Source organism: Streptococcus timonensis, from assembly GCF_047460355.1.
Classification (GTDB): Bacteria; Bacillota; Bacilli; order Lactobacillales; family Streptococcaceae; genus Streptococcus; species Streptococcus timonensis_A.
This window is the reverse complement of sequence record NZ_JASHGL010000005.1, coordinates 1-55,509: the sequence shown is the minus strand read 5'-3', so window position 1 is coordinate 55,509 and position 55,509 is coordinate 1. Positions and strand designations below refer to the sequence as shown.

General features: G+C 39.8%; 72 protein-coding genes and 1 pseudogene (1 of these 73 only partly in view). 68 read left to right on the top strand and 5 right to left on the bottom strand.

Annotated elements, in window-relative coordinates; translation table 11 throughout:
- The 3 genes from QM941_RS08375 to QM941_RS08365 all read left to right on the top strand — a co-directional run.
- Positions 1-1,139: the 3' portion of a polysaccharide biosynthesis protein gene (locus QM941_RS08375; RefSeq protein WP_414340122.1), read on the top strand. It extends 712 nt beyond the left edge of the window; the window shows 1,139 of its 1,851 coding nt (coding positions 713-1,851); its start codon lies beyond the left edge, outside the window; it ends in the stop codon at positions 1,137-1,139.
- Positions 1,140-1,301: 162 nt separating this feature from the next.
- Entirely contained in the window at positions 1,302-1,775 is a 474-nt protein-coding gene (locus QM941_RS08370) for a DUF805 domain-containing protein (protein ID WP_414340121.1), read from the top strand.
- A 177-nt stretch (positions 1,776-1,952) separates the two neighbouring features.
- Entirely contained in the window at positions 1,953-2,408 is a 456-nt protein-coding gene (locus QM941_RS08365) for a DUF805 domain-containing protein (protein ID WP_414340120.1), read from the top strand.
- Positions 2,409-2,497: 89 nt separating this feature from the next.
- Here the strand turns inward: QM941_RS08365 and QM941_RS08360 are convergent, their stop codons facing one another.
- Genes QM941_RS08360 through sdaAB form a run of 3 tightly spaced genes read right to left on the bottom strand, consistent with a single transcriptional unit; the run spans position 2,498 to position 4,715 of the window.
- A complete protein-coding gene (locus QM941_RS08360) occupies positions 2,498-3,139 on the bottom strand; it encodes an HAD hydrolase-like protein (protein WP_414340119.1) in 642 nt (213 codons plus the stop codon).
- Between the two features lie 23 nt (positions 3,140-3,162).
- Positions 3,163-4,035 carry an L-serine ammonia-lyase, iron-sulfur-dependent, subunit alpha gene (gene sdaAA / locus QM941_RS08355; RefSeq protein WP_414340118.1) on the bottom strand — a complete coding sequence of 291 codons (873 nt, stop codon included), beginning with the start codon at positions 4,033-4,035 and terminating at the stop codon, positions 3,163-3,165.
- A gap of 8 nt (positions 4,036-4,043) precedes the next feature.
- Positions 4,044-4,715: an L-serine ammonia-lyase, iron-sulfur-dependent subunit beta gene (gene sdaAB, locus QM941_RS08350; protein ID WP_414340117.1), complete on the bottom strand. Its 672-nt coding sequence runs from the start codon at positions 4,713-4,715 to the stop codon at positions 4,044-4,046.
- Positions 4,716-4,956: 241 nt separating this feature from the next.
- On the opposite strand from sdaAB, the gene QM941_RS08345 reads away from it, so the two are divergent.
- From QM941_RS08345 to QM941_RS08325, 5 genes and pseudogenes are all read left to right on the top strand, one after another.
- On the top strand, positions 4,957-5,613 hold the full coding sequence (locus QM941_RS08345; protein WP_414340116.1) for a LysM peptidoglycan-binding domain-containing protein: 657 nt from the start codon (positions 4,957-4,959) through the stop codon (positions 5,611-5,613).
- A gap of 135 nt (positions 5,614-5,748) precedes the next feature.
- Positions 5,749-6,606 carry a helix-turn-helix domain-containing protein gene (locus QM941_RS08340; RefSeq protein WP_414340115.1) on the top strand — a complete coding sequence of 286 codons (858 nt, stop codon included), beginning with the start codon at positions 5,749-5,751 and terminating at the stop codon, positions 6,604-6,606.
- 384 nt (positions 6,607-6,990) lie between these two features.
- Positions 6,991-7,578: pseudogene (locus tag QM941_RS08335) on the top strand (hypothetical protein).
- A gap of 171 nt (positions 7,579-7,749) precedes the next feature.
- Entirely contained in the window at positions 7,750-7,983 is a 234-nt protein-coding gene (locus QM941_RS08330) for a hypothetical protein (RefSeq protein WP_414340114.1), read from the top strand.
- 28 nt (positions 7,984-8,011) lie between these two features.
- Positions 8,012-8,218 (top strand): hypothetical protein, encoded by a 207-nt coding sequence (locus QM941_RS08325; protein WP_414340113.1) that lies wholly within the window; start codon positions 8,012-8,014, stop codon positions 8,216-8,218.
- A 404-nt stretch (positions 8,219-8,622) separates the two neighbouring features.
- Here the strand turns inward: QM941_RS08325 and QM941_RS08320 are convergent, their stop codons facing one another.
- A complete protein-coding gene (locus QM941_RS08320; protein WP_414340112.1) occupies positions 8,623-9,420 on the bottom strand; it encodes a hypothetical protein in 798 nt (265 codons plus the stop codon).
- 123 nt (positions 9,421-9,543) lie between these two features.
- Here QM941_RS08320 and QM941_RS08315 point away from each other — a divergent pair, with 123 nt between their 5' ends.
- The 58 genes from QM941_RS08315 (at position 9,544) to gap (ending at position 51,564) form a co-directional block, all read left to right on the top strand.
- Positions 9,544-9,744: a hypothetical protein gene (locus tag QM941_RS08315; protein ID WP_414340201.1), complete on the top strand. Its 201-nt coding sequence runs from the start codon at positions 9,544-9,546 to the stop codon at positions 9,742-9,744.
- 195 nt (positions 9,745-9,939) lie between these two features.
- Positions 9,940-11,061 carry a tRNA 2-thiouridine(34) synthase MnmA gene (mnmA, locus tag QM941_RS08310; RefSeq protein WP_414340111.1) on the top strand — a complete coding sequence of 374 codons (1,122 nt, stop codon included), beginning with the start codon at positions 9,940-9,942 and terminating at the stop codon, positions 11,059-11,061.
- A gap of 21 nt (positions 11,062-11,082) precedes the next feature.
- Positions 11,083-11,514: an SseB family protein gene (locus QM941_RS08305; protein ID WP_414340110.1), complete on the top strand. Its 432-nt coding sequence runs from the start codon at positions 11,083-11,085 to the stop codon at positions 11,512-11,514.
- 155 nt (positions 11,515-11,669) lie between these two features.
- Positions 11,670-12,125, top strand: coding sequence for an NUDIX hydrolase (locus QM941_RS08300; RefSeq protein ID WP_414340109.1), 456 nt, complete (start codon positions 11,670-11,672; stop codon positions 12,123-12,125).
- An 8-nt stretch (positions 12,126-12,133) separates the two neighbouring features.
- Positions 12,134-12,565: an NUDIX hydrolase gene (locus QM941_RS08295; protein ID WP_414340108.1), complete on the top strand. Its 432-nt coding sequence runs from the start codon at positions 12,134-12,136 to the stop codon at positions 12,563-12,565.
- Positions 12,555-14,471, top strand: a complete 1,917-nt coding sequence (mnmG, locus tag QM941_RS08290) for a tRNA uridine-5-carboxymethylaminomethyl(34) synthesis enzyme MnmG (RefSeq protein ID WP_414340107.1) — start codon at positions 12,555-12,557, stop codon at positions 14,469-14,471. The genes QM941_RS08295 and mnmG overlap by 11 nt, the downstream gene beginning before the upstream one ends.
- An 87-nt stretch (positions 14,472-14,558) precedes the next feature.
- On the top strand, positions 14,559-14,702 hold the full coding sequence (locus QM941_RS08285; RefSeq protein ID WP_414340106.1) for a hypothetical protein: 144 nt from the start codon (positions 14,559-14,561) through the stop codon (positions 14,700-14,702).
- Positions 14,703-14,737: 35 nt separating this feature from the next.
- Positions 14,738-16,288 carry a damage-inducible protein CinA gene (locus tag QM941_RS08280; protein ID WP_414340105.1) on the top strand — a complete coding sequence of 517 codons (1,551 nt, stop codon included), beginning with the start codon at positions 14,738-14,740 and terminating at the stop codon, positions 16,286-16,288.
- Positions 16,289-16,407: 119 nt separating this feature from the next.
- Positions 16,408-18,615, top strand: coding sequence for an anaerobic ribonucleoside-triphosphate reductase (nrdD, locus tag QM941_RS08275; protein ID WP_414340104.1), 2,208 nt, complete (start codon positions 16,408-16,410; stop codon positions 18,613-18,615).
- Positions 18,616-18,626: 11 nt separating this feature from the next.
- Positions 18,627-18,767: a hypothetical protein gene (locus tag QM941_RS08270; protein WP_414340103.1), complete on the top strand. Its 141-nt coding sequence runs from the start codon at positions 18,627-18,629 to the stop codon at positions 18,765-18,767.
- 37 nt (positions 18,768-18,804) lie between these two features.
- A complete protein-coding gene (locus QM941_RS08265) occupies positions 18,805-19,305 on the top strand; it encodes a GNAT family N-acetyltransferase (RefSeq protein ID WP_414340102.1) in 501 nt (166 codons plus the stop codon).
- A 4-nt stretch (positions 19,306-19,309) separates the two neighbouring features.
- Positions 19,310-19,906, top strand: a complete 597-nt coding sequence (gene nrdG, locus QM941_RS08260; RefSeq protein ID WP_414340101.1) for an anaerobic ribonucleoside-triphosphate reductase activating protein — start codon at positions 19,310-19,312, stop codon at positions 19,904-19,906.
- Entirely contained in the window at positions 19,903-20,511 is a 609-nt protein-coding gene (locus tag QM941_RS08255) for a uridine kinase family protein (RefSeq protein WP_414340100.1), read from the top strand. Before nrdG ends, QM941_RS08255 begins: the two co-directional genes overlap by 4 nt.
- Positions 20,512-20,791: 280 nt before the next feature.
- Positions 20,792-21,100 (top strand): 30S ribosomal protein S10, encoded by a 309-nt coding sequence (gene rpsJ / locus QM941_RS08250; RefSeq protein ID WP_001284511.1) that lies wholly within the window; start codon positions 20,792-20,794, stop codon positions 21,098-21,100.
- Between the two features lie 82 nt (positions 21,101-21,182).
- A complete protein-coding gene (gene rplC / locus QM941_RS08245; protein ID WP_004251088.1) occupies positions 21,183-21,809 on the top strand; it encodes a 50S ribosomal protein L3 in 627 nt (208 codons plus the stop codon).
- Between the two features lie 24 nt (positions 21,810-21,833).
- Entirely contained in the window at positions 21,834-22,457 is a 624-nt protein-coding gene (rplD, locus tag QM941_RS08240; protein ID WP_000024549.1) for a 50S ribosomal protein L4, read from the top strand.
- Positions 22,457-22,753 carry a 50S ribosomal protein L23 gene (locus QM941_RS08235; protein ID WP_269798442.1) on the top strand — a complete coding sequence of 99 codons (297 nt, stop codon included), beginning with the start codon at positions 22,457-22,459 and terminating at the stop codon, positions 22,751-22,753. Before rplD ends, QM941_RS08235 begins: the two co-directional genes overlap by 1 nt.
- Positions 22,754-22,770: 17 nt before the next feature.
- Positions 22,771-23,604: a 50S ribosomal protein L2 gene (gene rplB / locus QM941_RS08230; protein WP_075228994.1), complete on the top strand. Its 834-nt coding sequence runs from the start codon at positions 22,771-22,773 to the stop codon at positions 23,602-23,604.
- A gap of 104 nt (positions 23,605-23,708) precedes the next feature.
- On the top strand, positions 23,709-23,990 hold the full coding sequence (gene rpsS / locus QM941_RS08225) for a 30S ribosomal protein S19 (RefSeq protein WP_000533766.1): 282 nt from the start codon (positions 23,709-23,711) through the stop codon (positions 23,988-23,990).
- 11 nt (positions 23,991-24,001) lie between these two features.
- Positions 24,002-24,346 carry a 50S ribosomal protein L22 gene (gene rplV, locus QM941_RS08220; protein WP_000818137.1) on the top strand — a complete coding sequence of 115 codons (345 nt, stop codon included), beginning with the start codon at positions 24,002-24,004 and terminating at the stop codon, positions 24,344-24,346.
- 12 nt (positions 24,347-24,358) lie between these two features.
- Complete coding sequence (rpsC, locus tag QM941_RS08215; RefSeq protein WP_000529936.1) at positions 24,359-25,012, top strand: 30S ribosomal protein S3; 654 nt, start codon at positions 24,359-24,361, stop codon at positions 25,010-25,012.
- Positions 25,013-25,015: 3 nt separating this feature from the next.
- Positions 25,016-25,429 carry a 50S ribosomal protein L16 gene (gene rplP / locus QM941_RS08210; RefSeq protein ID WP_000960948.1) on the top strand — a complete coding sequence of 138 codons (414 nt, stop codon included), beginning with the start codon at positions 25,016-25,018 and terminating at the stop codon, positions 25,427-25,429.
- Positions 25,430-25,438: 9 nt separating this feature from the next.
- Complete coding sequence (gene rpmC, locus QM941_RS08205) at positions 25,439-25,645, top strand: 50S ribosomal protein L29 (protein ID WP_000772918.1); 207 nt, start codon at positions 25,439-25,441, stop codon at positions 25,643-25,645.
- 24 nt (positions 25,646-25,669) lie between these two features.
- Positions 25,670-25,930, top strand: coding sequence for a 30S ribosomal protein S17 (gene rpsQ, locus QM941_RS08200; protein WP_000440801.1), 261 nt, complete (start codon positions 25,670-25,672; stop codon positions 25,928-25,930).
- Between the two features lie 25 nt (positions 25,931-25,955).
- Positions 25,956-26,324: a 50S ribosomal protein L14 gene (gene rplN / locus QM941_RS08195; RefSeq protein WP_000616545.1), complete on the top strand. Its 369-nt coding sequence runs from the start codon at positions 25,956-25,958 to the stop codon at positions 26,322-26,324.
- Positions 26,325-26,402: 78 nt separating this feature from the next.
- Entirely contained in the window at positions 26,403-26,708 is a 306-nt protein-coding gene (gene rplX / locus QM941_RS08190; protein ID WP_414340099.1) for a 50S ribosomal protein L24, read from the top strand.
- A gap of 23 nt (positions 26,709-26,731) precedes the next feature.
- Positions 26,732-27,274: a 50S ribosomal protein L5 gene (gene rplE, locus QM941_RS08185; protein ID WP_000013542.1), complete on the top strand. Its 543-nt coding sequence runs from the start codon at positions 26,732-26,734 to the stop codon at positions 27,272-27,274.
- A 17-nt stretch (positions 27,275-27,291) separates the two neighbouring features.
- Positions 27,292-27,477, top strand: coding sequence for a type Z 30S ribosomal protein S14 (locus QM941_RS08180; RefSeq protein ID WP_001085699.1), 186 nt, complete (start codon positions 27,292-27,294; stop codon positions 27,475-27,477).
- A 212-nt stretch (positions 27,478-27,689) separates the two neighbouring features.
- A complete protein-coding gene (gene rpsH / locus QM941_RS08175; RefSeq protein WP_045592917.1) occupies positions 27,690-28,088 on the top strand; it encodes a 30S ribosomal protein S8 in 399 nt (132 codons plus the stop codon).
- 187 nt (positions 28,089-28,275) lie between these two features.
- Positions 28,276-28,812: a 50S ribosomal protein L6 gene (gene rplF, locus QM941_RS08170; RefSeq protein ID WP_414340098.1), complete on the top strand. Its 537-nt coding sequence runs from the start codon at positions 28,276-28,278 to the stop codon at positions 28,810-28,812.
- 82 nt (positions 28,813-28,894) lie between these two features.
- Positions 28,895-29,251, top strand: coding sequence for a 50S ribosomal protein L18 (rplR, locus tag QM941_RS08165; protein ID WP_004251098.1), 357 nt, complete (start codon positions 28,895-28,897; stop codon positions 29,249-29,251).
- Between the two features lie 17 nt (positions 29,252-29,268).
- The gene (gene rpsE, locus QM941_RS08160) at positions 29,269-29,763 is read left to right on the top strand and encodes a 30S ribosomal protein S5 (RefSeq protein WP_000874196.1); all 495 of its coding nucleotides are present in this window, start codon (positions 29,269-29,271) and stop codon (positions 29,761-29,763) included.
- Between the two features lie 13 nt (positions 29,764-29,776).
- The gene (gene rpmD / locus QM941_RS08155) at positions 29,777-29,959 is read left to right on the top strand and encodes a 50S ribosomal protein L30 (protein ID WP_414340097.1); all 183 of its coding nucleotides are present in this window, start codon (positions 29,777-29,779) and stop codon (positions 29,957-29,959) included.
- A gap of 141 nt (positions 29,960-30,100) precedes the next feature.
- On the top strand, positions 30,101-30,541 hold the full coding sequence (gene rplO / locus QM941_RS08150) for a 50S ribosomal protein L15 (protein ID WP_006154715.1): 441 nt from the start codon (positions 30,101-30,103) through the stop codon (positions 30,539-30,541).
- Positions 30,542-30,553: 12 nt separating this feature from the next.
- Entirely contained in the window at positions 30,554-31,864 is a 1,311-nt protein-coding gene (secY, locus tag QM941_RS08145; protein WP_414340096.1) for a preprotein translocase subunit SecY, read from the top strand.
- 156 nt (positions 31,865-32,020) lie between these two features.
- On the top strand, positions 32,021-32,659 hold the full coding sequence (locus QM941_RS08140) for an adenylate kinase (protein ID WP_414340095.1): 639 nt from the start codon (positions 32,021-32,023) through the stop codon (positions 32,657-32,659).
- A 117-nt stretch (positions 32,660-32,776) separates the two neighbouring features.
- Complete coding sequence (infA, locus tag QM941_RS08135; RefSeq protein WP_001029883.1) at positions 32,777-32,995, top strand: translation initiation factor IF-1; 219 nt, start codon at positions 32,777-32,779, stop codon at positions 32,993-32,995.
- 24 nt (positions 32,996-33,019) lie between these two features.
- Positions 33,020-33,136, top strand: a complete 117-nt coding sequence (gene rpmJ, locus QM941_RS08130) for a 50S ribosomal protein L36 (protein ID WP_001808836.1) — start codon at positions 33,020-33,022, stop codon at positions 33,134-33,136.
- Positions 33,137-33,153: 17 nt separating this feature from the next.
- Positions 33,154-33,519: a 30S ribosomal protein S13 gene (rpsM, locus tag QM941_RS08125; RefSeq protein WP_075565054.1), complete on the top strand. Its 366-nt coding sequence runs from the start codon at positions 33,154-33,156 to the stop codon at positions 33,517-33,519.
- 17 nt (positions 33,520-33,536) lie between these two features.
- On the top strand, positions 33,537-33,920 hold the full coding sequence (gene rpsK / locus QM941_RS08120; protein ID WP_001118386.1) for a 30S ribosomal protein S11: 384 nt from the start codon (positions 33,537-33,539) through the stop codon (positions 33,918-33,920).
- Between the two features lie 43 nt (positions 33,921-33,963).
- Complete coding sequence (locus QM941_RS08115; RefSeq protein WP_414340094.1) at positions 33,964-34,899, top strand: DNA-directed RNA polymerase subunit alpha; 936 nt, start codon at positions 33,964-33,966, stop codon at positions 34,897-34,899.
- Positions 34,900-34,910: 11 nt separating this feature from the next.
- Positions 34,911-35,297: a 50S ribosomal protein L17 gene (rplQ, locus tag QM941_RS08110; RefSeq protein WP_000331493.1), complete on the top strand. Its 387-nt coding sequence runs from the start codon at positions 34,911-34,913 to the stop codon at positions 35,295-35,297.
- A gap of 263 nt (positions 35,298-35,560) precedes the next feature.
- Positions 35,561-35,827, top strand: coding sequence for an ACT domain-containing protein (locus QM941_RS08105; protein ID WP_414340093.1), 267 nt, complete (start codon positions 35,561-35,563; stop codon positions 35,825-35,827).
- Between the two features lie 9 nt (positions 35,828-35,836).
- Positions 35,837-37,174, top strand: a complete 1,338-nt coding sequence (locus QM941_RS08100) for a PFL family protein (RefSeq protein WP_414340092.1) — start codon at positions 35,837-35,839, stop codon at positions 37,172-37,174.
- 308 nt (positions 37,175-37,482) lie between these two features.
- Positions 37,483-37,854 (top strand): ribonuclease P protein component, encoded by a 372-nt coding sequence (gene rnpA / locus QM941_RS08095; protein ID WP_414340200.1) that lies wholly within the window; start codon positions 37,483-37,485, stop codon positions 37,852-37,854.
- Positions 37,829-38,656 (top strand): YidC/Oxa1 family membrane protein insertase, encoded by an 828-nt coding sequence (locus tag QM941_RS08090; RefSeq protein WP_414340091.1) that lies wholly within the window; start codon positions 37,829-37,831, stop codon positions 38,654-38,656. The genes rnpA and QM941_RS08090 overlap by 26 nt, the downstream gene beginning before the upstream one ends.
- 14 nt (positions 38,657-38,670) lie before the next feature.
- Entirely contained in the window at positions 38,671-39,624 is a 954-nt protein-coding gene (jag, locus tag QM941_RS08085) for an RNA-binding cell elongation regulator Jag/EloR (RefSeq protein ID WP_414340090.1), read from the top strand.
- A 50-nt stretch (positions 39,625-39,674) separates the two neighbouring features.
- Positions 39,675-40,295, top strand: a complete 621-nt coding sequence (locus QM941_RS08080; RefSeq protein ID WP_414340089.1) for a ribonuclease P — start codon at positions 39,675-39,677, stop codon at positions 40,293-40,295.
- Positions 40,296-40,413: 118 nt separating this feature from the next.
- Positions 40,414-42,390: a transketolase gene (gene tkt, locus QM941_RS08075; protein ID WP_414340088.1), complete on the top strand. Its 1,977-nt coding sequence runs from the start codon at positions 40,414-40,416 to the stop codon at positions 42,388-42,390.
- A gap of 220 nt (positions 42,391-42,610) precedes the next feature.
- Positions 42,611-42,811, top strand: coding sequence for a hypothetical protein (locus tag QM941_RS08070; RefSeq protein WP_414340087.1), 201 nt, complete (start codon positions 42,611-42,613; stop codon positions 42,809-42,811).
- A gap of 275 nt (positions 42,812-43,086) precedes the next feature.
- The gene (gene yajC, locus QM941_RS08065) at positions 43,087-43,407 is read left to right on the top strand and encodes a preprotein translocase subunit YajC (RefSeq protein ID WP_414340086.1); all 321 of its coding nucleotides are present in this window, start codon (positions 43,087-43,089) and stop codon (positions 43,405-43,407) included.
- 49 nt (positions 43,408-43,456) lie between these two features.
- Complete coding sequence (locus QM941_RS08060; protein ID WP_414340199.1) at positions 43,457-43,900, top strand: low molecular weight protein-tyrosine-phosphatase; 444 nt, start codon at positions 43,457-43,459, stop codon at positions 43,898-43,900.
- Positions 43,887-44,300, top strand: a complete 414-nt coding sequence (locus QM941_RS08055) for a hypothetical protein (protein ID WP_414340198.1) — start codon at positions 43,887-43,889, stop codon at positions 44,298-44,300. The genes QM941_RS08060 and QM941_RS08055 overlap by 14 nt, the downstream gene beginning before the upstream one ends.
- Before the next feature lie 267 nt (positions 44,301-44,567).
- Positions 44,568-47,219: a bifunctional acetaldehyde-CoA/alcohol dehydrogenase gene (gene adhE, locus QM941_RS08050; RefSeq protein ID WP_414340085.1), complete on the top strand. Its 2,652-nt coding sequence runs from the start codon at positions 44,568-44,570 to the stop codon at positions 47,217-47,219.
- A gap of 131 nt (positions 47,220-47,350) precedes the next feature.
- Positions 47,351-48,262, top strand: a complete 912-nt coding sequence (locus tag QM941_RS08045; protein WP_414340084.1) for an XRE family transcriptional regulator — start codon at positions 47,351-47,353, stop codon at positions 48,260-48,262.
- Between the two features lie 161 nt (positions 48,263-48,423).
- Positions 48,424-49,107 (top strand): ABC transporter ATP-binding protein, encoded by a 684-nt coding sequence (locus QM941_RS08040; RefSeq protein WP_414340083.1) that lies wholly within the window; start codon positions 48,424-48,426, stop codon positions 49,105-49,107.
- Positions 49,076-50,377 carry an ABC transporter permease gene (locus QM941_RS08035; RefSeq protein ID WP_414340082.1) on the top strand — a complete coding sequence of 434 codons (1,302 nt, stop codon included), beginning with the start codon at positions 49,076-49,078 and terminating at the stop codon, positions 50,375-50,377. The genes QM941_RS08040 and QM941_RS08035 overlap by 32 nt, the downstream gene beginning before the upstream one ends.
- Before the next feature lie 176 nt (positions 50,378-50,553).
- Entirely contained in the window at positions 50,554-51,564 is a 1,011-nt protein-coding gene (gene gap / locus QM941_RS08030; RefSeq protein WP_269798364.1) for a type I glyceraldehyde-3-phosphate dehydrogenase, read from the top strand.
- 76 nt (positions 51,565-51,640) lie between these two features.
- Here gap and QM941_RS08025 read toward each other — a convergent pair whose 3' ends face one another.
- Complete coding sequence (locus tag QM941_RS08025; protein ID WP_414340081.1) at positions 51,641-52,513, bottom strand: RluA family pseudouridine synthase; 873 nt, start codon at positions 52,511-52,513, stop codon at positions 51,641-51,643.
- Between the two features lie 88 nt (positions 52,514-52,601).
- Between QM941_RS08025 and pbp2a the strand changes: the two genes are divergently transcribed.
- Positions 52,602-54,839, top strand: a complete 2,238-nt coding sequence (pbp2a, locus tag QM941_RS08020; RefSeq protein ID WP_414340080.1) for a penicillin-binding protein PBP2A — start codon at positions 52,602-52,604, stop codon at positions 54,837-54,839.
- Between the two features lie 194 nt (positions 54,840-55,033).
- A partial coding sequence (locus QM941_RS08015) for a sigma-70 family RNA polymerase sigma factor (RefSeq protein ID WP_414340079.1) occupies positions 55,034-55,509 on the top strand: 476 nt, incomplete at its 3' end.

Sequence of the window (55,509 nt, the reverse complement as noted above, 5' to 3'; positions counted from 1 at the left end):
GTAACCAACTCAATGTCAAGTGCTTCAAGATGCCTCGAGTTGAGTCGGTTGTACAAGGACTTGATCCATCGGTCGGTAGTTTCCAAAAACTGGATCTTGCAGACTTGCTGGGAAGACAAGAAATTCGCTTGGATGAATCACGTATCGGAGGAGAAATCAATAATAAGACCATCTTGGTCACTGGTGCAGGAGGATCAATCGGTTCAGAAATCTGTCGCCAGATAAGTCGTTTCAATCCAGAGCGTGTGATCTTGTTGGGACATGGGGAAAATTCCATTTATCTCATCTATCATGAATTGATTCGTAGTTTCCAAGGAATTGACTTTGTTCCAGTTATTGCAGATATTCAAGATTATGAGCGCCTACTTCAAGTATTTGAACAGTACGAACCAGCGATTGTTTACCATGCTGCAGCCCACAAACATGTTCCTATGATGGAGCGTAATCCAAAAGAAGCCTTTAAAAATAATATCCTTGGGACATACAATGTTGCCAAGGCAGTTGATGCAGCGAAAGTGCCAAAAATGGTTATGATTTCAACTGATAAGGCCGTCAATCCACCGAATGTAATGGGAGCAACCAAACGTGTTGCAGAGTTGATTGTTACTGGATTTAACCAGCGTAGCCAATCTACCTACTGTGCGGTGCGTTTCGGTAACGTACTCGGTAGCCGTGGGAGTGTAATTCCTGTCTTTGAGCGTCAGATTGCAGAAGGTGGGCCTGTAACAGTTACAGATTTCCGAATGACTCGTTACTTTATGACTATTCCAGAAGCTAGTCGTTTGGTGATTCATGCGGGTGCTTATGCTAAGGATGGAGAAGTCTTTATCCTGGATATGGGTAAACCTGTACGCATTTATGATTTGGCTAAGAAGATGGTTCTTCTAAGTGGTCATACTGAAAGTGAAATTCCAATTGTAGAAGTCGGAATTCGTCCAGGAGAAAAGCTCTACGAAGAATTGCTAGTATCGACTGAGTTAGTAGAAAATCAAGTCATGGATAAGATTTTTGTCGGTAAGGTTAATGTTATGCCTCTAGAAACAATTGATCAAAAAATTGAGGAATTCCGTACATTGCGAGGAACCGAATTAAAGAGAGCTATTATTGGCTTTGCTAATGAAACAACTCATGTGGATTAAATATAAAAATAAGGTATTATCCGTCAAATCTTCTTTAAGTGGAGGCGACAGGTAATATCTTTTTTCTATATTTAGAGGGATTTCTAGGTGATTTTGAACATATTTGCTCTAAGTGAACAGATATGGTAAAATATAACAAATAACAATAAAAGGGAGTGTCTTATGATTAACGCTTATAAAAGTTTCTTTAAAGGCTATGTAGATTTTGCAGGCCGTTCAACTCGTTCAGAATACTGGTGGGTTTGGCTTGGAAATATGATTCTTTATATTCCTTTCTTCTTATCATATGGAAATGCTCTGGCTAACTCACGAAATGAGAGTGCTCTTATTACTTTGGGCTTTATCGCTATTATCTATTTTATTTTTGGTCTAGCAATTTTCTTGCCGTCACTTGCTTTGATGGTTCGTCGCCTTCGTGATGCTGGTTTCCACTGGGCGCTTATCTTTATTTTATTCATTCCACTGGGTAGTATTGTTCTTCTAGTACTTTTGGCTATGCCAACAAAGGAAGAAGCAACTCCAGTTATGAACCAAGTAAAAGAAGTTCAAACTGAGGAAGCTGTAGAAGTTGTAGAGGCAATTGAAGCGGTTGAAGCTCAAGAAGTCTCACCTTTTGAAGAAATAGACAAGAACTAAAATAAATTTGTTAAAGGATATCTAGCTGATAAGATCTATTAGGCTGTAAAGCTAGTTCTTCAAAATACTCCCAGGTCTAAATTTAAGATCTGGGAGTATTTTATATCTTTTCACAGTTGCCCTACTAATCGTATTAAGAATCCTAAACGATAAAAAACAATAACAAAGGAGTAGGTTATGATTCAAGCTTATAAGAATTTTTTCAAAGGCTTTTTAGATTTTTCAGGTCGTTCAACACGTTCCGATTTCTGGTGGGTTTGGTTGATAAATAATATTTTTTGCATCCCACTTTATATTATCTATTTTGAAATGATTTTGAATACCGGAAAAGAAATAGACCCAATTTCAGGCGTAGCTTTCTTAAGTCTTTATATCATTTTGTTTATGGTGTTATTTATTCCTAGTCTTGCTCTAAAAGTTCGTCGTTTACGTGATGCGGGCCTCCATTGGGCTTTCATTTTTTTCGAATTGATTCCACTGCTAGCTATCTTCAGTGGTTTTATCTTTCTTCCTGTGCTTTCGCTGGATGGTGTTATCCTTTTAATCTTGTTAGCTTTTCCTACAAAGGAATTAGATGCACCAACAACTGATGAAACAAGAGAAGTTCAAGATGAAGCTCCGCATTTTGATTAAATGAAACAAAAGAGCTGTTTTAGTGGATACTATTTAGTCATAACAAAATAAGACTCCCGAGTTTAGGCTTCTAACTTGGGAGTCTTTTCTTAGGCCTTCTTTTGCAAGTGATTTAAAATATCCTCTACTTGATGAGCAACCCAGTCAGGCTGGTAACTTAGAAGTTCAGCTTGTTCGCCGAATCCCCAGGTAACAGCCAATTTTTTAATCCCTGTTTCCTGAGCGCCAATCATATCAAACTTGGTATCTCCGATAATGACAACCTGCTCTGGCTCTAATTGATGATTGTTTAAAGTCTGATGAATGACATCTGCCTTGTGCAGGGCTTGAGGACTTGAACCGTAGATGCCGTCAAAGAAGTGATCAATCTCAAAGTTTTGAGTCATTGTTAGTGCAATAGGCGTATTTTTCGTAGTTGTGATATAGAGGGGATAGTCCTTGGCTAGTTCTGAAAGTAATTCTTTGATATGTGGGAAGAGTTGAGCTTCGTGAACTCCCTTTTCTTTGTAGTAGGAGCGGTATATCTGGATAGCTAAGTCAATCTCTTCCTCTGGGAGACAGGTCGCGAAGCTAACTTCTAGGGGGGGTCCCATAAAGCTACGGATGGTTTTGGCATCAGGGCTGGGGACTCCAAGTTGGTCAAAAGTGTAGCTAAAGGCATTATGGATTCCGATGGAGCTATCAACAAGGGTTCCATCCAAATCGAAAAATATGGCTGATAGAGATGACATAGATTCTCCTAGTAGTCTTGAGATTAGTCGCCGAAGATTTCTTTTTGTAGGCGACGGCCTGTTGGTGTAGCAGCAAGTCCACCTTCAGCAGTTTCACGGAAGGCAGTTGGGAGGCTAGAACCTACTTGGTACATAGCATCAATAACTTCGTCGACAGGGATTTTCGACTCGATACCGGCCAAGGCCATATCAGCTGCTATAAAGGCAAAACTAGCTCCCATGGCGTTACGTTTAACGCAGGGAACCTCAACCAAGCCTGCAACTGGGTCACAGATGAGACCAAGCATATTTTTGATGACAAAGGCAATGGCCTGACTTGCTTGGTAAGGACTTCCACCGGCAGCTAAGGTTAGGGCAGCAGCACTCATGGCAGAGGCTGAACCGACTTCTGCTTGACAGCCCCCCTCAGCTCCAGAAATGGAAGCATTGTTGGCGATGACTAGTCCAAAAGCTCCTGCTGCAAATAGAAAATCTAGTTGTTGTTCATGTGTTAAATCTAACTTTTGAATAGCAGATGTGAGAACTGCAGGGAGACAACCTGCACTTCCTGCGGTCGGTGTCGCACACACAAGACCCATCTTGGCATTGTGTTCATTGACAGCAATAGCATTACGTGCAGCAGATAAGACCGTTAAGTCAGATAAAGTGTTACCTTTTTGGATATAGTGGTCAAGTTTGGCGGCATCTCCACCGGTCAACCCGCTACGAGATTTGTTTTCATTGAGACCGAGCTCGACAGAAGCTTTCATGACTTCTAGGTTGCGCTCCATGAGGAGCAGAACTTCATTGCGACAACGACCAGTTAATTCATTTTCTGTGCTGATCATCAGTTCGGCAACATTGCCCTGGAAATCTAAATCAGCCTGCTCGACTAACTCTTTGATAGAATAAAACATACTTCCTCCTATTGAAAGAAATTGACATTATGCAAATGAGGAATTTTACGAATTTCTTCGATGGATTGTTCACAATTACGACTATCAACTTCGATAATCATAATAGCCTTTTCTCCAGCTTTTTCTCGGGTTACATTCATCTGAGCAATGTTGATACCGTAGCGAGACAAGGCTTCAGTTACGTGGGCAATCATACCAGGAACATCCTGATGAACGATGATGATAGTAGGAGTATTCATGTTGAGGGAAACCGCAAAACCATTAAGCTCGGTAACCTGAATGTTTCCACCCCCGATAGAAATACCTGTTACGCTAATACTCTTTTTAGCATTTTTAATCGTAATCTTGGTTGTGTTAGGATGAGGGGCATTGCTATCTTTTTGAATGGTCCAGACAATTTTAATGCCACGCTTATGGGCTATTTCTAAGCTATTTGGGATTTGGGGGTCATCCGTATCCATTCCTAAAATTCCTGCAACCAAGGCTAAGTCAGTCCCGTGGCCTCGATAGGTTTTTGCAAAAGAATTAAATAGCTGGAACTCGACCTCTGTCGGAGTATCATCAAAGATGGATGCTACAATTTTCCCGATACGGACAGCACCTGCTGTATGACTACTAGATGGGCCAATCATGACTGGTCCGATGATATCAAAGACAGATTGAAAACGAAGTGATTGCATCTGTTTCCCCTTAAAAAAATTCTTGCTTCTATTATATCAAAGATTGCTGGCCTTGGCTCAAATCCCCGATAAAATATCTTAAATACATTAAAATAGTAGAAAGTAGTGGCTTTTGTGACAAAAAAAGGCTATTTATAGGTAAATAAAACACAGTCTTGTAATATTTCTACACAAAAATGTTAAGAGATAGTAATATTTCTAAGGTAAGATAGTATTATCAGAAAGAAGGAGAACCTTTTAAATGAATAAAATTAAATCTGGTTTTGTAGGATTTGTAGCCTTGCTTACTTTCCTAGCACCAACACTTACATTTGCTCAAGAAAGAACAGTATATACAGTAAAACCTGGAGATACTCTTTCAGAAATCGCAGAAACTTACAACACAACAGTTGAAAAATTAGCTAAACTCAACAACATTAAAAATGTTGACCTTATCTTCGTTGATCAAGTTTTAGTTATCAACGGTGAAGCACCAGCAACTCAAGAGCCTTCAACAGTTGCAGCCGCTGCAGCAGCAACAGTAGAAGTTGTGGCAAGTTCAGCAGCTCCTGAAGCGACTGAAGTTGTCGAAGAAACTCCAGCAACTGAAGAAAGTTATAGTGCACCAGCAGCGCCAGCTCCAGTAGCACCGGCAGCACAAGAAAGCTACAGTGCACCAGCAGCAACAGTCAGCGGATCAGAATCAGAAGCTAAAGAATGGATCGCTCAAAAAGAATCAGGCGGCAGCTACACAGCTACAAACGGACGTTACATCGGACGTTACCAATTGACAGATTCATACTTGAACGGTGACTATTCAGCAGAAAACCAAGAACGTGTAGCAGATGCCTACGTTGCAGGACGTTACGGTTCATGGACAGCTGCTAAGAACTTCTGGCTTAACAACGGTTGGTATTAAGAAATAGGGAAAGAGCTTTGAATGGCTCTTTTTTTAATATTTTGAGAAGCCTGTTAACTCCTTGTAGACAATATGACATAATCTTCTCAAAAAGTAGTATAATGTTTTTATAGAATATAAATAGTGGTGGTTAGCATGCATGCATTATTAGCAACAAGATTAAAAAATAAGCGAAAAGAGCTGGGCTGGTCGCAAAAAGAGTTGGCAGAAGGAATTTGCCAACAAACTCAGATAAGTCGAATGGAACAAGGCAAATATATGCCAGGAGCAGATTTGTTATATAAATTATCTGAAAAAATGGGCTTAAATATGGACTATTTCTTTTCAGGAGAAATTTCGAAAGAGTTTCTAGGCTTGTCTGCTTTCAAGAGGTTGTCTGAAACATTGTTGGAAAATCAAGATTATGTCTCTTTGAAATATGCTTTTGAGGGAGAAAGAAAGCAACAGACTTCCTTATCTTTTGATGAAAAGATTTATCTGGACTGGATAGATGCCATTCTAACCTATCAATGTGAACATCAATTAAACTTAGCTATTTCAAAAATAGAGGATATCCTCAGTAGGATTAGTATTGATAAAGTAGACTACTTGTATATTTTGAATACTCTGCTGATTTTCTTAGGCTATGATGAGAACAAGGAGAAATTTGAGCAATTATATGATCAGGTTTCCGTAGCTCTTTCAAAAATCGATACCAGTGTGCGTGAACAAATTGAGTTGTATATCAAAATAAAATACAATTATTGTTACCACCTTTGGAAACAGGAGGATATGGATAAGTCCAGAGCGCTATTATTGGAGATGATTGAATTTTGTAACAAGTATCATAGTAGCTTTAGGCTAGCAGATTTATATTGTTTGTTGGGAAATGTAACAGAGGATCTTGATATCTCTGTTGCTAAGGACTATTATATGAAAGCTAAGGTGCTCTATCTAATTGAAAATAATGAAATTATGGCACTCAAGGTAGAACAATATCTGATGGATAAGTAGTCAGAGAATGTATAAGGATAGCAGAAGCTATCTTTTTCATACACAAAATATAACTATAATTCTTCTTTTTAAAAATATCTAGATTATTACTTAAATTGCTTGACAGGTTATATATGTTGATTTATAATATAAGTGAAACGAGTTGTGTAAACGCTACCAAAAAACGGTATTCTTAACTTTGTATTTAGTCGAGAATTATGATGTAACTAGAAAAGGGGTGGAAAAATGTTTAAAAATAAGGAGCTTTTTCGAGTAGTCATGATATTTGTGATAGGAATTATCCTAATTTTAATGACACCAGTCTTATTTAAAGTTGTGATGGAACTATTTTCAAAATAAATAGGCCTCTTCTTTAGGCGGAGTAGTGAATCAGGAGGTTAAGTGATGAACTACAATTTAAAATATATCTTATCAGGACTATTTAGCATAGTCTTTATAGGTTTCCTAGTCTGGATGCGTCATTTTAATCAGAAGAAGGAAGAAGAGCATTCAGATGTGTCTTTTGAAGCGAGGTTAGATAGTGAAGTCAAGACCTTATATAAACAACTAGGATTGGGTGAGGAACCTCATTATTTCTTAGCTTATCGCTACTTACACCCTTGGTTTAATTTGGCGATTTTACCACCAACAGTTGAAATTTTCTTAACTAAAATAGCGCTGGTGATGGTGACTCCAGATGAACTACTGATAAGAAATCTTGGAAATGGGATGACTTTTACAAATGAGCATCATCGCGATTTGCGGCAAGGACTTATCTGCATTCCAAAATCAGAGATGAAAGAATTTGAGATTCGCAACTGGGAAAGAGCTTTTGTATTTGGCGATTTTTTGACAATTAAAACAAGCTAACAGAGCTATTATTTGCAGGTTAGAGATGATGGACTTCAAAAGGGAAGTCTCTTTACCAAACATTTCTCAAACTTGAAACGACAAGATTTTCTAGGATTATTGACAGATAAAAGGACATTCTGATTGACAATGACTCAAAATATGTATCATATACCTTTTTTAAAAACTGAAACTCAATTTTGGGAAATATTTTTATTTATTTTAGGTGTTTTGTTAATTGTAATTTCATTACTAAGTCATAAAAAAATTAACTTTTGGAAATAGCGTTAGTGAGTAGGAAAGGATAATAGTATTATGATGGTTGTTTTAATTTCAGTGGTTGTGGCATTTTTGTATTATGTAATTACAGATTATTTTAAGAATAGTTATATTGACTGTATACTATTTCTAACATTGCTGATTTCTCATTTGATATGGGATTACTATTTTTTGCCCATTGAAATCTTAGTGGCATTAAGTGGAGTAAATTTGCTATTAAGATTTTTCAAAAAAAAAGAGAAGTCAATAGATTTGCTAGTGGATTATTAAGACGAAAGGTAAAATTGGGATAGTTAAAATGAAACATTTTTTTGCAGGATTTGGTGAAATAAACTTTATAAATTATCTATTGTATGTATGTGTAGGACTAGCCCCTCTTTTTCATATATATGTCATAGGTTCGGAAATGAGTTTTGTGAAAATAGTATTATCTATTTTAGGAATCATATTTGTATGTATTCTAACTATTGCTCGAATTTATAGGAATTTTTTCTATAAAGAATAGTTTGGACTTGAACTGTATCTAAAACCAGAGGTTGGTCGATTGACAGTCTCTTTCTTGTCTTCTATATCTAAGCATGTCTACTAGTCCAATTATTGGACTAGTGATTGGACATACTAAAATAAATCTAATAAATTCTATTATTATGGCTCTTGGTATGATATTGGCATTAATTTTGGTATTATCAAGGGTATATAGAAAATTTTTTTATAGAGACGAAAATGACTAAAGTTTTTATCAATAATTGGCTCCATAATATCTATAGGGAATTTACCTACTACAAATATCATAGAGCCCTAAAAAAGAGCCTTATACGGCTCTTTTTGTGTGCTTGCATTTGATGAGAGACCATTATAAACATTGGTGCTGAGGGCATACAAGTTTATGGGATTTCGTCATCTATATTATTAGTTAGACGAACTGGTTGTATCGCTATTAGACTCTGATTGAGAACCTGAAGAATCAGCAGTTTGACCTCCTGTATTAGCGCTATTATCTCCTCCACTATTAGCACTATCAGTTGAATAATGCTCAGCTGCAGGTGCTTGGGAATTAGATATGCTTCCATTTGTTTCCGGATAGCTTTGAATATAGCTACTATCTTCTGAACGGCTGACTTCTAGTCTGGCATCTCTAGTAGTCGTTTCTATTTGGGTGGTTTCTTCTTTTTTGGTCAAAACTTCAACTTGTTTTTGGAATTTAGAGATAAGTTCTTGAATTGGTTTTATCTTTTCTTCAAGAGTAGCTTGGTCGCTGTCAGAATTAATGTTTTTAATGATGTCTATTATTTTTTGCAAGGAAGTGATGGTTGTCTCAAGTGTTTGTTTATCTTGAAACTGGCTATCAGAATCCTTTATATCTAATTTCAAAGCTTTTTCACTATAGTGATTTGTGACTTTATCGGCTGTAGCAGTAAGAAAGTTTGCTAGTGTCTTTTTGCCTTCATCAGTAGTTGGTTTCAATTCTTGGATTTTTTTCCAATCCTCTATAATGGTTTCAGAATCGATATCGAAGTTTTTAATAGCGTTTTTTACTTGTTCAACATCTTGATGATCCTTTTGATGGTTGACGAGAGCAACACTCCCTCTCTCTGCTTGGATCTTTTCTTGATGAATGACCAAGCCTGTCAAAAGTCCAATGCCTGCAATAAGTGTAATAATAAAAATAGTATTTTTTGATTTTAGAATATCTTTGTAGTTGTTCACATTAGTCCTACGCACATGGATGATGGTGTATGTATGGAATCATGTGCGCATTCCTCCTTATTACAGTATATCATTTTTAGTTGATTTTAAAAATAAGTTTATAAAGAGAATAGAGATTTAGGTATGAATTTATTTCTTTTGTATTCTTATCTTCATGTATTTACAGAAGAGGGTGATAGATTGTCAGCCTCTTCCTTGTCTTCTCTATCTAAGCATGTTATAATGAAAACTGCTCAAACGACCTTCAATCGTGAAGCACACACGACCTTCAATCGTGAACTAGTCATTTTATTTATCTTTTATTACGTCGTTAACTCGCAATGAGATGCAAGCTGAGCTTGTCTGATTTATAACCTCAATCAGTCTCCCAGACTGCTTGAGCGAACTCAAGTTATGCCTGCGACTCGTTGCCTAGTCCTAAAAGCAAACGAAATGACTATACTCGAAGAAATCCTATTGAAAGCCTTAGTAAATAGAATTTTGAGGGGTATAAATAAACGAATAGATGGGAGACTTACCATGAGTGATAACTCTAAGACACGTGTTGTCGTGGGGATGAGTGGTGGTGTTGATTCGTCGGTGACGGCTCTCTTGCTCAAGGAGCAAGGCTACGATGTGATCGGTATCTTCATGAAGAACTGGGACGACACAGATGAAAACGGCGTCTGTACGGCGACCGAAGATTACAAGGATGTGGCTGCGGTAGCAGACCAACTTGGCATTCCTTACTACTCTGTCAATTTTGAAAAAGAGTACTGGGACCGCGTTTTTGAGTACTTCCTAGCGGAATACCGTGCAGGACGCACGCCCAATCCAGACGTTATGTGCAACAAGGAAATCAAGTTTAAGGCCTTTTTGGACTATGCCATGACCTTGGGAGCAGACTATGTGGCAACTGGGCACTATGCCCGAGTGGCGCGTGATGAGGATGGCATCGTTCACATGCTTCGTGGCGTGGACAATGGCAAAGACCAGACATATTTCCTCAGCCAACTTTCGCAAGAACAACTTCAAAAGACTATGTTCCCGTTGGGACATTTGGAAAAGCCTGAAGTTCGCAAACTAGCTGAAGAAGCAGGCCTTGCGACTGCTAAGAAGAAAGATTCAACAGGGATTTGCTTTATTGGAGAAAAGAACTTTAAAGAATTTCTCAGCAACTACCTGCCAGCTCAGTCTGGTCGCATGATGACTGTGGATGGTCGCGATATGGGAGAACATGCAGGCCTTATGTACTATACGATTGGTCAGCGTGGAGGACTCGGTATCGGTGGTCAACACGGCGGTGACAATGCACCTTGGTTCGTTGTTGGAAAAGACTTAAGCAAGAATATCCTCTATGTAGGCCAAGGATTCTACCATGATTCGCTCATGTCAACCAGTTTAGAGGCTAGTCAAGTCCACTTTACTCGTGATATGCCAGAGGAATTTACATTAGAATGCACGGCTAAATTCCGCTATCGTCAGCCTGACTCTAAGGTTACAGTACATGTCAAAGGAGACAAGGCAGAGGTCATCTTTGCGGAGCCACAACGCGCCATTACACCTGGACAAGCAGTTGTCTTTTATGATGGTGAAGAGTGTCTCGGTGGTGGTTTGATTGACAATGCCTACCGCGATGGACAAGTTTGTCAGTACATTTAAGAGTTTCTAAGAGGAATGAGAATGTTTCAGTTTTTTAAGAAAAAAACGGCTAAAAAAGAGAAGTCAATGACTCTCTTGGACTATAAAAAAGAGTATTTGAGGGAGAAAACGACAGAGTCGATAGAGGCCTTGTTTAAGGAATTGAAGCAAGCTAGAGTCTGGCTTCCCTTCAATCCTTATCTGATGGATGAGAGTGACGAACAAGAAGGCGCTCGCCTAAAACCGGATATTCTGCAAAAGGGAGATGACTACTTTTATCCTTGCTTCTTAGAAATTCAGGACATCCCCAAGGACTATTATGACCGATTTTCTTGGTTGCAATTGCCTCTTACGGACTGTTTGTTTGCTGCGGAAGGGATGGAGAGTCTTCCTGTGAGAGGGATTGTTCTGGATGCCTTTTCTGACCCAGTTGAGATTGACAAAGGAGCTTTTGAAGCAATTCGCCAATCATAGTACTAGTACATATAGATTGACAAATTTTCTCATTTTGCTACAATAATAACAGCAATAGAAATGATGGTCAAAGCTCATGGATGTTGCAGGTCTTTTTGTCCTGCACTTCTTACGAGTTTTGACTGTTTTTGTGTCGTTTAAGGGAAAGGGCAAAAATGACTCAACAAGACTTTCGGACAAAAGTAGGAAATACTGTTTTTGGTGTTCGGGCGACAGCCTTGATTGTCCAAAATCACAAGCTTCTAGTTACCAAAGACAAGGGCAAGTATTACACTATTGGCGGTGCCATCCAAGTCAATGAAAGAACGGAAGACGCGGTAGTCCGTGAAGTGAAGGAAGAACTGGGTGTCAAAGCTCAAGCTGGGCAGCTAGCTTTCGTGGTTGAAAATCGTTTTGAACAGGACGGTGTTTCCTATCACAACATCGAGTTTCATTATCTGGTGAACCTGCTAGAGGATGCCCCATTGACCATGCAGGAAGATGAGAAAAGGCAGCCCTGTGAGTGGATTGATTTGGATAAACTCCAGAATATCCAGCTAGTTCCAGCCTTTTTAAAAACAGCCCTACCAGATTGGGACGGGCAACTAAGACACATTCACCTTGAAGAATAGGAGAGAAAATGATGGTTAAGCTTATTGCCCATGTGCTTGTTCATAGTGGTGGTGATTTTTTGCTTATTCAGCGTTCGGAAATTAAAAGAGGACAACCCAACGTTTATCCAACTTACTGGGATATTCCTGGTGGCGGGGTTGAAAAGGGTGAACTTCCGCGAGATGGAGCTCTTAGAGAATGTGTTGAAGAAGCGGAAGTTAGGCTAGATAGAGGTTCGCTCAAACTTCTTCACGAAGATAGTCAACTGGATACCTCTAAGGATACTGTCTTTACTCGCTTAGTTTATAAAGCAGAGTGGGTTGGGGAGAAGCCCATTATCAGATTAGATCCTGAAGAGCATACACACTTTAAATGGGTTACTATGGATCAAGCTCTAGAGGAGGAGAAGATAGTTCCTTATTTACGAGAAATTTTTGAAAGGTTAAGAGATGACTTATAATTTTACAGAAGAATACGATATAATTGTAATCGGTGCGGGACATGCGGGGGTTGAAGCTTCCCTAGCTGCGAGCCGTATGGGTTGCAAGGTCTTGCTTGCGACCATCAACATTGAAATGCTGGCTTTTATGCCATGTAATCCGTCTATTGGTGGTTCCGCTAAAGGGATTGTTGTGCGTGAAGTCGATGCTCTTGGTGGTGAAATGGCGAAAACCATTGACAAGAGTTACATCCAGATGAAGATGCTCAACACTGGGAAGGGACCAGCTGTCCGTGCCCTTCGTGCGCAGGCTGATAAGGAACTTTACTCTAAGGAAATGCGCAAGACGGTTGAAAATCAAGAAAATCTAACCCTTCGTCAAACCATGATTGATGAGATTTTGGTGGAAGATGGCAAGGTTGTCGGTGTTCGTACAGCTACCCATCAAGAGTATGCTGCCAAGGCTGTTATCGTGACTACAGGGACAGCCCTTCGTGGGGAAATCATCATCGGAGATCTTAAGTATTCATCAGGTCCAAACCACAGTCTGGCTTCTATTAACCTAGCTGATAATCTTAAGGAATTGGGGCTTGAAATCGGTCGTTTCAAGACAGGAACGCCTCCACGTGTCAAGGCTTCCTCTATCAACTATGATGTGACAGAGATTCAGCCAGGAGATGAAACACCAAATCACTTCTCTTACACTTCACGTGATGAAGATTATGTCAAAGACCAAGTGCCGTGCTGGTTGACCTATACCAATGGTACCAGTCATGAGATTATCCAAAATAACCTCCACCGCGCGCCTATGTTTACAGGTGTGGTTAAGGGGGTAGGGCCTCGCTACTGTCCGTCGATTGAGGACAAGATTGTGCGTTTTGCAGACAAGGAACGCCACCAACTCTTCCTTGAACCAGAAGGTCGTAATACAGAAGAAGTTTATGTCCAGGGACTTTCAACAAGCCTTCCTGAGGATGTGCAACGTGAGTTGGTACATTCCATCAAAGGTTTGGAAAATGCAGAGATGATGCGAACTGGTTATGCAATTGAGTACGACATGGTCTTGCCCCATCAGTTGCGTGCGACTCTGGAAACCAAGAAAATCTCAGGACTTTTCACAGCTGGTCAGACAAATGGTACATCTGGTTACGAAGAAGCAGCTGGTCAAGGGATTATTGCTGGTATCAATGCGGCTCTTAAAATCAAAGGCAAGCCGGAGTTGATTTTGAAGCGCAGTGATGGCTATATCGGGGTCATGATTGATGACTTGGTGACCAAGGGAACCATTGAACCCTATCGTCTCTTGACCAGTCGTGCAGAATACCGTCTCATTCTCCGTCATGACAATGCTGATATGCGTTTGACTGAGATGGGACGTGAGATTGGCCTTGTGGACGATGAACGTTGGACTCGCTTTGAAATCAAGAAAAATCAATTTGAAAATGAAATGAAGCGTTTAGACAGCATCAAACTCAAGCCAGTCAAGGAAACAAATGCTAAGGTTGAGGAGATGGGCTTCAAGCCATTGACAGATGCGGTGACAGCCAAGGAATTCCTTCGTCGCCCAGAAGTCTCTTACCAAGATGTGGTGGCTTTCATCGGACCTGCTGCTGAAGAGTTAGATGACAAGATTATCGAATTGATTGAAACAGAAATCAAGTACGAAGGCTATATCTCAAAAGCCATGGATCAGGTTGCCAAGATGAAACGCATGGAAGAAAAACGCATTCCAGCCAATATCGACTGGGATGACATTGATTCTATCGCAACCGAAGCTCGCCAGAAGTTCAAACTCATTAATCCAGAAACCATCGGCCAAGCTAGCCGTATCTCTGGAGTAAATCCAGCAGATATCTCCATTTTGATGGTGTATCTAGAAGGTAAAAATCGAAGTATTTCAAAAAATTTAGAAAAGAAAGCTGATTAAAAACAAAACGCTGAATTCTCTTTTAGGGAATTCAGTTTTTTTGATAGATTGCTTCTCTTTTTTCGAATAAAGAGAAAAGGAGAAGAGATGATATCAGTAGAAGAAAAAAATTTTTTGTATGATTATAAAAAGACCTCTTTTCACCGTTTTTATGAGATTGAACGCTATTCTCAGATATGTGAAAAATTAAACAAACGTTCGCCGCAGGCTGACAAGGACTTGACTTTTTGATATACTAGAACATATCATAAAATAGGAGAGAGTGTATGAGTGTTTACGGTAGAATAGAGGATGAATCAACTCCATCATGGACTAGAAGTCAAGAGGGGGTTGGAAGAGATAATCAAGAAGAGTTTGAAGAGTCACAACAAGCACGTCTGCCTTTTTTCAGAATTTTAATATGGAGTACATTAGTAGTATTAGTATCAGCAGTGGTTCCGTTCTTTCTTGGTTTAACTAGTTTAGAGCAGGTTCAGGACTTCTATGCTGCTTGGGCCATGAATCAAGGTGGTGAAATCTATACAGCCTTTTATGGGACTAGTGGTTTGCTCTATTATTTCTTGTTGTCTATAACTAAAGGCAGTATTTTATTTGCAGTTTTTAATTGGTTAGCCTTGCTTGGAGCAGGAGTTTTTCTATTCCGATCCGGTTATGCTTTGACAGAACAGAATGACCAATCCACGCAAGCATTGACTGTGTTCTATCTTCTGGCAGGAGCTCTCAGTTTTGGTGGAGGTTACGCGACCATTCTTGCACTTCCTTTTTTATTTTATTCTTTAGATCTAGTGACACATTATCTGGCAGAGCCCGATAGTGATAAAGGTTTTTTGCGTATAGGTATGAGTCTTTCCTTGGCCTTTTTCCTAGTGCCTCTTACTACGATTTTATATAGTCTAGTTTTATTCTTTACTCTCTTGGCATTTAATCTCGTTCGTCGCTATTTTGCTCGTGGTTTTTACCAGCTTTTAGCAATTGGGCTAGGATTTTCACTTCTTTTTTATCCAATTGGTTACTACACGGTTTACAAGGGAAGCTTTGGGAGTGCTATTAGTCAGATTCTCTATCCAATAGATAGTTTGAACTTTATCTCGAATTCTATCCTGGTAGATAATTTACTCTTTTATGGCTTGCTGGTAATAGGTATAGGAGGATTATCCTTCCTATTTATGAGTCTTTTTCTACCAAAACCTCTAGGTCAGTACATACTATCCATATTTTCACTATTGGGTTTACTCCTAGAGTTGACGTTGATTCTTTTTTCTACGGAACCAATTCATGGAAGTCGTCTAGTACCTCTTCTTCCTTTTATAGTTATCCTAGTATTAACAACATTACATGTACAAGATGTTGACAATTCCAGTCGGCTTACAAGATATGCAGATATCTCCTCAATGTGGAGTCGTTATTTGACAAGAACTGGGTACTTACCAATTCTTGCAATGACTTATTTATTGGTATCACCATTCGTGTCACGCTATGTAATCCATGTGGAACAATATCAAGAACTCGCTCGTATTGAGACTAGTATAAAAAGCCAAACGCAAACAACTGATAAAATTTATGTTTGGGATAACCAGTCCGGTTCTTACCAGTCTAGTGAACGTCTATCAGCTAGTCAATTGTTATCACCGATCTTACATATGGGGCTTGCCGAAAATCGTACTAAGTTGGTCAATGACTTACGAGATAATCAGCCGACCATGATTGTCGTAAATACAAAAGTAACTCTTTGGACAGAAGTCGAGCAGCTACTTGCTGAAAATTATCAGCCGCTTCAGGGTGATTACAAGGAATTTAAAATTTACAAATTAAAATAAATTAATCAATATCTTGTGTAATTTTAACAAAAATTTATTTTTTGGCACAAGATATTGATTTTTATTTTTTAAGTGATATAATACTTCTTAGATATTATATTTTAGAAAAGAGTCTGGGTATGATCGTATTAGAAGAAAAAACTGCCCCTGGTCCGACTTTATTTGTAGAGAAGCGTGACGGCAGACGAGTCTTGTTTGATGTAGATAAGATTGATAAAGCTCTTCACAAGGCTGCTGAGAAAGTCATGGATGTGACTCCCTTGGTCGAGAAGCGTTTGAATGGACTGGTTGAACGGATTGTTGCTGAAATTCATAGCCGTTTCCCTCAAGGTGTTAAGATTTACGAAATTCAAAATATTGTCGAGCATGAGTTGCTAGAAGCTAGAGAATACGCTCTGGCAGAAGAGTACATCACCTATCGTACTCAAAGAGATTTTGAGCGCTCAAAAGCGACAGATATCAACTTCAGTATCCATAAACTTCTTAACAAAGACCAGGCGGTTGTCAATGAAAATGCCAATAAGGATAGTAATGTTTTTAACACGCAACGTGACTTGACTGCGGGGATTGTTGGGAAATCAATCGGTCTTCAAATGCTTCCTAGGCATGTGGCTAATGCCCATCAAAAAGGTGAGATTCATTATCATGATTTGGATTATAGCCCCTACACACCAATGACCAACTGTTGTTTGATTGATTTCAAGGGCATGTTGGAAAATGGTTTTAAGATTGGGAATGCGGAGGTAGAGAGCCCCAAATCTATCCAAACAGCAACAGCTCAAATTTCGCAAATCATCGCCAATGTTGCATCAAGTCAGTATGGAGGCTGTTCAGCAGACCGTATTGATGAAGTCTTGGCTCCTTATGCAGAGAAGAATTATCAAAAGCATCTCAAAGATGCAGAGGAATGGGTACTACCTGGCAAGCGTGAGGAGTACGCCTGGAAGAAAACCCAAAAAGATATCTATGATGCCATGCAATCTCTAGAGTATGAAATCAATACCCTCTTCACTTCAAACGGGCAAACGCCATTTACTTCTCTTGGTTTCGGATTAGGAACCAATCGTTTTGAACGCGAAATTCAAAAGGCTATCTTGAACATTCGCATCAAGGGGTTGGGATCAGAACACCGTACAGCAATCTTCCCTAAACTCATCTTTACTCTTAAAAGAGGTCTTAACTTAGAGGAAGGCTCACCTAACTACGACATCAAGCAGTTGGCTCTTGAGTGTGCAACTAAGCGCATGTACCCGGATGTCTTGTCTTATGATAAGATTGTCGAGTTGACTGGTTCTTTCAAAGTTCCGATGGGATGCCGTTCATTCCTTCAAGGATGGAAGGATGAAAATGGAGTAGAAGTCAATTCGGGCCGTATGAACCTAGGAGTTGTGACGGTCAATCTTCCTCGTATCGCCCTTGAATCCGAAGGCGACCTGAACAAGTTCTGGGAAATCTTCAACGAGCGCATGAACATCGCGGAAGATGCCTTGGTTTACCGTGTGGAAAGAACCAAGGAAGCCACTCCAGCTAATGCACCAATTCTTTATCAATATGGAGCCTTCGGACGTCGTCTTGGAAAAGAAGAAAGTGTAGACCAACTCTTTAAGAATCGTCGTGCAACTATTTCTCTGGGCTATATTGGCTTGTACGAGGTGGCGACAGTCTTCTTTGGTAATCATTGGGAAAATAATCCAGAAGCCAAAGAGTTCACCCTTGATATTATTCGCGATATGAAACGTCGAGTAGAAGAATGGTCTGACCAATATGGGTACCATTTCTCTATCTACTCAACGCCGTCTGAAAGTTTGACAGACCGCTTCTGTCGCTTGGATACGGAGAAATTCGGCTCTATTCCAGATATTACTGATAAAGAATACTACACAAATTCCTTCCATTATGATGTCCGCAAAAATCCAACTCCTTTTGAAAAACTAGATTTTGAAAAGGTTTATCCAGAAGCGGGTGCATCAGGTGGCTTTATCCACTACTGTGAGTACCCAGTTCTCCAACAAAATCCAAAGGCTTTGGAAGCTGTGTGGGACTATGCCTATGACCGTGTAGGTTATCTCGGAACTAATACTCCGATTGACCGTTGCTACAAGTGTGATTTTGAAGGAGATTTTGAGCCAACTGAGAGAGGCTTTGCTTGTCCTAACTGTGGGAATAATGATCCTAAAACAGTAGATGTTGTTAAACGGACCTGTGGTTATCTTGGGAATCCACAAGCTCGTCCGATGGTGAATGGTCGCCACAAGGAAATTGCTGCGCGTGTTAAACACATGAATGGCTCTACTATTAAATTAGCAGGGCATGAAGTAAGAAATTAGAAAGAAATAGAATGGGAAAATATCAATTAGACGATAAAGGTAAGGCCTTGGTCCAACGATTCCACGAAAAGCATTCGAAAGGTGGAGGCAATAAAAAAGACCGAGTAGCTAACCTTAGAGAACAGTTTTTAAACAAGAACAAGAAAAAGTGAGAGTCCGCTCTCGCTTTTCTCTTAGCTGGAGGTAAAGATGATACTACGCAGACCAACATTAGCAGATAAAGAAGTTGTTTTAGAGATGATGGCAGAGTTTGAAAAGAGCCAATCAGCCCACGATGGCGGATTTTGGGATGCTGAGAACTTTGTTTACGAAGAGTGGCTAGAAGAAAATCTTCAAGCGGAAGCGGGACTCAATATTCCTGAAAACTGGGTTCCTGCTATCCAGCTGGTTAGTTTTGACGTAGCAGGCCAGGCTCTTGGCTTTCTCAACCTTCGTCTCCGATTAAATGACTACTTACTAGAAAAAGGTGGTCATATTGGCTATTCCATCCGACCGTCTGAAAGAGGTAAGGGCTATGCCAAAGAGTCTCTCCGCCAAGGTCTACAAGTCGCTAAGGGAAAGAACATCAAACGTGCACTGGTAACTTGTAGCACAGAAAATCCTGCCAGCCGAGCTGTTATCTTAGCTAATGGTGGTGTCTATGAGGATAATCGCAATGGAACGGAGCGCTATTGGATAGACTTGGAGTAAAAGCATGACATGGAATACACCAAAACCAGGCGAGTGGAAAAGTGAGGAGCTTAGTAAGGGGCGTATCATTGATTATAAGGCCTTTAACTTTGTCGATGGAGAAGGTGTGCGAAACTCTCTCTACGTAGCAGGTTGCATGTTTCACTGCGAGGGGTGCTATAATGTTGCGACTTGGTCTTTCAACGCAGGCATTCCTTATACAGCAGAGTTAGAAGAACAGATTATGGCAGACCTTGCCCAGCCCTATGTTCAAGGATTGACCTTGCTAGGAGGAGAACCATTCCTCAATACGGGTATTCTCTTACCTCTCGTGAAACGTATACGGAAAGAATTGCCAGAAAAAGATATCTGGTCTTGGACGGGATACACATGGGAAGAGATGATGCTGGAGACCCCAGATAAACTGGAGCTCCTGTCCATGATTGATATTCTTGTCGATGGGCGATATGATAAAAGTAAGCGTAATCTTATGCTTCAATTCCGAGGCTCATCCAATCAACGAATTATCGATGTACAAAAATCCCTCAAAAGTGGGCAAGTGGTGATTTGGGACAAGCTTAATGACGGAAAAGAAAGCTATGAACAGGTGAAGAGAGAATGAAGAAAAAAGACTTAATAGAAAGACTAGTATCAGAAATAGAGTCTGGAAAAGTAAGAACGCTGGGTATTTACGGCCATGGAGCTTCAGGAAAATCAACTTTTGCTCAGGAATTATATCAAGCCCTAGATTCTACTACAGTAAATTTGCTAGAAACAGATCCCTATATCACCTCAGAACGTCACCTGGTAGTACCAAAACAAGCACCTGATCAAAAGGTGACAGCTTGTCTGCCAGTGGCGCATGAACTAGCAAGTTTGCAGAGAGATATTCTCGCCCTGCAGGCGGGTATGGATGTCTTGACAATCGAAGAACCTTGGAAAGCTAGTGAAATCTTGTCTGGATCAAAACCAATTCTGATAGTCGAAGGGATGTCTGTGGGTTTTCTACCAAAGGAACTCTTTGACAAAACTGTTTGTTTCTACACGAATGAAGAGACAGAATTAAAGAGGCGTCTAGCTCGAGATACGACTGTGAGAAATGGCGATGCATCCTTTATATTGGCTAGTCAGAAAATGAGACGAGAACAGTATCTGCAATACTATAAAGAAACTGAGTCAAAAGCGGATATCTTGATAAATCAATCAAATGATAATTTTCAGATCTAAATGAACATTATATAGAAGAAAAAATAAAAATCCGCTCTTCATTTATGCATTTTTGAGATAAGGAGCGATAAGAAAACAGTTTCATTCGAAAAATTTAAAAAATCCTATCAAATCCCTTGCAATCGCAGGGGCTTTGTGTTATTCTATTATGGTGCTGTAAATTACAGTCTTAGCTTTGATGCAAGAGGTTGCGACACGCTCGGTTGCATTGCCACGCAACGCGCGTCGGTTTTCTTGTGGAGCTAGCCTATTATCTTAAATAGACGAAAAGGAGAAAAAGATGGCAAACAAAAAAATCCGTATCCGTTTGAAAGCTTACGAACACCGTACGCTTGACACAGCGGCTGCTAAAATCGTAGAATCAGCTACTCGCACAGGTGCAGAAGTTGCAGGTCCAATCCCACTTCCAACTGAACGTAGCCTCTACACAATCATTCGTGCGACTCACAAATATAAAGATTCTCGCGAACAATTTGAAATGCGTACACACAAACGTTTGATCGATATCATCAACCCAACTCAAAAAACAGTTGACGCTTTGATGAAATTGGATCTTCCAAGTGGTGTAAACGTAGAAATCAAACTTTAATCTAAAGTTTGAAACCTTGAGCATAAAAAACGCTCGTTAAAAACTTTTTGAATAAAAAATATAGAAAAGGAACTATTTTCTCATGACAAAAGGAATCTTAGGGAAAAAAGTGGGAATGACTCAAATCTTCACTGAAGCTGGCGAATTGATCCCTGTAACAGTTATCGAAGCAACTCCTAACGTTGTTCTTCAAGTTAAAACTGTTGAAACAGATGGTTACAACGCTATCCAAGTTGGTTTCGATGACAAACGCGAAGTATTGAGCAACAAACCTGCTAAAGGACATGTAGCAAAAGCTAACACGGCTCCTAAGCGCTTCATTCGTGAATTCAAAAACGTTGAAGGCTTGGAAGTTGGTGCTGAAATCACAGTTGAAACTTTCGCAGCTGGAGACATTGTTGATGTAACTGGTACATCTAAAGGTAAAGGTTTCCAAGGTGTTATCAAACGCCACGGACAATCACGTGGACCTATGGCTCACGGTTCTCGTTACCACCGTCGTCCAGGTTCTATGGGACCTGTTGCACCTAACCGCGTATTCAAAGGTAAAAACCTTGCAGGACGTATGGGTGGTGACCGCGTAACAATTCAAAACCTTGAAGTTGTACAAGTTGTTCCAGAAAAGAACGTTATCCTTATCAAAGGTAACGTACCAGGTGCTAAGAAATCTCTTATCACTATCAAGTCAGCAGTTAAAGCTGGTAAATAATAAGGAAAGGGGAATACAGTCAAAATGGCAAATGTAACATTATTCGACCAAACTGGTAAACAAGCGGGCGAAGTTGTTCTTAACGATGCAATCTTTGGTATCGAACCAAACCAATCTGTTGTGTTTGATGTGATCATCAGCCAACGTGCTAGCCTTCGTCAAGGAACTCACGCAGTTAAAAACCGCTCAGCTGTTTCAGGTGGCGGACGCAAACCATGGCGTCAAAAAGGAACTGGACGTGCTCGTCAAGGTTCTATCCGCTCTCCACAATGGCGTGGTGGTGGAATCGTCTTCGGACCAACTCCACGTAGCTATGCGTACAAACTTCCTCAAAAAGTTCGTCGCCTTGCACTTAAATCTGTTTACTCAGAAAAAGTTGCTGAAAATAAATTTGTAGCCGTTGATTCTCTTGAATTTACAGCTCCAAAAACTGCTGAATTTGCAAAAGTTCTTGCAGCTTTGAGCATCGATTCTAAAGTCCTTGTTATTCTTGAAGAAGGAAACGAATTCGCAGCTCTCTCAGCTCGTAACCTTCCAAACGTGAAAGTTGCGACTGCTACAACTGCAAGTGTTCTTGACATCGCAAATAGTGACAAACTTCTTGTTACTCAAGCAGCTATCTCTAAAATCGAGGAGGTTCTTGCATAATGAATTTGTATGATGTTATCAAAAAACCTGTAATCACTGAAAGCTCTATGGCTCAACTTGAAGCAGGGAAATATGTATTTGAAGTTGACACTCGTGCACACAAACTTTTGATCAAGCAAGCTGTTGAAGCTGCATTCGAAGGTGTTAAAGTTGCAAATGTTAACACAATCAACGTTAAACCAAAAGCAAAACGTGTTGGACGTTATGCTGGTTTTACTAACAAAACTAAAAAAGCTATCATCACGCTTGCAGCTGATTCTAAAGCAATCGAGTTGTTCGCTGCTGAAGCTGAATAATCTAAGGAGGAAATATCGTGGGAATTCGTGTTTATAAACCAACAACAAACGGTCGCCGTAATATGACTTCTTTGGATTTCGCTGAAATCACAACAAGCACACCAGAAAAATCATTGCTTGTTGCTTTGAAGAAACAGGCTGGTCGTAACAACAACGGTCGCATCACTGTCCGTCACCACGGTGGGGGACACAAACGTTTCTACCGTTTGGTTGACTTCAAACGTAACAAAGATAACGTTGAAGCAGTTGTTAAAACTATCGAGTACGATCCAAACCGTTCTGCAAACATCGCTCTTGTACACTACACTGACGGTGTGAAAGCTTACATTATCGCTCCAAAAGGTCTTGAAGTTGGTCAACGTATCGTTTCAGGTCCAGAAGCTGATATTAAAGTAGGTAACGCTCTTCCACTCGCTAACATCCCAGTTGGTACTTTGGTTCACAACATTGAGTTGAAACCAGGTCGTGGTGGAGAATTGGTACGTGCTGCTGGAGCATCTGCTCAAGTATTGGGTCAAGAAGGTAAATACGTTCTTGTTCGCCTTCAATCAGGTGAAGTTCGTATGATTCTTGGAACTTGTCGTGCTACAGTTGGTGTTGTCGGAAACGAACAACATGGACTTGTAAACCTTGGTAAAGCAGGACGTAGCCGTTGGAAAGGTATCCGCCCAACAGTTCGTGGTTCTGTAATGAACCCTAACGATCACCCACACGGTGGTGGTGAAGGTAAAGCACCAGTTGGTCGTAAAGCACCATCTACTCCATGGGGCAAACCTGCTCTTGGTCTTAAAACTCGTAACAAGAAAGCGAAATCTGACAAACTTATCGTTCGTCGTCGCAACGAGAAATAATTTAAAACTAGTCGCTTAAGCAACTAGGACATTCCGCCAGCTCGGTAGCGCTCCTTGAGAGCGCAAGCCGCTGTGGTACAACATTTAAAGGAGAAAAAATAAAAATGGGACGCAGTCTTAAAAAAGGACCTTTCGTCGATGAGCATTTGATGAAAAAAGTTGAAGCTCAAGCTAATGACGAAAAGAAAAAAGTTATTAAAACTTGGTCACGTCGTTCAACGATCTTCCCAAGTTTCATTGGTTACACAATTGCAGTATACGATGGACGTAAACACGTACCTGTTTACATCCAAGAAGACATGGTAGGTCACAAACTTGGTGAATTTGCACCAACTCGTACTTACAAAGGTCACGCTGCAGACGACAAGAAAACACGTAGAAAATAAGGAGAACATAAATGGCAGAAATTACTTCAGCTAAAGCAATGGCTCGTACAGTACGTGTTTCACCTCGTAAATCACGTCTTGTTCTTGACAATATTCGTGGTAAAAGCGTAGCCGATGCTATTGCAATCTTGACATTCACTCCAAACAAAGCTGCTGAAATCATCTTGAAAGTTTTGAACTCAGCTGTAGCTAACGCTGAAAACAACTTTGGTTTGGATAAAGCTAACTTGGTAGTATCTGAAGCATTCGCAAATGAAGGACCAACTATGAAACGTTTCCGTCCTCGTGCGAAAGGTTCAGCTTCACCAATCAACAAACGTACAGCTCACATCACTGTGGCTGTTGCAGAAAAATAAGGAGGTAAAATCGTGGGTCAAAAAGTACATCCAATTGGTATGCGTGTCGGCATCATCCGTGATTGGGATGCCAAATGGTATGCTGAAAAAGAATACGCGGATTACCTTCATGAAGATCTTGCAATCCGTAAATTCGTTCAAAAAGAACTAGCTGACGCAGCGGTTTCAACTATCGAAATCGAACGCGCAGTAAACAAAGTTAACGTCTCACTTCACACTGCTAAGCCAGGTATGGTTATCGGTAAAGGTGGTGCTAACGTTGATGCACTCCGTGCAAAACTTAACAAACTGACTGGGAAACAAGTACACATCAACATCATCGAAATCAAACAACCTGATTTGGATGCTCACCTTGTAGGTGAAGGAATTGCTCGTCAATTGGAGCAACGTGTTGCTTTCCGTCGTGCACAAAAACAAGCAATCCAACGTGCAATGCGTGCTGGAGCTAAAGGAATCAAAACTCAAGTATCAGGTCGTTTGAACGGTGCAGATATTGCCCGTGCTGAAGGATACTCTGAAGGAACTGTTCCACTTCACACACTTCGTGCAGATATCGATTACGCTTGGGAAGAAGCAGACACTACATACGGTAAACTTGGTGTTAAAGTATGGATCTACCGTGGTGAAGTTCTTCCAGCTCGTAAAAACACTAAAGGAGGTAAATAACCAATGTTAGTACCTAAACGTGTTAAACATCGTCGTGAATTCCGTGGTAAAATGCGCGGTGAAGCAAAAGGTGGAAAAGAAGTAGCATTCGGTGAATACGGTCTTCAAGCTACAACTAGCCACTGGATCACTAACCGCCAAATCGAGGCTGCTCGTATCGCCATGACTCGTTACATGAAACGTGGTGGTAAAGTTTGGATTAAAATCTTCCCACACAAATCATACACAGCAAAAGCTATCGGGGTTCGTATGGGATCTGGTAAAGGGGCACCTGAAGGTTGGGTAGCACCAGTTAAACGTGGTAAAGTAATGTTTGAAGTTGCTGGTGTATCTGAAGAGATCGCTCGTGAAGCACTTCGTCTTGCAAGCCACAAATTGCCAGTTAAATGTAAATTCGTAAAACGTGAAGCAGAATAAGGAGAAGGCATGAAACTTAATGAAGTAAAAGAATTTGTTAAAGAACTTCGTGGTCTTTCTCAAGAAGAACTCGCGAAGCGCGAAAACGAATTGAAAAAAGAATTGTTTGAACTTCGTTTCCAAGCTGCTACTGGTCAATTAGAACAAACAGCTCGCTTGAAAGAAGTTAAAAAACAAATCGCTCGTATCAAAACAGTTCAATCTGAAGCGAAATAATAGACTAGGGAAGGAGAAATTTCAATGGAACGCAATAATCGTAAAGTTCTTGTTGGACGTGTTGTATCTGACAAAATGGACAAGACAATCACAGTTGTAGTTGAAACAAAACGTAACCACCCAGTCTATGGTAAACGTATTAACTACTCTAAAAAATACAAAGCTCATGATGAAAACAATGTTGCCAAAGAAGGCGATATCGTACGTATCATGGAAACTCGTCCGCTTTCAGCTACAAAACGATTCCGTCTTGTAGAAGTTGTTGAAGAAGCGGTCATCATCTAATCAAACCTGAAAGGAGAAATCTGAAATGATTCAAACAGAAACTCGTTTGAAAGTCGCAGACAACAGCGGTGCTCGCGAAATCTTGACTATCAAAGTTCTTGGTGGTTCAGGACGTAAATTTGCAAACATCGGTGATGTTATTGTGGCATCTGTAAAACAAGCTACTCCTGGTGGTGCGGTTAAAAAAGGTGACGTTGTTAAAGCAGTTATCGTTCGTACTAAATCAGGTGCTCGTCGCGCTGATGGTTCATACATCAAATTTGACGAGAACGCAGCAGTTATCATCCGTGAAGATAAAACTCCTCGCGGAACACGTATCTTTGGCCCAGTTGCACGTGAATTGCGTGAAGGTGGCTTCATGAAGATCGTGTCACTTGCTCCAGAAGTACTTTAATTTTTAAAAACAAACTAGTCCCCTGGATTTCTTTCCAGGGTGCCCATATGGGCGTAAGAAAAATCAAGGAGAAACCTAATGTTTGTAAAAAAAGGCGACAAAGTTCGCGTAATCGCTGGTAAAGATAAGGGAACAGAAGCTGTTGTCCTTACTGCCCTTCCAAAAGTAAACAAAGTTATCGTCGAAGGTGTTAACATCGTTAAGAAACACCAACGTCCAACTAACGAGCTTCCTCAAGGTGGTATCGTCGAGAAAGAAGCAGCTATCCACGTATCAAATGTTCAAGTCTTGGACAAGAACGGTGTAGCTGGACGTGTTGGTTACAAAGTTGTAGATGGTAAAAAAGTTCGCTACAATAAAAAATCAGGCGAAGTGCTTGATTAATCACGAAGGAAAGGAGAAGTATAATGGCAAATCGTTTAAAAGAAAAATATCTTAATGAAGTAGTTCCTGCTTTGACAGAACAATTCAACTACTCATCAGTGATGGCTGTGCCTAAAGTAGATAAGATCGTTTTGAACATGGGTGTTGGTGAAGCTGTATCAAACGCTAAAAGCCTTGAAAAAGCTGCTGAAGAATTGGCACTTATTTCAGGTCAAAAACCACTTATCACTAAAGCTAAAAAATCAATCGCCGGCTTCCGTCTTCGTGAAGGTGTTGCGATCGGTGCAAAAGTTACCCTTCGTGGTGAACGTATGTACGAATTCTTGGACAAATTGGTTTCAGTTTCACTTCCACGTGTACGTGACTTCCACGGTGTTCCTACAAAATCTTTTGATGGACGCGGAAACTACACACTTGGTGTGAAAGAACAATTGATTTTCCCAGAAATCAACTTTGATGACGTTGACAAAACTCGTGGTCTTGACATCGTTATCGTAACTACTGCTAACACTGACGAAGAGTCACGTGCATTGCTTACAGGCCTTGGAATGCCTTTTGCAAAATAATATAGGAGGTATAACTAATGGCTAAAAAATCTATGATTGCTAAGAACAAACGCCCAGCGAAGTTCTCTACTCAAGCATACACTCGCTGTGAACGTTGTGGACGTCCACACTCAGTTTACCGCAAGTTTAAACTTTGCCGTGTTTGCTTCCGTGAATTGGCATATAAAGGTCAAATCCCTGGTGTAACAAAAGCATCTTGGTAATATCATGATACAAAGAGCGTAACAATCATAGCAAAAATAGGAGATTTGGTGCCGGAGCGATGCTCTAAAAAAATCTATCTTTTTTGCCCAGGTTGTAGCTCGTGTTCAAATGAGTATCTCTCGTTTGACAGTATCTAATACTTTCTGAGCCTAGCTCAAACATTAACTAGCAAGTGCAACTTGCAAACTACTAGTAAGAGGAGAAAAATAAAATGGTTATGACTGACCCAATCGCAGACTTCCTAACTCGTATTCGTAACGCTAACCAAGCAAAACACGAAGTACTTGAAGTACCTGCATCAAACATCAAAAAAGGGATTGCTGAAATCCTTAAACGCGAAGGTTTTGTAAAGAACGTAGAAATCATCGAAGATGACAAACAAGGCATCATCCGTGTATTCCTTAAATACGGATCAAACGGTGAAAAAGTTATCACTAACTTGAAACGTGTTTCTAAACCAGGACTTCGTGTCTACAAAAAACGTGAAGACCTTCCAAAAGTACTTAACGGTCTTGGAATTGCTATCCTTTCAACATCTGAAGGTTTGCTTACTGATAAAGAAGCTCGCCAAAAGAATGTTGGTGGTGAGGTTATCGCTTACGTTTGGTAATATTTAGCTCCCAATTTCTTTGTGACTCTTCGTTATCGTCTCTAGCCTAACCCAAAGTTATGCCTGCGAGACGATGCCTAGATTCACTTTGAAATTGAAATCTAAATGTTCCTTTAAATCGAGAAATCGATTTAACCCCGTGAAAACTGGCCTTTATGGCCTGACAATTTAACAGGAGAATAAAAACATGTCACGTATTGGTAATAAAGTTATCGTGTTGCCTGCTGGTGTTGAAATCATCAACAACGACAACGTAGTAACTGTAAAAGGACCTAAAGGAGAACTTACTCGTGAGTTCTCAAAAGATATTGAAATCCGTGTGGAAGGTACTGAAGTAACTCTTCACCGTCCAAACGATTCAAAAGAAATGAAAACTATCCACGGAACTACTCGTGCCCTTTTGAACAACATGGTTGTTGGAGTATCAGAAGGATTCAAGAAACAACTTGAAATGCGTGGGGTTGGTTACCGTGCACAACTTCAAGGAAACAAACTTGTCTTGGCTGTTGGTAAATCTCATCCAGACGAAGTTGAAGCTCCAGAAGGGATTACTTTTGAACTTCCAAACCCAACTAACATTGTTATCAGCGGAATTTCAAAAGAAGTAGTTGGTCAAACAGCTGCTTATGTACGTAGCCTTCGTACACCTGAACCATATAAAGGTAAAGGTATCCGTTACGTTGGTGAATACGTTCGTATTAAAGAAGGTAAAACAGGTAAATAATCTTGAGTGGTTAATTTTCAACCACCAAGCTATTAACCAACTTTGTGCATAGCACACAATTAAAACTAAAGAGGTGAAAACTGTGATTTCTAAACCAGATAAAAACAAACTCCGCCAAAAACGCCACCGTCGCGTTCGCGGAAAACTCTCTGGAACTGCTGATCGCCCACGTTTGAACGTGTTCCGTTCTAATACAGGCATCTACGCTCAAGTTATTGATGACGTAGCGGGTGTAACGCTCGCAAGTGCTTCAACTCTTGACAAAGAAGTTTCAAAAGGAACTAAAACTGAACAAGCCGTTGCTGTCGGTAAACTCGTTGCAGAACGTGCAAGTGCTAAAGGTATTTCAGAAGTGGTGTTCGACCGCGGTGGATATCTATATCACGGACGTGTGAAAGCTTTGGCTGATGCAGCTCGTGAAAACGGATTGAAATTCTAATAGGAGGACACTAGAAAATGGCATTTAAAGACAATGCAGTTGAATTTGAAGAACGCGTAGTTGCTGTCAACCGTGTTACAAAAGTTGTTAAAGGTGGACGTCGTCTTCGTTTTGCAGCTCTTGTAGTTGTGGGTGACCACAATGGTCGTGTAGGATTTGGTACTGGTAAAGCACAAGAAGTTCCAGAAGCAATCCGTAAAGCAGTAGACGATGCTAAGAAAAACTTGATCGAAGTTCCTATGGTTGGAACAACAATCCCACACGAAGTTCTTTCAGAATTTGGTGGAGCTAAAGTATTGTTGAAACCTGCTGTAGAAGGTTCTGGAGTAGCCGCTGGTGGTGCAGTACGTGCCGTTGTGGAATTGGCTGGTGTGGCAGATATTACATCTAAATCACTTGGCTCTAACACTCCAATCAACATTGTTCGTGCAACTGTTGAAGGTTTGAAACAATTGAAACGCGCTGAAGAAGTTGCTGCCCTTCGTGGTATCTCAGTTTCTGATTTGGCATAAGAAAGGGGATAAAATGGCTCAAATTAAAATTACTTTGACTAAGTCTCCAATCGGACGCATTCCATCACAACGTAAAACTGTTGTAGCACTTGGACTTGGCAAATTGAACAGCTCTGTTATTAAAGAAGATAACCAAGCAGTACGTGGTATGATTACTGCAGTATCTCACTTAGTAACAGTTGAAGAAGTAAACTAAAAAAATTAGGGGATGTGCATCTACTCATCCCCTAAAACTAGATATAGTCATTTGAAATGACTAATGTATAGGCGAGTTGATGGGAGAGACAACCTTTTCTCTCTTATCGGCGCTAGCATTTTACAAAAGAGGAGAAAATAAATGAAACTTCATGAATTGAAACCTGCAGAAGGTTCTCGTAAGACTCGTAACCGCGTTGGTCGTGGTACTTCATCAGGTAACGGTAAAACATCTGGTCGTGGTCAAAAAGGTCAAAAAGCTCGTAGCGGTGGCGGAGTTCGCCTTGGTTTTGAAGGTGGACAAACTCCATTGTTCCGTCGTCTTCCAAAACGTGGATTTACTAACATCAACGCTAAAGAGTATGCGATTGTTAACCTTGACCAATTGAACGCCTTTGATGATGGTGCTGAAGTAACTCCAGTGGTACTTGTAGAATCAGGAATTGTTAAAGCTGAAAAATCAGGTATCAAGATTCTTGGTAACGGTGAGTTGACTAAGAAGTTGACTGTTAAAGCTGCTAAATTCTCTAAATCAGCTGAAGAAGCTATCACTGCTAAAGGTGGTTCAGTTGAAGTCATCTAAGTGAGGTGACCTATGTTTTTTAAATTATTGAGAGAAGCACTCAAAGTTAAGCAAGTTCGATCAAAGATTTTATTTACAATTTTTATCGTATTTGTTTTTCGTATCGGTACTAGTATTACTGTACCGTGGGTAAATGCAAATAGCTTGAACGCTTTGAGTGGACTATCCTTCTTAAATATGTTGAGCTTGGTGTCAGGGAATGCCATGAAAAACTTTTCAGTTTTTGCTCTTGGAGTTAGCCCTTACATTACAGCCTCAATCGTCGTCCAACTCTTGCAAATGGATTTATTACCAAAGTTTGTGGAGTGGGGCAAACAAGGGGAAGTTGGTCGTAGAAAGTTAAATCAAGCAACTCGATACATTGCACTAGTGCTTGCATTTGTTCAATCAGTCGGTATTACTGCTGGTTTTAACGCTCTGTCTGGAGCTAAACTTTTGACTGTACCACTTACACCACAAGTTTTCCTTGTGATTGGAGGAATCTTAACAGCAGGTAGCATGATTGTAACCTGGTTGGGAGAGCAAATCACAGATAAGGGATATGGTAATGGTGTTTCAATGATTATCTTTGCAGGTATTGTTGCTTCAATTCCTGATATGATTAAAGGAATTTATGTTGATTACTTTGTCAATGTACCAAGTGATCGCTTACAATCATCCCTTATTTTTATCGCTATTTTGATTGTTGCAGTCTTGTTGATTATCTATTTTACAACCTATGTACAACAAGCTGAATACAAAATCCCAATTCAATATACAAAGGTTGCCCAAGGAGCTCCATCTAGCTCATACCTTCCTTTGAAAATTAACCCAGCGGGTGTTATCCCAGTTATCTTTGCCAGCTCTATCACGGCGGCTCCAGCAGCGATCTTACAATTTGTAAGTGCATCTGGTCTTGACTGGGAGTGGGTTCGTACTGCCCAGGAGTTGTTGTCTACAACAGCCCCAACAGGTATTGCTCTTTACGCTCTGTTGATTATTCTCTTTACATTCTTCTATACATTTGTACAGATTAATCCTGAGAAAGCAGCAGAGAATTTACAAAAGAGTGGTGCCTATATCCACGGCGTTCGACCTGGTAAGGGAACAGAAGAATATATGTCAAAACTTCTTCGTCGTCTTGCAACGGTTGGTTCGCTATTCCTAGGTGTGATTTCTATCTTACCAATTGTAGCTAAGGATTTATTTGGTCTTTCAGACGTAGTTGCTTTTGGAGGAACAAGTCTCTTGATCATTATCTCTACTGGTATTGAAGGAATCAAACAATTGGAAGGTTATCTATTGAAACGTAAGTATGTTGGTTTCTTAAATACAACAGAATAATTGTAATAGAAAATAAAATTCACTATTGCTCAGAGAGTGGAGTGTAAAAATCAAAGACATTGTCAGATTTTTATCTCCTCTCTTCTATTTTGTTTTTAAATAGGAGTTGAAGTGAATTTTTACTTCTATTTAAAAATAAAATAAGGAGATTGAATCATGAATCTTTTGATTATGGGATTACCTGGTGCAGGTAAAGGAACACAGGCGGCAAAAATTGTTGAACAATTTCATGTTGCTCATATTTCTACAGGAGATATGTTCCGTGCGGCTATTGCTAATAAAACGGAAATGGGTGTTCTTGCTAAGTCTTATATTGACAAAGGTGAGTTAGTTCCAGATGAAGTAACTAACGGAATCGTTAAAGAACGTCTTGCTCAGGATGATATTAAAGAAGCAGGTTTCTTGTTGGATGGTTACCCACGTACCATTGAACAAGCTCATGCTTTGGACCAAATCTTGGCTGAACTTGGTATCGAACTTGAAGGTGTCATCAATATTGAAGTAAACCCGGATTGTCTCTTGGAACGTTTGAGTGGCCGTATCATCCACCGCGAAACAGGTGAAACCTTCCACAAGGTTTTCAACCCACCAGTTGATTACAAAGAAGAAGACTATTACCAACGCGAAGATGATAAACCAGAAACAGTTAAACGTCGTTTGGATGTTAATATTGCTCAAGGTGAACCCATCATTGCCCACTATCGTGCCAAAGGTCTAGTACATGATATTGAAGGAAACAAAGATATTAATGAAGTCTTTGTAGATATCGAAAAAGTATTGACTAATTTGAAATAAAAGCGTTTTTCATGCTTGCAAAATGTCTCTACAAATGTTATACTGAGTTAGTCTGACTTATAATTGTTGTCTCTGTGTCTAGAGGCATCAAATCGAAATTTATGGAGGTACTTTTGCGTGGCAAAAGACGATGTGATTGAAGTTGAAGGCAAAGTAGTTGATACCATGCCGAATGCAATGTTTACGGTTGAACTTGAAAATGGACATCAGATTTTAGCAACAGTTTCTGGTAAAATTCGTAAAAACTATATTCGTATTTTAGCGGGAGATCGTGTTACTGTTGAGATGAGTCCATATGACTTGACACGTGGGCGTATCACTTACCGCTTTAAATAATCGAAAAACTTGGAGGGATAAGAAATGAAAGTAAGACCATCGGTCAAACCAATTTGCGAATACTGTAAAGTTATTCGTCGTAATGGTCGTGTTATGGTAATTTGCCCAGCAAATCCAAAACACAAACAACGTCAAGGATAAGATAGAAAGGAGAAAACATGGCTCGTATTGCTGGAGTTGATATTCCAAATGACAAACGCGTAGTTATTTCATTGACTTATGTCTATGGTATCGGACTTGCAACATCTCAAAAGATTTTGGCAGCTGCTGGAATTTCAGAAGATATTCGTGTTCGTGACCTTACATCAGATCAAGAAGATGCTATCCGTCGTGAAGTGGATGCAATCAAAGTTGAAGGTGACCTTCGTCGTGAAGTTAACTTGAACATTAAACGTTTGATGGAAATCGGTTCATACCGTGGTATCCGTCACCGTCGTGGACTTCCTGTCCGTGGACAAAACACTAAAAACAACGCTCGCACTCGTAAAGGTAAAGCTGTTGCGATTGCTGGTAAGAAAAAATAATATAGGAGGTAAAAGTCTTGGCTAAACCAACACGTAAACGTCGTGTGAAAAAGAATATCGAATCTGGTATTGCTCATATTCACGCTACATTTAATAACACTATTGTTATGATTACTGATGTGCATGGTAATGCAATTTCTTGGTCATCAGCTGGTGCTCTTGGTTTCAAAGGTTCTCGTAAATCTACACCATTTGCTGCTCAAATGGCTTCAGAAGCTGCTGCTAAATCTGCACAAGAACACGGTCTTAAATCAGTTGAAGTTACTGTTAAAGGTCCAGGTTCTGGTCGTGAGTCAGCTATTCGTGCTCTTGCTGCCGCTGGTCTTGAAGTAACAGCAATTCGTGATGTGACTCCAGTGCCACACAATGGTGCTCGTCCTCCAAAACGTCGCCGTGTATAATCATTACCTTTACACTGCTTTTCGTTTAAGAGGGAGTAACTAAATGATCGAGTTTGAAAAACCAAATATAACAAAAATTGATGAAAATAAAGATTATGGCAAGTTTGTAATTGAACCACTTGAACGTGGTTATGGTACAACACTTGGTAACTCTCTTCGTCGTGTACTTCTTGCTTCTCTTCCAGGAGCGGCTGTGACTTCTATCGATATTGATGGAGTGTTGCATGAATTTGACACAATTCCAGGTGTGCGTGAAGATGTGATGCAAATCATTCTGAACATTAAAGGGATTGCAGTTAAATCTTATGTTAAGGACGAAAAGACTATTGAACTAGATGTTCAAGGACCTGCTGAAGTAACAGCTGGAGATATTTTAACGGATAGTGATATTGAAATCGTAAATCCAAATCATTATCTTTTCACAATCGGTGAAGGTGCTTCATTTAAAGCGTCGATGACTGTTAATACGGGTCGTGGTTATGTACCTGCTGATGAAAACAAGAAAGATAATGCCCCAGTTGGAACACTTGCTGTAGATTCTATTTATACACCAGTTACAAAAGTCAACTATCAGGTTGAACCTGCTCGTGTAGGTAGCAATGATGGTTTTGACAAATTAACCCTTGAAATCTTAACAAATGGAACAATTATTCCAGAAGATGCTTTAGGGCTTTCAGCACGTATCTTGACAGAGCATCTTGATTTGTTTACAAATCTAACTGAGATTGCGAAGTCAACAGAAGTGATGAAAGAAGCTGATACTGAATCAGACGATCGTATTTTGGATCGTACGATTGAGGAACTTGATTTGTCTGTGCGTTCATACAACTGTTTGAAACGTGCCGGTATCAATACTGTGCATGATTTGACAGAAAAATCTGAAGCAGAGATGATGAAAGTAAGAAATCTTGGACGCAAGAGTTTGGAAGAAGTGAAACTCAAGCTCATTGATTTGGGTCTTGGATTAAAAGATAAATAAAGGAGGAATACATGGCTTACCGTAAACTAGGACGCACTAGCTCACAACGTAAAGCAATGCTTCGCGATTTGACAACTGACCTTTTGATCAACGAATCAATCGTGACAACTGAAGCTCGTGCTAAAGAAATCCGTAAAACTGTTGAAAAAATGATTACTCTAGGTAAACGTGGTGATTTGCATGCACGTCGTCAAGCAGCAGCTTTCGTACGTAATGAAATCGCATCTGAAAACTATGATGAAGCAACTGACAAGTACACTTCTACTACAGCACTTCAAAAATTGTTCTCAGAAATCGCACCTCGTTATGCTGAGCGTAACGGTGGATACACTCGTATCCTTAAAACTGAACCACGTCGTGGTGATGCAGCGCCAATGGCGATCATTGAATTAGTATAAAATCATCAATTTTGTTGAGTGTTATGATGATGGAGCCTCGTGCTCTTAGTCTAGCTCTGGTCTACCGCTAGGATTTCAATCCTAGCGGGAACACTCATCATAAGATGAATGGGTAGACGCTTGTTTACGAAATTGTTTTTTACTTAAGAACAATTTCGTAAGCAGGCGTTTTTGCGTATTTTAATTGTAAATATGCTATACTAGGAACAAAGAAAGTCGGTAATATTTTGACTTCCGACTAATTGAAGAATTGGAGCATAACAATGAAAGCTATTATTACAGTTGTTGGAAAAGATAAGACTGGTATTGTTGCGGGTGTAGCAAGTAAAATTGCAGAATTAGGTTTAAATATTGATGATATTTCGCAAACTGTTTTAAACGAATATTTCACGATGATGGCAGTTGTTTCAAGTGATGAAAAACAGGATTTTACCGCTCTTAGAACTGAGTTTGAAACCTTTGGCCAAAGTCTAAATGTAAAAATCAATATTCAAAGTGCAGCAATTTTTGATGCCATGTATAATATCTAGGAGGTACGTATGGATATTAGACAAGTAACCGAAACCATTGCGATGATTGAAGAGCAGCATTTTGATATCAGGACCATCACCATGGGCATTTCCCTTTTGGACTGTATTGACCCTGATATTGAACGTACGGCAGAAAAAATATATGAGAAAATCACTAGAAAAGCTGCTAATCTTGTTTCAGTAGGAGACGAAATTGCAGCAGAATTAGGGATTCCAATTGTTAACAAACGAGTATCGGTAACTCCGATTTCAATAATCGGAGCAGCAACTGATGCCAAAGACTATGTTCCACTAGCAAAAGCTTTGGATAGAGCAGCTAAAGAAATTGGAGTAGATTTTATCGGGGGCTTTTCAGCACTAGTTCAAAAAGGTTATCAAAAAGGAGATGAGATTCTCATCAATTCTATACCCCGTGCCTTAGCAGAAACGGATAAGGTTTGCTCGTCAGTTAATATTGGATCAACCAAGTCTGGAATTAATATGACAGCAGTTGCGGATATGGGACGCATCATCAAGGAAACGGCAAACCTATCGGATATGGGTGCAGCCAAGTTGGTAGTCTTTGCCAACGCCGTAGAGGACAATCCTTTTATGGCAGGCGCCTTTCATGGTGTTGGTGAAGCAGATGTTATCATCAATGTCGGAGTCTCAGGACCAGGTGTTGTCAAACGGGCCTTAGAAAAGGTACGGGGTCAGAGTTTTGATGTTGTTGCTGAAACGGTCAAGAAGACAGCCTTTAAAATCACTCGGATTGGTCAACTAGTCGGCCAAATGGCTAGCGAGAGACTGGGTGTAGAATTTGGGATTGTAGATTTGAGTTTAGCACCGACTCCAGCAGTAGGAGACTCTGTAGCTCGTGTTCTTGAGGAAATGGGCTTGGAGACAGTTGGGACACATGGAACAACTGCTGCTCTTGCTCTTCTGAATGATCAAGTCAAAAAAGGTGGTGTCATGGCTTGTAATCAAGTTGGTGGTCTGTCAGGTGCCTTTATCCCAGTCTCGGAAGATGAAGGCATGATTGCGGCTGTACAAAATGGTTCTCTGAATCTTGAAAAACTCGAAGCTATGACGGCCATCTGTTCGGTTGGATTGGATATGATTGCTATTCCCGAAGACACACCAGCTGAAACCATTGCAGCTATGATTGCTGATGAAGCTGCAATCGGTGTGATTAATATGAAGACAACAGCAGTCCGGATAATCCCTAAAGGGAAAGAAGGAGATATGATTGAATTCGGTGGCCTTTTAGGAACGGCTCCAGTTATGAAAGTTAATAAGGCGTCGTCATTTGATTTTATCGCTAGAGGTGGTCAAATCCCTGCTCCGATTCATAGTTTTAAAAATTAATAAAAAAGAAGTTATTTAAGTTGGGTTTAAGGTTTACCCTGTATACTATAATCATTAAATAAAGACCTCCTAACTTTATTTAATAGTAATCCTAACTTTTTCATAATAATCTCCGACAAAGGTCGCTCATCAGGGCGACTTTTGTTTTTGTTTTAGGTGAATATAGAGGATTAAATAGGATTTTCTGATAAATAAATTTGAGATTGACTGAACAATTTTTGCAGGAAATAGCTCCAAACCTTGCTGTTATTGGCTTTTTAAAAATTTATGGTATAATAGTAGTAGTTTTATTAGATGGAGTAGGATTTTTGAGAAAAAGCTTTCGTGTAAAAAAAGAGAAAGATTTTAATGCGATATTTAAAGAGGGAGAGAGTGTAGCTAATCGAAGATTTGTTATCTATAGATTAGCAAATAGCCAAGAACATTTTCGAGTGGGTTTGTCAGTTAGTAAAAAGCTGGGAAACGCTGTTATGAGAAATCAAATTAAAAGAAGAATTCGACACATTCTTATTGATCATAGAAATGAACTTGTAGATAATATCGATTTCATCGTGATTGCCCGAAAAGGTGTTGAAAACTTAGATTACGCAGAGCTTGAAAAAAACTTGCTTCATGTATTAAGATTAGCGAAGATTTACCAGGAAGGAAATAGGAGTGAAGAAGAGAATACAACTAACTAGTTTGATGGGTTTGTCCTTATTTGTGATGACTGCCTGTGCAACTAGTAATGCATCAAGTGATGTAACTGCTGACTCAGCAGATTTATGGAGTCGACTTGTTTATTTTTTTGCTGAAACCATTCGATTTTTGTCTTTTGACATGAGTATTGGTATCGGGATTATTCTATTCACGATTTTGATTAGAACCCTGCTTTTGCCAGTTTTTCAGACACAGATGGTTGCCTCAAGAAAGATGCAAGAAGCTCAACCTCGCATCAAAGAATTACGTGACATGTATCCAGGTCGTGACATGGAAAGTCGCACCAAGCTTGATCAGGAAACACGTAAGTTATTTAAAGAGTTGGGAATCAAGCAATCCTCGACCTTCTGGCCACTCTTGGTTCAGATGCCGATTCTAATCGCACTCTTCCAAGCTTTATCAAACGTAGATTTTTTGAAGACTGGCCATTTCTTGTGGTTCAATCTAGGTGGAGCTGATACAACTTTCGTATTACCTATTTTAGCTGCCCTATTTACCTTCCTCAGTAGTTGGCTTTCAAACAAAGCCTTGCCTGAGAAAAATGGTGCCATGACGGGTATGATGTATGGGATGCCTATTATAATCTTCTTTTTTGCAATATCTGCTCCAAGTGGTGTCGCTCTTTACTGGGCAGTTTCAAATGCTTATCAAGTATTGCAAACCTATATTTTGAACAATCCTTTTAAAATCATTGCAGAACGAGAAGCCGGCATACAAGCTGAGAAAGATCTAGAAATTAAGAAGAGAAAAGCTTTGAAGAGAGCACAGAAAAAGAAAAAGTAAGGAGAAATCTGATAATGGTATTATATACAGGTTCAACGGTTGAAGAAGCAATTCAAAATGGATTAAAAGAATTGGGTATTCCTAGAATGAAGGCTCATATCAAGGTTATTTCTAGAGAGAAAAATGGTTTTTTAGGTCTCTTTGGTAAGAAGCCAGCCCAAGTGGATATTGAATCAATCAATGAAACAACAGTAGTAAAGGCAAATCAACAGGCTATTAAAGGTGTTCCAAAAGAAATAAATGAAAAGAATGAGCCAGTTAAGACTGTCAGTGAAGCTACTGTTGATTTAGGTCACGTAGTTGAAGCTATCAAGAAAATTGAAGAAGAAGGCCAAGGGGTTCCTGATGAAGTCAAGGCTGAAATTCTTAAAAATGAAAAAGAAGCCAGCACAATTCTCGAGGAAACAGGACACATCGCAATTATCAAAGAGTTACTTCCTGAAGAACCTCAGAAGGAAGAAGCTAAGCAGGAGAATGAATTAGAAAATCTCGGTTTGGAAGTCGAGCCTGCTTATGATGTTGAAAAGGTTGTTGAAGAAGTGACAAGTTATGTCCAAGGCATCATTGATGACATGGATGTTGAGGGAACTATCTCAAGCACCTCTAATCGTCGCTCCATCAATATGCAGATTGATACTAATGAGCCAGGACGTATCATTGGTTATCATGGTAAGGTCTTAAAATCTTTACAACTCTTGGCCCAGAATTACCTTTACAATCGCTATTCAAAAACCTTCTACATTACGATCAATGTGAATGATTATGTAGAACATCGTGCTGAGGTTTTACAGAGCTACGCTCAAAAATTAGCAACTCGAGTTCTTGAGGAAGGTCGCAGTCAAATGACAGATCCAATGTCAAGTAGTGAGCGTAAAATTATCCACCGTATTATTTCCCGTATGGAAGGTGTAACGAGTTACTCAGAAGGTGATGAACCAAATCGTTACGTCGTTGTTGATACAGAATAAACATAAAATCAGGGGAAACCTGATTTTTTTCTAACTAAAGAAGGAATAAAATGAAAGAAATCAAGGACTATCTTGCTTATCAAGGGGAACAGTACCGAAATCCTGAAAAAGCAGGAGCTGAAAAGGATAAAATGCTAGACCTGCGTCAAAAAGGGCAGGAAGCGCGAAAGGCATTTATTCACCTAGCGGAATGTTTTCAAGCTAGGCATTCCGATTGGAATTTACACCCAACCAGTCAATGGATGAATCAAGCGCAGAGATTACGGCCACATTTCTGGGTTTATTTACAGAGAGAGGGACATGTAACAGAGCCCATGATGGCTCTTCGTTTGTATGGAAATCAGAATAATTGGGGAATCTCTATAGAAGTCAGCTTTGTAGAGAGAAAGAAAGATGAGACTACCTTGTCAAAACAGGCTAAAATATTGGATCTCCCAGTGGTTGATGGAATCTATTATTGGGTTCAGAAAAACGATGAAAGCTATAGAGTACAAGCTACTGAGGAGAGTAGACAACTTTTAAGACAACAATTATCCAATCAGGAGATTCGTAAGGTTTTAGTAAAAGTTGATATTCCAGTAGCCTATGAAGATACTATAGATAAGGTTCTAGATAAACTTGATAGAGGTTTTGAAAAACTATCACCTTACTATCAAGTGACTAGAGATTAGTATAATCAGCTGAGTTATTTTATAGTAAATTGTTTTATTGCTATTCTATCTGTTTTTTCATATAATAGTAGAATAGGATATGTGATAAACTTATCACCTTAAATAGAAAGGAAATTCTATGTCAAATCTATCTGTTAATGCTATTCGTTTCTTGGGTATTGACGCTATTAATAAAGCGAATTCAGGTCACCCAGGGGTGGTAATGGGTGCAGCACCGATGGCTTACAGCCTTTTCACTAAAGAACTTCGTATCAATCCAGCTCAACCAAACTGGATCAACCGCGACCGTTTTATTCTTTCAGCGGGTCACGGATCAATGCTTCTCTATGCCCTTCTTCACCTTTCTGGATTTGAAGATGTGAGCATGGATGAAGTGAAGAGCTTCCGTCAATGGGGTTCTAAAACTCCAGGTCACCCAGAATTTGGTCATACAGTAGGGGTTGATGCAACAACAGGTCCTCTAGGACAAGGGATTGCGACTGCGACAGGTTTTGCACAAGCAGAACGTTTCCTTGCAGCCAAGTATAACCGCGAAGGTTATAACATCTTTGATCACTACACATATGTTATCTGTGGAGATGGTGACTTGATGGAGGGTGTATCAAGTGAAGCTGCTTCATATGCTGGTTTGCAAAAACTCGATAAGTTGGTTGTCCTTTACGATTCAAATGACATTAACCTAGATGGTGAGACAAAAGATTCCTTTACAGAAAGTGTCCGTGATCGTTACAATGCCTATGGTTGGCACACAGCTTTGGTAAAAGATGGGACAGATTTAGTAGCCATTCAGACTGCTATCGAAGAAGCTAAGGCTTCAGGCAAACCATCTTTGATTGAGGTGAAAACAATCATTGGTCATGGATCTCCAAACAAACAAGGCACAAATGGAGTGCACGGCGCCCCTCTTGGTGCAGACGAAACTGCTGCAACTCGTCAAGCCCTTGGTTGGGACTACGAACCATTTGAAATCCCAGCTCAAGTTTATGCTGATTTCAAAGAAAATGTTGCGGACCGAGGTGCATCAGCATATGAAGCATGGACAAAACTAGTTGCAGATTATAAGGAAGCATACCCAGAACTTGCAGCAGAAGTGGAAGCAATCATTGAAGGTCGTGACCCAGTTGAGTTAAGACCAGAAGATTTCCCAGCCCTAGAAAATGGTTTCTCACAAGCAACTCGTAACTCAAGTCAAGATGCTTTGAACGTTGTTGCTGCTAAGTTGCCAACCTTCCTAGGTGGTTCAGCCGACTTGGCACATTCAAACATGACTTACATCAAAACTGACGGACTTCAGGACGATGTCAATCGTTTGAACCGCAACATCCAGTTTGGTGTTCGTGAATTTGCTATGGGTACAGTCTTGAACGGGATGGCCCTTCATGGTGGACTTCGCGTTTATGGTGGAACATTCTTTGTCTTCTCTGACTACTTGAAAGCTGCGGTACGTTTGTCAGCCTTGCAAGGTCTTCCTGTGACTTATGTATTTACTCATGACTCTATCGCAGTTGGTGAAGATGGACCGACTCACGAACCAATCGAACACTTGGCAGGTCTTCGTGCCATGCCAAATCTCAATGTTTTCCGTCCTGCTGACGCACGTGAAACACAGGCGGCTTGGTATCTAGCTGTTAAGAGCGAGAAAACACCTACAGCTTTGATTTTGACGCGTCAAAACTTGACCGTAGAAGAAGGAACTGACTTTGACAAGGTTGCTAAAGGTGCCTATGTTGTTTATGAATCTGCAGCAGACTTTGATACTATCTTGATTGCGACTGGTTCAGAAGTGAACCTAGCTGTTGCAGCCGCTAAAGAATTGGTAAGTCAAGGAGCTAAGGTGCGCGTAGTCAGCATGCCATCTACAGATGTCTTTGACGCACAAGACGCAGCATATAAGGAAGAAATCCTTCCAAATGCGGTTCGTCGTCGTGTTGCAGTCGAAATGGGAGCAAGTCAAAACTGGTACAAATACGTGGGTCTTGACGGTGCCGTTCTTGGTATCGATAACTTCGGCGCTTCTGCACCAGCACCAAAAGTTTTAGAAGAATATGGCTTTACAGTAGAAAATCTTGTAAAAGTCGTTAAGAATTTGAAATAAGCTTAAAAATCAGAGTGTAAACTCTGGTTTTTTATGATCGATGATACTAATTGTAGGAATCTCAGCTAAGAATCGAAATAAAGAAAGCGTATTCATTTTCTTTGATTTTAACAATGTCTTGTAGTAAAATATAAGCGAAAATAATTTGAAAGGAGGTTTAAAGTCGAAATTATCGCTTGTAGTGCTCTATATTTGATTTCGTAATGAGAGGGAGTTTAAAATGAAAAAAATGATTTTACAGATGACATGGGCCGTGTTAGCTCCATTTATCTCTTTAATATTGTGTAGAAATTTGAGTGTGCTAATATTAACTACAGATGCATTGTTTTTCATGTTTTTCATCTTTTTTTCTATTGCTCAATGGATAGCTATTTTGGTGTGGGAAATAAATGAACTTTCTAAATATTTAAAAAAGAAATAAGATGTTACCCGAGAACGGTGAGGCAGTTTCTGCTTTGCCGTTTTTTATCTGCAATGCGATAGCATACAATAATCGTTGCGCTGCTACCATATTTATTGTAGTATAAGCGATGAAGGGGGGCAGTGGAGGGATAGATGTGGGATTCTAATTGTTTTTGAATATCATGAATGTCACTTACAAAGTTTTTTATTGGCATAAAAAGAAGGCACAACCTTGTAAAAGTAGTTGAAATTTGGTATAGTAGTCTTATCTGGTTTACAAAGGAGAAAAATAATATGAATGTGAATTTTACATTTTTAATCATGCTTGTAGGGATGTTTGCCTTGATGTTCTTTATGCAACGTTCTCAAAAGAAACAAGCTGAAAAACGCATGGAGAGTCTCAATAAACTTCAAAAAGGTTATGAAGTAATCACGATTGGCGGTCTATACGGAACAGTTGATGAAGTTAATACTGAAAATAGAACGATCGTTCTTGATGTAGATGGTGTCTACCTTACTTTTGAACTAGCTGCTATTAGAACAGTCTTGCCAGTTAAAGAAGCTGTGACTCCTGAAGGAGCAGTAATCGAAGACGGAAGCGCAATTGAAGAATAAAACGGGATGGGATTCATTCCCGTTTTTCTATAAAATCTGAGGGGAAATGATGAAAAAAATTGTCTTTGTTTGTCTGGGGAATATCTGTCGTAGTCCCATGGCAGAGTTCGTGATGAAATCATTGACAGATGATTATGAGATTGAAAGTCGAGCGACCTCATCATGGGAGCATGGCAATCCGATTCACAAAGGAACGCAAGCCATTTTTAAGAACCATGGTGTAGACTATGACTCCAGCAAAACATCGCTACAAATCTCCAAAAGAGATTTTGAGTATTTTGATTATATCTTAGGTATGGATGAGTCAAACGTTTCTGACTTGCGTCAAATGTGCCCTCAATCTCTAAAGCATAAGATTCATCCCTTTGCTGCGGAGAGCGTCCCTGATCCATGGTATACAGGAGATTTTGAAGAAACCTACGATCGAGTCTTGACCGGTTGCCGTGACTGGTTAGCTCGCCTAGAAAATGAGATAAATGATGGAAAATATTAAGAAACTCTTTGAAAAATACCGTGTCTATCTGACACGTCCTCGCTTAGAACTTGCTACAGTTGTAGTCATAGGACTTTGCGCCGTTCTAGTTTTTTTAGGGACCATACCTAAAAAAGGGACTTTGAAACTCAATGGAGAGACAATTTTATATGACGGAAGTCTGGTTCGTGGCAAGATGAATGGTCAAGGAACTGTCACTTTCCCAAATGGAGACACCTATACTGGAGAATTTCGAAATGGTGCTTTTAATGGGAAGGGGACTTACCAAGCAAAAGAAGGTTGGGTTTACGAAGGTGATTTTGTTAATGGCCAGGCCGAAGGAAAAGGAAAATTGACCACGGAACAACAAGTAATCTACGAGGGTGACTTCAAACAAGGTTTATTTCAACAAGCAAAATAGCTTCCTTATCAGGGGGCTATTTTTTATGCGATGGGCTAAGCTACTAATTTTGGTTACATGTTAAATTTGGATGATACTGATGTTTAGACGCCTAAAAGCCACTATTTATAAGCTTTACTGACTAGAAGGGAAACTTTTAATTACAATTTATAAAAAAATTCTCTAAATAACAGAAAACTGTTTACAAATCAAAAAAAAAGAGTTATAATAAACTTGTGAAATAATTAACAAGGGTTTAAAAATCCTTTGAAAGCTATGGAGGAAAATATGGCTGATAAAAAAACTGTAAAAGTTGAAGATAAACAACTGTTGGCTGAAAAGCACGTAGATGGCTTGGTACAAAAAGGTTTAGTTGCACTTGAAGAAATGCGTAAGTTGAACCAAGAACAAGTTGATTACATCGTAGCGAAAGCATCAGTTGCAGCTCTTGATGCACACGGAATTCTTGCTCAACATGCAATCGAAGAAACACAACGTGGTGTATTTGAAGATAAGGCTACAAAGAACTTGTTTGCCTGTGAACACGTTGTAAACAACATGCGCGGTGTTAAAACTGTTGGAGTTATCGAAGATGATCCAATTACTGGCTTGACTAAAATTGCAGAACCAGTTGGGGTTATCTGTGGAGTTACACCTACAACAAACCCAACATCTACAGCAATCTTTAAAGCTTTGATCTCATTGAAGACACGTAATCCAATCGTCTTTGCTTTCCACCCGTCTGCTCAAGAATCTTCAGCTCACGCAGCGCAAATCGTTCGTGATGCGGCTATTGCAGCAGGAGCTCCTGAAAACTGTGTACAATGGATTACAGAACCATCTATGGAAGCAACAGCTGCTCTTATGAATCATGATGGTATTGCAACTATCCTTGCTACTGGTGGTAATGCCATGGTTAAGGCAGCTTACTCATGTGGTAAACCAGCTCTTGGGGTAGGTGCCGGAAACGTTCCTGCCTACATCGAAAAATCAGCTGACCTTCGTCAAGCAGCTCATGACATCGTTATGTCTAAATCGTTTGACAATGGTATGGTATGTGCGTCAGAACAAGCAGTTATCATTGACAAAGAAGTTTACGATGAATTTGTTGCAGAATTTAAATCTTACCACACTTACTTTGTTAACAAAAAAGAAAAAGCTCTTCTAGAAGAATTCTGTTTTGGAGCAAAAGCTAACAGTAAAAACTGTGCTGGAGCAAAATTGAATGCCGACATCGTTGGTAAACCAGCAACATGGATTGCAGAACAAGCAGGTTTCTCAGTGCCAGCAGAAACTAATATCCTTGCTGCAGAATGTGCAGAAGTTGGTGAAAACGAACCTCTTACAAGAGAAAAACTTTCTCCAGTTATTGCAGTATTGAAAGCTGAAGATACTGAAGATGGACTTAAAAAAGCTCGCCAAATGGTTGAGTTCAACGGTCTTGGTCACTCAGCAGCTATCCATACAAAAGACGAAGAACTTGCTAAACGCTTTGGTACAGAAATTAAAGCAATGCGTATTATCTGGAACTCGCCATCAACATTCGGTGGTATCGGTGACGTTTACAATGCCTTCATCCCATCATTGACACTTGGATGTGGTTCATACGGACGCAACTCAGTTGGTGATAACGTGAGCGCAATCAACCTTCTAAACATCAAGAAAGTAGGGAAACGTAGAAATAATATGCAATGGTTTAAAGTTCCTTCAAAAATTTACTTCGAACGCAATTCTATCCAATACCTTCAAACCTGTGAAGATATTGAACGCGTTATGATCGTTACTGACAAATCAATCGAAAAACTTGGTTTTGTTCAACGTGTTATCGATCAATTGAACGCACGTAGCAACCGTGTAACTATCCAAGTATTCTCAGATGTTGAGCCAGATCCAGATATCACAACTGTAGAACGTGGTACTGAAGTGATGAGAGCTTTTGAACCAGATACAATTATCGCTCTTGGTGGTGGTTCTCCAATGGACGCAGCGAAAGTTATGTGGCTCTTCTATGAACAACCAGAAATCGACTTCCGTGACTTGGTTCAAAAATTCATGGATATCCGTAAACGTGCCTTCCGCTTCCCATCACTTGGTAAGAAAGCGAAGTACATCGGTATTCCAACAACTTCAGGTACAGGTTCAGAAGTAACACCATTTGCCGTTATCTCTGATAAGAAAAACAACCGCAAATACCCATTGGCTGACTACTCATTGACACCAACGATTGCGATTGTTGACCCTGCTTTGGTTGAATCAGTTCCAGATTTCATCGCTGCTGATACAGGTATGGACGTCTTGACTCACGCGACTGAAGCCTACACTTCAAACTTCGCTAACGACTACACAGACGGTATTGCGCTTCAAACAATTAAACTTGTATTTGAATGGTTAGAAAAATCAGTTAAAACAGCTGATCCAGAAGCTCGTGAGAAAATGCATAATGCGTCTACAATGGCAGGTATGGCCTTCGCCAATGCCTTCCTTGGTATGAGCCACTCAATGGCTCACAAGATTGGTGCGGTTCACCACACTGTTCACGGACGTACAAATGCTATCTTGCTTCCATACGTTATCCGTTACAACGGAACTCGTCCATCTAAGACTACCACATGGCCTAAATACAACTACTGGAAAGCTGATGAGAAATTCCAAGACATCGCGAAAATGCTTGGTTTGCCTCACTCAACTCCAGAAGAAGCAGTTGAAGCATACGCTAAAGCTGTTTACGATCTTGGTGTTGCAGTAGGTATCAAGATGAACTTCAAGGATCAAGGAATTGATGAAAAAGCTTGGAAAGACAGCTTGCATGAAATTGCCTTGCTTGCATACGAAGACCAATGTTCACCAGCCAACCCACGCTTGCCAATGGTAGCTGACATGGAAGAAATCATGGCAGATGCTTACTATGGTTATGCAGAACGTCCAGGACGTCGTAAATAATTGATTATCAGCCAGAGACAGGAGTGATCCTGTCTCTTTTTTGTAATTCCTTTTGGGAAATGGTATAATAATCGCATATATTTATTTGAAAATCAAAGCTTTGATAATCGTGTGAGGGAGAAATGTAAGAGATGAATCAGCTAGGGGAAAAGGTAAGGCTTCTTAGAGAGGAGAAAGGACTTAGTCGCCCTGTTTTTTGTGGAGATGAGTCAGAACTGTCAGTCCGTCAGTTAGTGCGCATTGAAAAAGGAGAATTTCGTCCTACGATAAAAACACTAGAATATATAGCGAATAGGCTAGATATTCCATCTTATATTCTGATGCCGGATTACAAGGAATTACCTAAACGTTACCAAGAATTAAAATACTTTCTTCTTCATCATCCTGACTATGGAGACAAAGAGTTGCAGGAACAGAAGGAAGAATATTTTGATGAGATTTTTGAATATTTTTATGATGATTTGCCACGTGATGAGAAAGTGCTAGTGGATTGTCTTCAAGCCATAGATGCAGTGAGAGCAACTAGTAATTCCTTGTATGGTGAAAGTGTGCTTGAAAATGGTCTGCAGAACTTACTATCCAGAGATGTATATAAAGCGGAGGATCTATTAAGACTGAGGTTGTATTTTTCATGTAACTTAATGGATGGTTTGAAAGCGGGTGAAATAAAAGAATCTGAGTATGAGAATATTCTTTATTTTCATGAGAAACTAAGTTCGCAGATTGATAAGATAGAGTTCGATTGTTTAGGCTTACTTAGAGATTCCTTACTAGCTTCTTTAACTTGTATAGAGATTATGGGGCTGTTTCATTATTTTAAGAGGGCAGTTGAGACCTTAAATAAAATAGGGCAAAAAACACGAGATTTTCAAAAACAACCGATTGTCTTGATGCTTGAGTGGAAATATTATATTCAGACAGATTATGATACAGCCAAACAAAAGTATGAAGAAGCAAAAATGATGGCGAGAATGTTTGGCAATGAGAAGTTAATCGTTAGTTTAGATAATGAATGGGCCGAGGACCTAGAAAGATACCGTTAAATGGTTTATAGGAGTGACATTTCTGTCATTGGGGGAATGTCGCTTTTTTGTTAAAATGAATTCGTAAAAAGAGAAAGGAATTCTTTGATTCCTTTTGAATCTGATAGATAAATATAGTTTGTATCGGTACACGGTATCACAAGTAATTAAAGGAGATAATAATGTCCATTTTATCCATGAAGGATATTTCAAAATTTTACGCTTTGGATGGCAAGCATAAAGAGCAGGCTCTAAGAAATATTAACCTGCAGATTGCAGAAGGGAAAATCACGGCGATTTATGGTCCGTCAGGCTGTGGCAAAACCAGTCTACTGAATATCATCAGTGGTCTTGATAGAGAGTATGAGGGAGTTTTAGCTTTTAAAGGAGAACCTCTCAGGGATTTATCGGAGATTGAATTAACTCAATTCCGTAAAGATAATATTGGATTTGTCTTTCAAAACTTCAATCTCATTCCTCACCAGTCTGTTTTGGACAATGTTAAGTTGCCTCTCTATGTCAAAGATTTATCCGATAAAGAAATGACAAGGATAGCTCAAGAGCAACTAGTCAGTTTAGGAATGGAACCTTTTATGGCTAAAAATGTCAAGCAACTTTCTGGAGGACAAAAGCAACGTGTAGCCATTGCGCGTGCTCTGGTCAATCAACCGGATATGATTGTAGCTGATGAGCCAACAGGGTCGCTGGATTCTCAATCCCAAGAAATGGTATTAGAAGTATTTAAAAGTTTGGCCAAATCTGGGAAAACAGTACTGATTGTGACTCATAACCCAGAAGTAGCTGAATATGCAGATGTAATTATCAAAATGAAGGATGGTGAAGTCGTTGAAGAAGTCAAAAAATAAAGGATTATCTTTTAAAAACAAATTCAAACTTTCTTTGAGTAACTTTATGGAAAGAAAGTGGCGAAACTTGTTGATTGCAGTAGCAACCTCGATTGGTTTTGTCGGAGTATTGATTTCTTTTGGGCTAGGGAATGCCTTGATTTCAATGATTGATGAAAATACAAACGGGGGCAAGCTCCCTTCTCAAGTCCAGATTGCACTAAACTCAAACGTTGCAGGTAGAGGTTTTTTGAATCAAGATGATAAGAACTATATCACGGATACGATTGGAAAAGAAAATATTAAATATCTAGAGAGTCCTTTTGGCATGACTATGTCAAAAATCAGTATAGACGGACAAGAAGTGGACTTAAGTCAAACCATGCCTTCTTATGCTCAAGTTGTGAGTTTATATGAGGATACAAGTATCTCCGTTAGCAGTAATGAGAAAGAAAAAGTGCTAGCAGGGCCTATATACACTGATGCAAAAGAGCAGGGATTGACGATTCCGATGAGTCTACTGAAAAATTGGAATGAACAAACAGGGAAAAATCTTACAGCTAGTGATGTTATAGGCAAAAAAGTATTAGCAAGCATTGTAGAAAATGGTGCTGAAGGTAGCAAGACTTCTCAATTTCAAACTCATATTGTACGTGTGATCAATGATGAAGATGACATGGAGGACAGTAACAGTTTTATGCCAGCCTATCAAATGGAAACGATTTTGAAAGAAGCTGGATTTACAAAGACTGTATCTTATTTTATTTTGGAACTCAAAGATCCTTCGCGTACGAAAACAGTAATAGAAGAATTACAAAAAAATAAGAAATATTCCGTTCTTTCTCAACAGGCCGTTCTTGATATTGTGATTACCTTTATTCGCGTCATCCAGGGACTATTGATTGTTCTTTCATCCCAAGCGATTTTGGTAGCGGCAGTTATGATAGGGATTATCATTTACATCAATATCATGCAACGTTCCAAGGAAATTGGTGTCATGAAAGCAGTCGGCTATCAAAATAGAGATGTGAAAGGTATCTTTATCTACGAAGCAATTTGGATTGTAGGGATTGCTTTGTTTATGGCATTTTTGATTGCACAAGGGCTTGGAAGTATCGCGAATGTGGTTGTGAATCATTTTTACCCATCTATCTCTAAAGTTTTTGAATTGAATCTTTTCTCAATTTTTGGAACTCTCGGTTTTGCCTTGCTTCTTGGTTACATTTCAGCCTACTTCCCTGCACGAAAGATTAGTAAAATGGATCCAGTAGAATCATTACGCTATGAATAGATATGGGGACTTCGAAAGCATCATCTCAAAAGAAACTGACATAGAAAATCAAGGTCGGCACTTGCAATTTAGCTTAAATAGTTATATAATAATAACGTTAAAAGGTGATTTGTAGTGATTCAAGTTACTCTTTTCACAATAAAATTCTCAAGATTTTCATAAGGAGGAAATCACTAATGGTAGTTAAAGTTGGTATTAACGGTTTCGGACGTATCGGTCGTCTTGCTTTCCGCCGTATCCAAAACGTAGAAGGTGTTGAAGTTACTCGTATCAATGACCTTACAGACCCAGTTATGCTTGCACACTTGTTGAAATACGACACAACTCAAGGTCGTTTCGATGGAACTGTGGAAGTTAAAGAAGGTGGATTTGAAGTTAACGGTAAATTCGTTCGCGTTTCTGCAGAACGTGATCCAGAACAAATCGACTGGGCTAACGACGGTGTAGAAATCGTTCTTGAAGCAACTGGATTCTTCGCTAAGAAAGATGCAGCTGAAAAACACTTGCACCCAGGCGGAGCTAAAAAAGTTGTTATCACTGCTCCTGGTGGAAATGACGTTAAAACAGTTGTATTTAACACTAACCACGACATTCTTGATGGTACTGAAACAGTTATCTCAGGCGCTTCATGTACTACAAACTGCTTGGCTCCAATGGCTAAAGCACTTCAAGATAACTTTGGTGTTGTAGAAGGATTGATGACAACTATCCACGCTTATACAGGTGACCAAATGATCCTTGACGGACCACACCGTGGTGGTGACCTTCGTCGTGCTCGCGCTGGTGCTGCAAACATCGTTCCTAACTCAACTGGTGCTGCTAAAGCTATCGGTCTTGTAATCCCAGAATTGAACGGTAAATTGGACGGATCTGCACAACGCGTTCCAACTCCAACTGGATCAGTTACTGAATTGGTTGCAGTTCTTGAAAAGAACGTTACTGTTGATGAAGTGAACGCGGCTATGAAAGCAGCAGCTAACGAATCATACGGTTACACAGAAGATCAAATCGTTTCTTCAGATATCGTAGGTATGGCTTACGGTTCATTGTTCGACGCAACTCAAACTAAAGTTCTTGACGTTGACGGTAAACAATTGGTTAAAGTTGTATCATGGTACGACAACGAAATGTCTTACACAGCACAACTTGTTCGTACTCTTGAATACTTCGCAAAAATTGCTAAATAATTCTTGAGATATTAAAAAGCAGGGTCCTTTGACCTTGCTTTTTTGTGTAGCTAATCTAGAATGGATGACACTTAAGTCATCCATTCTTTTTAATTTCTTTTTCAAAAGTACCTGACAAGGCAGTAAAACTCATTTTTTCTAGAGTTAATGGATGAATGAAAGAGAGGCGGAAGGCATGAAGCATGAGTCGGCTCGCTTTTGAGTGAGGATTGTAGAGAGGATCTCCTATAATAGGATGATGGTGGTGCAAAAGATGCACCCGAATCTGATGAGTACGGCCTGTCTTCAGCCTGCAACGAACAAGTGATGTTTTATTCTTAAATCCTTTCAATCGAGAAACGTGAGTTTCTGCATATTGACCATTCCTTGGGTCAACCAGGCGTTTTCTACGGTCATGGCGGTCTCGGCCGATTTTATCTTTAAAAATTAGGTTTTTAGGGACTTGTCCCGATACAAGTGCCCAGTACTCTCGAGCTATTTCTTTTTTCTCTAATAGGCGATTGAGGATGGGGAGGATAAAAGGGTTTTTGGCAAAGAGTACCAAACCGCTTGTTTCTTTGTCTAGGCGGTGTACGACATAACATGTTTGACCAACATAAGCAGAAACATGGTTGAGGAGGGCGATCTCGTCAGGTTGATTCCCGTGGGTTTTCATACCTTCAGGCTTATTAACTACAATTAAATGCTCATCCTGGTAAATTTCTTGAACAAGATTGGGATTTCCCCAAACTATTTCCTTGTTTGGATAATCCTCTTGGTCAAATGTCAATTGGCATTGGTCTCCAGGTTTAATGATTTGCTGCCAATGGACTTCTTCTTGGTTGATGAGAATGTTCTTTTTGGTTCTCAGAAAATGTCGAATTTTTCGGGGAATTAGTAGTTGCTCTTCTAGGAATACTTTAACCGTCATTTCTGGTAGAGATTCAGGAATAATAAAGGTAAATTTCATACAGATATTGTAACAAAAAATAGGGCGTTTGGACAGTGAGGTTAGCTAAATTCTTGTCATCCAAAACTGAAGATGATAAAATAAACGCATGAAATTAGATAAATTATTTGAACAATTCCTTTCTTTATTTAAGAAAGATGATCCAACGATTCAAGAAACTGAAATCAATGATATGGATAATGATATTGAAATAGAAGAAAGTGAGCAGAGCGATTTGCGACGGTCCAGAGGAGAACGAAAGAAATCTGGTCAAGTTGGTCCCATTCGTAAGTTCTGGCGCCGTTACCACCTAACCAAGATTATTTTCATTCTTGGGCTAAGTGCCAGTCTATTTGTAGGCGTCTATCTCTTTGCCTTGGCAAAATCAACAAATGTCACAGACCTACAGAATGCCTTGAAGACACGAACCATCATTTTCGATAGAGAAGAAAATGAAGCTGGTGCCTTGTCTGGGCAAAAAGGGACCTATGTGGAACTAAGCCATATCAGCGAAGATTTACAAAATGCGGTTATTGCTACTGAGGACCGAAGTTTCTATAAAAATGACGGAATTAATTATGGTCGTTTCTTCTTGGCTATCATAACTGGAGGTCGCTCTGGTGGGGGGTCTACTATTACCCAACAGCTAGCTAAAAATGCTTATCTCTCGCAAGACCAGACTGTCCAAAGAAAGGCCAAGGAATTTTTCTTAGCCTTAGAGTTAACCAAAAAGTACAGTAAACAAGAAATTCTTACCATGTATCTCAACAATGCTTACTTTGGAAATGGAGTCTGGGGAGTTGAGGATGCAAGTAAAAAGTACTTTGGTGTTTCAGCTTCGCAATTAAGTTTAGACCAGGCAGCTACCCTAGCAGGTATGCTGAAAGGTCCTGAACTTTACAATCCCTTAAGTTCTATCGAAGATTCTACCAATCGTAGGGACACCGTATTACAAAATATGGTGGCGGCAGGTTATATTGATAAGAATAGGGAAACTGAAGCAGCCAATGTTGACATGAATTCACAGTTACAGGATGCCTACGAAGGAAAAATATCAGACTATCGTTATCCTTCTTATTTTGATGCTGTCGTGAATGAAGCAGTTGAGAAGTACAATCTAACGGAAGAAGAAATCGTCAATAACGGCTACCGAATCTATACCGAACTAGATCAAAACTATCAAGCTAACATGCAGGTCATCTATGAAAACACCTCTCTCTTCCCAACGGCTGAAGATGGAACGCATGCTGAGTCGGGTAGCGTTGCCCTGGAACCAAAAACTGGAGGAGTTCGAGGAGTTGTTGGACGAGTGGCAGGCCAAAACAAGACTGGTTTCCGAAACTTCAACTATGCGACCCAATCCAAAAGAAGTCCAGGTTCAACTATTAAACCTTTGGTAGTTTATACACCAGCAGTGGAAGCTGGATGGCCCCTCAATAAAGATCTGGATAACCACACCATGCAATATGGCGACTACAAGGTAGATAATTATGCAGGAATCAAAACGTCACCAGAAGTTCCCATGTATCAAGCTTTGGCTGAATCACTGAATCTCCCTGCAGTTGCAAGTGTTAAAGAGCTTGGTATTGACAAAGCCTTTGAGGCAGGAGAAAGGTTTGACCTCGACATGGGAAGCGTTGATCGAGTGCTAGGAGTAGCCTTGGGTGGTGGTGTGGAGACAAATCCTCTTCAGATGGCCCAAGCATACGCCGTCTTTGCTAATGAAGGTTTGATGCCAGATGCTCACTTTATCAGTCGTATTGAAAATGCTAGTGGTCAGGTTATTGCTAGTCATAAGAATTCTCAAAAACGGGTCATGGAAAAGTCAGTAGCTGACAAAATGACTAGCATGATGCTAGGAACCTTTACAAATGGTACGGGAGTTAGTTCTTCGCCAGATAATTTCGTTATGGCTGGTAAGACGGGAACAACAGAGGCTGCCTTTAATCCTGAGTACACTAGTGACCAATGGGTAATTGGATATACACCAGATCTGGTTATCAGTCATTGGCTTGGTTTTCCAACAACTGATGAGACCCATTATCTAGCAGGTTCTACTTCTAATGGGGCTGCCCATATCTTTAGAAGTATGGCAGAGACTGTCCTTCCTTATACAGCGGGCAGTACCTTTACAGTTCAAAATGCTTATGAACAAAATGGAATAGCTCCTAAAAAGCATCAAAAACAGTCGCAAGGAACTAATAATTCACAGTCAGAGGGTATTTTAAAAGACATCCGTGATCGTGCGCAAAATCTAGTTGATGAAGCAGGTCGCGCTATTTCAGATGCTAAAATAAAAGAAAAAGCACAGACAGTCTGGGATACGATTGTAAACCTCTTTCAGTAATTTCTAAAGAACTAAAAAGGCAAGATTTGTAATCTTGTCTTTTTTTCTTCTCTGAAATAACCAAATAATACCCTAAACTGAACCATTAAGATAGTTGGTAAACATAAAAGAAGACTTGATTTGACAAAAGAGGAGAAAGCTATAAATACTATCTTTCAAATTGCTATACTTAAAACAAAAAGGAGGAAATCAAGATGATTAAAAGAGTTTATCAAGAAGTTAAAGGAATCGTGCACAAGTGCCGTAAAGAATACTATCTTCATTTATGGGAAGTTGAAGACTGGGATCAAGAAGGAATGATTTGTCTATATGAACTATTAGATGAATATCCTGAAATCTTGGAGAGAAATGATAAGCGACTCTATATCTATTTCAAAACAAAGTTCCGAAATCGTATCTTAGACGCAGTCCGAAAACAAGAAAGTCAAAAAAGAAGGTTAGACCGCCAAGTATATGAAGAAGTGAGTGAGATTAGTCATCGCTTAACAGAGGGAGGGTTAAGAATAGACGAATCCTACGCTCTACAGGAACTGTTGAAGGAATACCAGAGAGGACTAGACGAGGAAAAACTAGACTTGTATGAACGATTGCTAGCAGACGAAAGATTTAAAGGAAGACGGGCTATGCTAAAGGAATTAAGTTATGTATTAAAAGACTTTTCGCCTAGTCA

Excerpts from the sequence above, each read along its gene's own strand:
- QM941_RS08370 (WP_414340121.1), top strand. The coding sequence starts at position 1,302 with ATGATTAACGCTTATAAAAGTTTCTTTAAAGGCTATGTAGATTTTGCA.
- QM941_RS08365 (WP_414340120.1), top strand. The coding sequence starts at position 1,953 with ATGATTCAAGCTTATAAGAATTTTTTCAAAGGCTTTTTAGATTTTTCA.
- QM941_RS08360 (WP_414340119.1), bottom strand. The coding sequence starts at position 3,139 with ATGTCATCTCTATCAGCCATATTTTTCGATTTGGATGGAACCCTTGTT.
- sdaAA (WP_414340118.1), bottom strand. The coding sequence starts at position 4,035 with ATGTTTTATTCTATCAAAGAGTTAGTCGAGCAGGCTGATTTAGATTTC.
- sdaAB (WP_414340117.1), bottom strand. The coding sequence starts at position 4,715 with ATGCAATCACTTCGTTTTCAATCTGTCTTTGATATCATCGGACCAGTC.
- QM941_RS08345 (WP_414340116.1), top strand. The coding sequence starts at position 4,957 with ATGAATAAAATTAAATCTGGTTTTGTAGGATTTGTAGCCTTGCTTACT.
- QM941_RS08340 (WP_414340115.1), top strand. The coding sequence starts at position 5,749 with ATGCATGCATTATTAGCAACAAGATTAAAAAATAAGCGAAAAGAGCTG.
- QM941_RS08330 (WP_414340114.1), top strand. The coding sequence starts at position 7,750 with ATGATGGTTGTTTTAATTTCAGTGGTTGTGGCATTTTTGTATTATGTA.
- QM941_RS08325 (WP_414340113.1), top strand. The coding sequence starts at position 8,012 with ATGAAACATTTTTTTGCAGGATTTGGTGAAATAAACTTTATAAATTAT.
- QM941_RS08315 (WP_414340201.1), top strand. The coding sequence starts at position 9,544 with ATGAATTTATTTCTTTTGTATTCTTATCTTCATGTATTTACAGAAGAG.
- mnmA (WP_414340111.1), top strand. The coding sequence starts at position 9,940 with ATGAGTGATAACTCTAAGACACGTGTTGTCGTGGGGATGAGTGGTGGT.
- QM941_RS08305 (WP_414340110.1), top strand. The coding sequence starts at position 11,083 with ATGTTTCAGTTTTTTAAGAAAAAAACGGCTAAAAAAGAGAAGTCAATG.
- QM941_RS08300 (WP_414340109.1), top strand. The coding sequence starts at position 11,670 with ATGACTCAACAAGACTTTCGGACAAAAGTAGGAAATACTGTTTTTGGT.
- QM941_RS08295 (WP_414340108.1), top strand. The coding sequence starts at position 12,134 with ATGATGGTTAAGCTTATTGCCCATGTGCTTGTTCATAGTGGTGGTGAT.
- mnmG (WP_414340107.1), top strand. The coding sequence starts at position 12,555 with ATGACTTATAATTTTACAGAAGAATACGATATAATTGTAATCGGTGCG.
- QM941_RS08285 (WP_414340106.1), top strand. The coding sequence starts at position 14,559 with ATGATATCAGTAGAAGAAAAAAATTTTTTGTATGATTATAAAAAGACC.
- QM941_RS08280 (WP_414340105.1), top strand. The coding sequence starts at position 14,738 with ATGAGTGTTTACGGTAGAATAGAGGATGAATCAACTCCATCATGGACT.
- nrdD (WP_414340104.1), top strand. The coding sequence starts at position 16,408 with ATGATCGTATTAGAAGAAAAAACTGCCCCTGGTCCGACTTTATTTGTA.
- QM941_RS08270 (WP_414340103.1), top strand. The coding sequence starts at position 18,627 with ATGGGAAAATATCAATTAGACGATAAAGGTAAGGCCTTGGTCCAACGA.
- QM941_RS08265 (WP_414340102.1), top strand. The coding sequence starts at position 18,805 with ATGATACTACGCAGACCAACATTAGCAGATAAAGAAGTTGTTTTAGAG.
- nrdG (WP_414340101.1), top strand. The coding sequence starts at position 19,310 with ATGACATGGAATACACCAAAACCAGGCGAGTGGAAAAGTGAGGAGCTT.
- QM941_RS08255 (WP_414340100.1), top strand. The coding sequence starts at position 19,903 with ATGAAGAAAAAAGACTTAATAGAAAGACTAGTATCAGAAATAGAGTCT.
- rpsJ (WP_001284511.1), top strand. The coding sequence starts at position 20,792 with ATGGCAAACAAAAAAATCCGTATCCGTTTGAAAGCTTACGAACACCGT.
- rplC (WP_004251088.1), top strand. The coding sequence starts at position 21,183 with ATGACAAAAGGAATCTTAGGGAAAAAAGTGGGAATGACTCAAATCTTC.
- rplD (WP_000024549.1), top strand. The coding sequence starts at position 21,834 with ATGGCAAATGTAACATTATTCGACCAAACTGGTAAACAAGCGGGCGAA.
- QM941_RS08235 (WP_269798442.1), top strand. The coding sequence starts at position 22,457 with ATGAATTTGTATGATGTTATCAAAAAACCTGTAATCACTGAAAGCTCT.
- rpsS (WP_000533766.1), top strand. The coding sequence starts at position 23,709 with ATGGGACGCAGTCTTAAAAAAGGACCTTTCGTCGATGAGCATTTGATG.
- rplV (WP_000818137.1), top strand. The coding sequence starts at position 24,002 with ATGGCAGAAATTACTTCAGCTAAAGCAATGGCTCGTACAGTACGTGTT.
- rplP (WP_000960948.1), top strand. The coding sequence starts at position 25,016 with ATGTTAGTACCTAAACGTGTTAAACATCGTCGTGAATTCCGTGGTAAA.
- rpmC (WP_000772918.1), top strand. The coding sequence starts at position 25,439 with ATGAAACTTAATGAAGTAAAAGAATTTGTTAAAGAACTTCGTGGTCTT.
- rpsQ (WP_000440801.1), top strand. The coding sequence starts at position 25,670 with ATGGAACGCAATAATCGTAAAGTTCTTGTTGGACGTGTTGTATCTGAC.
- rplN (WP_000616545.1), top strand. The coding sequence starts at position 25,956 with ATGATTCAAACAGAAACTCGTTTGAAAGTCGCAGACAACAGCGGTGCT.
- rplX (WP_414340099.1), top strand. The coding sequence starts at position 26,403 with ATGTTTGTAAAAAAAGGCGACAAAGTTCGCGTAATCGCTGGTAAAGAT.
- rplE (WP_000013542.1), top strand. The coding sequence starts at position 26,732 with ATGGCAAATCGTTTAAAAGAAAAATATCTTAATGAAGTAGTTCCTGCT.
- QM941_RS08180 (WP_001085699.1), top strand. The coding sequence starts at position 27,292 with ATGGCTAAAAAATCTATGATTGCTAAGAACAAACGCCCAGCGAAGTTC.
- rpsH (WP_045592917.1), top strand. The coding sequence starts at position 27,690 with ATGGTTATGACTGACCCAATCGCAGACTTCCTAACTCGTATTCGTAAC.
- rplF (WP_414340098.1), top strand. The coding sequence starts at position 28,276 with ATGTCACGTATTGGTAATAAAGTTATCGTGTTGCCTGCTGGTGTTGAA.
- rpsE (WP_000874196.1), top strand. The coding sequence starts at position 29,269 with ATGGCATTTAAAGACAATGCAGTTGAATTTGAAGAACGCGTAGTTGCT.
- rpmD (WP_414340097.1), top strand. The coding sequence starts at position 29,777 with ATGGCTCAAATTAAAATTACTTTGACTAAGTCTCCAATCGGACGCATT.
- rplO (WP_006154715.1), top strand. The coding sequence starts at position 30,101 with ATGAAACTTCATGAATTGAAACCTGCAGAAGGTTCTCGTAAGACTCGT.
- secY (WP_414340096.1), top strand. The coding sequence starts at position 30,554 with ATGTTTTTTAAATTATTGAGAGAAGCACTCAAAGTTAAGCAAGTTCGA.
- QM941_RS08140 (WP_414340095.1), top strand. The coding sequence starts at position 32,021 with ATGAATCTTTTGATTATGGGATTACCTGGTGCAGGTAAAGGAACACAG.
- rpmJ (WP_001808836.1), top strand. The coding sequence starts at position 33,020 with ATGAAAGTAAGACCATCGGTCAAACCAATTTGCGAATACTGTAAAGTT.
- rpsM (WP_075565054.1), top strand. The coding sequence starts at position 33,154 with ATGGCTCGTATTGCTGGAGTTGATATTCCAAATGACAAACGCGTAGTT.
- QM941_RS08115 (WP_414340094.1), top strand. The coding sequence starts at position 33,964 with ATGATCGAGTTTGAAAAACCAAATATAACAAAAATTGATGAAAATAAA.
- rplQ (WP_000331493.1), top strand. The coding sequence starts at position 34,911 with ATGGCTTACCGTAAACTAGGACGCACTAGCTCACAACGTAAAGCAATG.
- QM941_RS08105 (WP_414340093.1), top strand. The coding sequence starts at position 35,561 with ATGAAAGCTATTATTACAGTTGTTGGAAAAGATAAGACTGGTATTGTT.
- QM941_RS08100 (WP_414340092.1), top strand. The coding sequence starts at position 35,837 with ATGGATATTAGACAAGTAACCGAAACCATTGCGATGATTGAAGAGCAG.
- jag (WP_414340090.1), top strand. The coding sequence starts at position 38,671 with ATGGTATTATATACAGGTTCAACGGTTGAAGAAGCAATTCAAAATGGA.
- QM941_RS08080 (WP_414340089.1), top strand. The coding sequence starts at position 39,675 with ATGAAAGAAATCAAGGACTATCTTGCTTATCAAGGGGAACAGTACCGA.
- tkt (WP_414340088.1), top strand. The coding sequence starts at position 40,414 with ATGTCAAATCTATCTGTTAATGCTATTCGTTTCTTGGGTATTGACGCT.
- QM941_RS08070 (WP_414340087.1), top strand. The coding sequence starts at position 42,611 with ATGAAAAAAATGATTTTACAGATGACATGGGCCGTGTTAGCTCCATTT.
- yajC (WP_414340086.1), top strand. The coding sequence starts at position 43,087 with ATGAATGTGAATTTTACATTTTTAATCATGCTTGTAGGGATGTTTGCC.
- QM941_RS08060 (WP_414340199.1), top strand. The coding sequence starts at position 43,457 with ATGAAAAAAATTGTCTTTGTTTGTCTGGGGAATATCTGTCGTAGTCCC.
- QM941_RS08055 (WP_414340198.1), top strand. The coding sequence starts at position 43,887 with ATGGAAAATATTAAGAAACTCTTTGAAAAATACCGTGTCTATCTGACA.
- adhE (WP_414340085.1), top strand. The coding sequence starts at position 44,568 with ATGGCTGATAAAAAAACTGTAAAAGTTGAAGATAAACAACTGTTGGCT.
- QM941_RS08045 (WP_414340084.1), top strand. The coding sequence starts at position 47,351 with ATGAATCAGCTAGGGGAAAAGGTAAGGCTTCTTAGAGAGGAGAAAGGA.
- QM941_RS08040 (WP_414340083.1), top strand. The coding sequence starts at position 48,424 with ATGTCCATTTTATCCATGAAGGATATTTCAAAATTTTACGCTTTGGAT.
- QM941_RS08035 (WP_414340082.1), top strand. The coding sequence starts at position 49,076 with ATGGTGAAGTCGTTGAAGAAGTCAAAAAATAAAGGATTATCTTTTAAA.
- gap (WP_269798364.1), top strand. The coding sequence starts at position 50,554 with ATGGTAGTTAAAGTTGGTATTAACGGTTTCGGACGTATCGGTCGTCTT.
- QM941_RS08025 (WP_414340081.1), bottom strand. The coding sequence starts at position 52,513 with ATGAAATTTACCTTTATTATTCCTGAATCTCTACCAGAAATGACGGTT.
- pbp2a (WP_414340080.1), top strand. The coding sequence starts at position 52,602 with ATGAAATTAGATAAATTATTTGAACAATTCCTTTCTTTATTTAAGAAA.